Source organism: Pseudochryseolinea flava (genome assembly GCF_003286915.1).
GTDB lineage: Bacteria > Bacteroidota > Bacteroidia > Cytophagales > Cyclobacteriaceae > Ohtaekwangia > Ohtaekwangia flava.
In genome coordinates, this window is sequence record NZ_QMFY01000010.1 from 115,343 (window position 1) to 173,013 (window position 57,671).

At 44.8% G+C, this 57,671-nt stretch carries 48 protein-coding genes and 1 other RNA gene (2 of these 49 running past the window's edge); 34 read left to right on the forward strand and 15 right to left on the reverse strand.

The features are described 5' to 3' along the window. Window positions 1–373, reverse strand: the 5' portion of a protein-coding gene (gene ung / locus DQQ10_RS18470; protein ID WP_112748374.1) for a uracil-DNA glycosylase. Its footprint begins 290 nt before the window's first position; only the first 373 of its 663 coding nucleotides appear in the window; the start codon lies at window positions 371–373; its stop codon lies off the left edge, out of view. Window positions 374–521: 148 nt separating this feature from the next. Between ung and apaG the strand changes: the two genes are divergently transcribed. The 9 genes from apaG to DQQ10_RS18515 all read left to right on the forward strand — a co-directional run bounded on the left by apaG (window position 522) and on the right by DQQ10_RS18515 (window position 7,692). After that, window positions 522–908 carry a Co2+/Mg2+ efflux protein ApaG gene (gene apaG, locus DQQ10_RS18475; RefSeq protein ID WP_112748375.1) on the forward strand — a complete coding sequence of 129 codons (387 nt, stop codon included), beginning with the start codon at window positions 522–524 and terminating at the stop codon, window positions 906–908. A gap of 90 nt (window positions 909–998) precedes the next feature. Next, the gene (locus tag DQQ10_RS18480) at window positions 999–1,778 is read left to right on the forward strand and encodes an O-methyltransferase (RefSeq protein ID WP_112748376.1); all 780 of its coding nucleotides are present in this window, start codon (window positions 999–1,001) and stop codon (window positions 1,776–1,778) included. A gap of 53 nt (window positions 1,779–1,831) precedes the next feature. Then, window positions 1,832–2,761 carry a chromosome segregation protein SMC gene (locus DQQ10_RS18485; RefSeq protein ID WP_112748377.1) on the forward strand — a complete coding sequence of 310 codons (930 nt, stop codon included), beginning with the start codon at window positions 1,832–1,834 and terminating at the stop codon, window positions 2,759–2,761. 175 nt (window positions 2,762–2,936) lie between these two features. Continuing rightward, window positions 2,937–3,320, forward strand: a complete 384-nt coding sequence (gene rpsF, locus DQQ10_RS18490) for a 30S ribosomal protein S6 (protein ID WP_112748378.1) — start codon at window positions 2,937–2,939, stop codon at window positions 3,318–3,320. Then, window positions 3,317–3,568, forward strand: a complete 252-nt coding sequence (rpsR, locus tag DQQ10_RS18495) for a 30S ribosomal protein S18 (protein WP_112748379.1) — start codon at window positions 3,317–3,319, stop codon at window positions 3,566–3,568. Before rpsF ends, rpsR begins: the two co-directional genes overlap by 4 nt. Window positions 3,569–3,594: 26 nt before the next feature. After that, window positions 3,595–4,038 (forward strand): 50S ribosomal protein L9, encoded by a 444-nt coding sequence (gene rplI, locus DQQ10_RS18500; RefSeq protein WP_112748380.1) that lies wholly within the window; start codon window positions 3,595–3,597, stop codon window positions 4,036–4,038. Between the two features lie 247 nt (window positions 4,039–4,285). Next, on the forward strand, window positions 4,286–5,740 hold the full coding sequence (locus tag DQQ10_RS18505) for a circularly permuted type 2 ATP-grasp protein (protein ID WP_112748381.1): 1,455 nt from the start codon (window positions 4,286–4,288) through the stop codon (window positions 5,738–5,740). A gap of 45 nt (window positions 5,741–5,785) precedes the next feature. Further along, window positions 5,786–6,721, forward strand: coding sequence for an alpha-E domain-containing protein (locus tag DQQ10_RS18510; protein WP_112748382.1), 936 nt, complete (start codon window positions 5,786–5,788; stop codon window positions 6,719–6,721). Between the two features lie 11 nt (window positions 6,722–6,732). Beyond that, entirely contained in the window at window positions 6,733–7,692 is a 960-nt protein-coding gene (locus tag DQQ10_RS18515; RefSeq protein WP_112748383.1) for a transglutaminase family protein, read from the forward strand. Between the two features lie 501 nt (window positions 7,693–8,193). Here the strand turns inward: DQQ10_RS18515 and nagB are convergent. Then, a complete protein-coding gene (gene nagB, locus DQQ10_RS18520) occupies window positions 8,194–10,098 on the reverse strand; it encodes a glucosamine-6-phosphate deaminase (protein WP_112748384.1) in 1,905 nt (634 codons plus the stop codon). Between the two features lie 85 nt (window positions 10,099–10,183). Between nagB and DQQ10_RS18525 the strand changes: the two genes are divergently transcribed. From DQQ10_RS18525 to priA, 4 genes are all read left to right on the forward strand, one after another. Then, entirely contained in the window at window positions 10,184–11,164 is a 981-nt protein-coding gene (locus DQQ10_RS18525) for a GSCFA domain-containing protein (RefSeq protein WP_112748385.1), read from the forward strand. Between the two features lie 26 nt (window positions 11,165–11,190). Further along, a complete protein-coding gene (locus tag DQQ10_RS18530) occupies window positions 11,191–13,236 on the forward strand; it encodes a thioredoxin domain-containing protein (RefSeq protein ID WP_112748386.1) in 2,046 nt (681 codons plus the stop codon). A 24-nt stretch (window positions 13,237–13,260) separates the two neighbouring features. Further along, window positions 13,261–14,028 carry a hypothetical protein gene (locus DQQ10_RS18535; RefSeq protein ID WP_112748387.1) on the forward strand — a complete coding sequence of 256 codons (768 nt, stop codon included), beginning with the start codon at window positions 13,261–13,263 and terminating at the stop codon, window positions 14,026–14,028. Between the two features lie 63 nt (window positions 14,029–14,091). Continuing rightward, a complete protein-coding gene (gene priA, locus DQQ10_RS18540) occupies window positions 14,092–16,605 on the forward strand; it encodes a replication restart helicase PriA (RefSeq protein ID WP_112748388.1) in 2,514 nt (837 codons plus the stop codon). A gap of 294 nt (window positions 16,606–16,899) precedes the next feature. Here the strand turns inward: priA and DQQ10_RS18545 are convergent, their stop codons facing one another. Further along, on the reverse strand, window positions 16,900–17,589 hold the full coding sequence (locus DQQ10_RS18545; RefSeq protein ID WP_112748389.1) for a head GIN domain-containing protein: 690 nt from the start codon (window positions 17,587–17,589) through the stop codon (window positions 16,900–16,902). Between the two features lie 158 nt (window positions 17,590–17,747). Between DQQ10_RS18545 and DQQ10_RS18550 the strand changes: the two genes are divergently transcribed. After that, window positions 17,748–18,152, forward strand: a complete 405-nt coding sequence (locus tag DQQ10_RS18550) for a TerB family tellurite resistance protein (protein WP_112748390.1) — start codon at window positions 17,748–17,750, stop codon at window positions 18,150–18,152. Window positions 18,153–18,227: 75 nt separating this feature from the next. On the opposite strand, the gene DQQ10_RS18555 is transcribed toward DQQ10_RS18550, so the two are convergent. Next, window positions 18,228–19,304: a DUF1573 domain-containing protein gene (locus DQQ10_RS18555; RefSeq protein WP_112748391.1), complete on the reverse strand. Its 1,077-nt coding sequence runs from the start codon at window positions 19,302–19,304 to the stop codon at window positions 18,228–18,230. A 69-nt stretch (window positions 19,305–19,373) separates the two neighbouring features. Between DQQ10_RS18555 and trpS the strand changes: the two genes are divergently transcribed. Next, the gene (gene trpS / locus DQQ10_RS18560) at window positions 19,374–20,342 is read left to right on the forward strand and encodes a tryptophan--tRNA ligase (RefSeq protein WP_112748392.1); all 969 of its coding nucleotides are present in this window, start codon (window positions 19,374–19,376) and stop codon (window positions 20,340–20,342) included. A 109-nt stretch (window positions 20,343–20,451) separates the two neighbouring features. Here the strand turns inward: trpS and DQQ10_RS18565 are convergent, their stop codons facing one another. Next, window positions 20,452–20,811 (reverse strand): hypothetical protein, encoded by a 360-nt coding sequence (locus tag DQQ10_RS18565; RefSeq protein WP_112748393.1) that lies wholly within the window; start codon window positions 20,809–20,811, stop codon window positions 20,452–20,454. 226 nt (window positions 20,812–21,037) lie between these two features. On the opposite strand from DQQ10_RS18565, the gene hppD reads away from it, so the two are divergent. Further along, window positions 21,038–22,129: a 4-hydroxyphenylpyruvate dioxygenase gene (gene hppD, locus DQQ10_RS18570; protein WP_112748394.1), complete on the forward strand. Its 1,092-nt coding sequence runs from the start codon at window positions 21,038–21,040 to the stop codon at window positions 22,127–22,129. A 60-nt stretch (window positions 22,130–22,189) separates the two neighbouring features. Here hppD and mreB read toward each other — a convergent pair whose 3' ends face one another. Together mreB and DQQ10_RS18580 are read right to left on the reverse strand one after the other, a co-directional pair. Further along, complete coding sequence (gene mreB / locus DQQ10_RS18575; RefSeq protein WP_112748395.1) at window positions 22,190–23,215, reverse strand: rod shape-determining protein; 1,026 nt, start codon at window positions 23,213–23,215, stop codon at window positions 22,190–22,192. A 309-nt stretch (window positions 23,216–23,524) separates the two neighbouring features. Further along, window positions 23,525–26,296: a tetratricopeptide repeat protein gene (locus DQQ10_RS18580; protein WP_112748396.1), complete on the reverse strand. Its 2,772-nt coding sequence runs from the start codon at window positions 26,294–26,296 to the stop codon at window positions 23,525–23,527. Between the two features lie 120 nt (window positions 26,297–26,416). On the opposite strand from DQQ10_RS18580, the gene DQQ10_RS18585 reads away from it, so the two are divergent. From DQQ10_RS18585 to DQQ10_RS18605, 5 genes are all read left to right on the forward strand, one after another. Next, window positions 26,417–27,169 (forward strand): hypothetical protein, encoded by a 753-nt coding sequence (locus tag DQQ10_RS18585; protein WP_112748397.1) that lies wholly within the window; start codon window positions 26,417–26,419, stop codon window positions 27,167–27,169. Window positions 27,170–27,211: 42 nt separating this feature from the next. Next, window positions 27,212–28,042, forward strand: coding sequence for a prohibitin family protein (locus tag DQQ10_RS18590; RefSeq protein WP_112748398.1), 831 nt, complete (start codon window positions 27,212–27,214; stop codon window positions 28,040–28,042). 81 nt (window positions 28,043–28,123) lie between these two features. Beyond that, the gene (locus DQQ10_RS18595; protein WP_112748399.1) at window positions 28,124–29,413 is read left to right on the forward strand and encodes a citrate synthase; all 1,290 of its coding nucleotides are present in this window, start codon (window positions 28,124–28,126) and stop codon (window positions 29,411–29,413) included. A 4-nt stretch (window positions 29,414–29,417) separates the two neighbouring features. Further along, window positions 29,418–29,681, forward strand: coding sequence for an acyl-CoA-binding protein (locus tag DQQ10_RS18600; RefSeq protein ID WP_112748400.1), 264 nt, complete (start codon window positions 29,418–29,420; stop codon window positions 29,679–29,681). 11 nt (window positions 29,682–29,692) lie between these two features. Further along, window positions 29,693–30,397, forward strand: a complete 705-nt coding sequence (locus tag DQQ10_RS18605; protein ID WP_112748401.1) for a 16S rRNA (uracil(1498)-N(3))-methyltransferase — start codon at window positions 29,693–29,695, stop codon at window positions 30,395–30,397. An 8-nt stretch (window positions 30,398–30,405) separates the two neighbouring features. Here DQQ10_RS18605 and DQQ10_RS18610 read toward each other — a convergent pair whose 3' ends face one another. Continuing rightward, window positions 30,406–39,369 carry a T9SS type A sorting domain-containing protein gene (locus DQQ10_RS18610; RefSeq protein WP_133259696.1) on the reverse strand — a complete coding sequence of 2,988 codons (8,964 nt, stop codon included), beginning with the start codon at window positions 39,367–39,369 and terminating at the stop codon, window positions 30,406–30,408. Window positions 39,370–39,500: 131 nt separating this feature from the next. Here DQQ10_RS18610 and DQQ10_RS18615 point away from each other — a divergent pair, with 131 nt between their 5' ends. Further along, window positions 39,501–40,739, forward strand: coding sequence for a nucleoside recognition domain-containing protein (locus tag DQQ10_RS18615; protein ID WP_112748492.1), 1,239 nt, complete (start codon window positions 39,501–39,503; stop codon window positions 40,737–40,739). 159 nt (window positions 40,740–40,898) lie between these two features. Next, window positions 40,899–41,351 carry a DUF7832 domain-containing protein gene (locus tag DQQ10_RS18620; protein ID WP_112748403.1) on the forward strand — a complete coding sequence of 151 codons (453 nt, stop codon included), beginning with the start codon at window positions 40,899–40,901 and terminating at the stop codon, window positions 41,349–41,351. Between the two features lie 43 nt (window positions 41,352–41,394). Here DQQ10_RS18620 and DQQ10_RS18625 read toward each other — a convergent pair whose 3' ends face one another. Next, window positions 41,395–43,179 (reverse strand): hypothetical protein, encoded by a 1,785-nt coding sequence (locus tag DQQ10_RS18625; protein ID WP_112748404.1) that lies wholly within the window; start codon window positions 43,177–43,179, stop codon window positions 41,395–41,397. A gap of 76 nt (window positions 43,180–43,255) precedes the next feature. Between DQQ10_RS18625 and DQQ10_RS18630 the strand changes: the two genes are divergently transcribed. Continuing rightward, window positions 43,256–43,861: a TlpA family protein disulfide reductase gene (locus DQQ10_RS18630; protein ID WP_165824008.1), complete on the forward strand. Its 606-nt coding sequence runs from the start codon at window positions 43,256–43,258 to the stop codon at window positions 43,859–43,861. A gap of 2 nt (window positions 43,862–43,863) precedes the next feature. On the opposite strand, the gene DQQ10_RS18635 is transcribed toward DQQ10_RS18630, so the two are convergent. Further along, entirely contained in the window at window positions 43,864–44,553 is a 690-nt protein-coding gene (locus DQQ10_RS18635; protein ID WP_112748406.1) for an SIR2 family NAD-dependent protein deacylase, read from the reverse strand. 126 nt (window positions 44,554–44,679) lie between these two features. Continuing rightward, window positions 44,680–47,151, reverse strand: coding sequence for a type I DNA topoisomerase (topA, locus tag DQQ10_RS18640; RefSeq protein WP_112748407.1), 2,472 nt, complete (start codon window positions 47,149–47,151; stop codon window positions 44,680–44,682). Window positions 47,152–47,265: 114 nt separating this feature from the next. On the opposite strand from topA, the gene DQQ10_RS18645 reads away from it, so the two are divergent. The 5 genes from DQQ10_RS18645 to DQQ10_RS18665 all read left to right on the forward strand — a co-directional run bounded on the left by DQQ10_RS18645 (window position 47,266) and on the right by DQQ10_RS18665 (window position 50,682). Continuing rightward, entirely contained in the window at window positions 47,266–47,772 is a 507-nt protein-coding gene (locus tag DQQ10_RS18645) for a SixA phosphatase family protein (protein WP_112748408.1), read from the forward strand. A 21-nt stretch (window positions 47,773–47,793) separates the two neighbouring features. Next, window positions 47,794–48,828, forward strand: a complete 1,035-nt coding sequence (locus DQQ10_RS18650) for an agmatinase family protein (protein ID WP_112748409.1) — start codon at window positions 47,794–47,796, stop codon at window positions 48,826–48,828. A gap of 233 nt (window positions 48,829–49,061) precedes the next feature. Further along, an RNA gene (gene ffs, locus DQQ10_RS18655) (signal recognition particle sRNA small type) lies at window positions 49,062–49,156 on the forward strand. Between the two features lie 83 nt (window positions 49,157–49,239). Next, complete coding sequence (gene fsa, locus DQQ10_RS18660; RefSeq protein ID WP_112748410.1) at window positions 49,240–49,896, forward strand: fructose-6-phosphate aldolase; 657 nt, start codon at window positions 49,240–49,242, stop codon at window positions 49,894–49,896. Between the two features lie 51 nt (window positions 49,897–49,947). Further along, the gene (locus DQQ10_RS18665) at window positions 49,948–50,682 is read left to right on the forward strand and encodes a cell division ATP-binding protein FtsE (protein WP_245970471.1); all 735 of its coding nucleotides are present in this window, start codon (window positions 49,948–49,950) and stop codon (window positions 50,680–50,682) included. Here DQQ10_RS18665 and DQQ10_RS18670 read toward each other — a convergent pair. The 4 genes from DQQ10_RS18670 to DQQ10_RS18685 all read right to left on the reverse strand — a co-directional run bounded on the left by DQQ10_RS18670 (window position 50,679) and on the right by DQQ10_RS18685 (window position 53,674). Beyond that, window positions 50,679–51,209, reverse strand: a complete 531-nt coding sequence (locus tag DQQ10_RS18670; protein ID WP_112748411.1) for a hypothetical protein — start codon at window positions 51,207–51,209, stop codon at window positions 50,679–50,681. The two genes, DQQ10_RS18665 and DQQ10_RS18670, sit on opposite strands and share 4 nt — an antisense overlap. After that, a complete protein-coding gene (locus DQQ10_RS18675; RefSeq protein ID WP_394341984.1) occupies window positions 51,206–51,757 on the reverse strand; it encodes an RNA polymerase sigma factor in 552 nt (183 codons plus the stop codon). The genes DQQ10_RS18670 and DQQ10_RS18675 overlap by 4 nt, the downstream gene beginning before the upstream one ends. 188 nt (window positions 51,758–51,945) lie before the next feature. Further along, window positions 51,946–52,758, reverse strand: a complete 813-nt coding sequence (locus DQQ10_RS18680; RefSeq protein ID WP_112748412.1) for a DUF3108 domain-containing protein — start codon at window positions 52,756–52,758, stop codon at window positions 51,946–51,948. A 103-nt stretch (window positions 52,759–52,861) separates the two neighbouring features. Then, window positions 52,862–53,674, reverse strand: a complete 813-nt coding sequence (locus DQQ10_RS18685) for a 2,3,4,5-tetrahydropyridine-2,6-dicarboxylate N-succinyltransferase (RefSeq protein ID WP_112748413.1) — start codon at window positions 53,672–53,674, stop codon at window positions 52,862–52,864. Window positions 53,675–53,694: 20 nt separating this feature from the next. Between DQQ10_RS18685 and DQQ10_RS18690 the strand changes: the two genes are divergently transcribed. The 5 genes from DQQ10_RS18690 to DQQ10_RS18710 form a co-directional block, all read left to right on the forward strand. Then, on the forward strand, window positions 53,695–54,807 hold the full coding sequence (locus DQQ10_RS18690) for a glycosyltransferase family protein (RefSeq protein ID WP_112748414.1): 1,113 nt from the start codon (window positions 53,695–53,697) through the stop codon (window positions 54,805–54,807). A 151-nt stretch (window positions 54,808–54,958) separates the two neighbouring features. Then, on the forward strand, window positions 54,959–55,615 hold the full coding sequence (locus DQQ10_RS18695) for a metal-dependent transcriptional regulator (protein WP_112748415.1): 657 nt from the start codon (window positions 54,959–54,961) through the stop codon (window positions 55,613–55,615). Between the two features lie 2 nt (window positions 55,616–55,617). Beyond that, the gene (locus DQQ10_RS18700) at window positions 55,618–56,568 is read left to right on the forward strand and encodes a metal ABC transporter solute-binding protein, Zn/Mn family (protein WP_112748416.1); all 951 of its coding nucleotides are present in this window, start codon (window positions 55,618–55,620) and stop codon (window positions 56,566–56,568) included. 28 nt (window positions 56,569–56,596) lie between these two features. Then, window positions 56,597–57,406 (forward strand): metal ABC transporter ATP-binding protein, encoded by an 810-nt coding sequence (locus DQQ10_RS18705; protein ID WP_112748417.1) that lies wholly within the window; start codon window positions 56,597–56,599, stop codon window positions 57,404–57,406. Then, window positions 57,403–57,671, forward strand: partial view of a metal ABC transporter permease gene (locus DQQ10_RS18710; protein WP_112748418.1) — the beginning only. The gene runs 1,027 nt beyond the window's last position; 269 of the gene's 1,296 nt are visible here — the first part of the coding sequence; its start codon is at window positions 57,403–57,405; its stop codon lies off the right edge, out of view. Before DQQ10_RS18705 ends, DQQ10_RS18710 begins: the two co-directional genes overlap by 4 nt.

Sequence of the window (57,671 nt, forward strand, 5' to 3'; positions counted from 1 at the left end):
TTGCGTTTAACATGAGCACACCTTGTGTCGACCATCGACCGAGGTCACCAGAAGCTGGAATAGGCTGACGCAAATCGTTCTGGATCTCTTTAAAGATATTGAGCAGAGATGGCGGCATCCGCATTCCGTCGTGGACTGAAAAACAAAGTCCATTCGCTTGCCCGGGCCCATGATATGGATCTTGCCCGATAATCACGACCTTAACATTGTCGAAGTCGCAAGCATCAAAAGCGCGGAAGATCTCCTTTCCTGGAGGATAGACCGTTTGTGTCTGATACTCGTTTTTAACAAAATCGATGAGGTTTGTGAAATAAGGTTTATCAAATTCGGCTTCTAACCGATCCTTCCACGACGGGGCAATTTTTACATCCATTGTTCAAAGCTATAGGCACAGCGTTAATGCACAAAACCGGTAAAAAGAATCCCTCCAAAGAAAAATAAAGCAGCTGATATTCAATACTTTGATAAAGGGACAGCAACTGGGATGCGCCAAATCCAAAAAATTGATATTTTTGATGTACATGGTAACTGAAGTAACCAAAGGGATAAAAGTAACGGTCGAGACTGAATATCAGCCAGCCTATTCAAGTCCGTCGCAGTATCACTATGTTTTTACCTATCGGATCACCATCGAAAACCAGAGCGAGTATACCATTCAACTCCAACGTAGACACTGGCATATTTACGACGCCGGTTTTACACCGCGTGAGGTTGAGGGCGAAGGTGTTGTTGGCCAACAACCCGTTTTAGAGCCTGGTCAAACGCATCAATACGTGTCTGGATGTAATCTAAAATCAGGTCTCGGTAAAATGGTTGGCACCTATCTGATGGAACGCATTGTAGACGGTGTAAAGATGGAAATCAATATTCCAGAATTCACCATGATCGCCCCTGTGAGATTGAATTGATTCGATCTCTGCACAATATCATTAATCATTCACATCACCTTTCTGTATCTTAGAGAAATCGCCTTGGCGATTCATCATGCATTGACCCCCATGAGTAAAACGTTTCAAGCAAAATCATATTTTACCTATTGGCTTGACGCCGTCGATGAACATTCATTGCACTCTCCCTTCTTCTACGATTTCCAGCATAAAGTTGTCAAGCAAAAGAACACGATCGACAACACCGACATCGAAACCCTTCGGGCAAAATTGCTGCACGATGGACGCACGATTCATGTAGAAGATTTGGGTGCGGGATCACAATCTATGCAAGGGGCGACACGAAGCATTGGCGACATTGCAAAGTGGAGTCTAAGCACAGCGAAATTTTCAACGCTGTACCAACGTGTGATCGACCATTCCTTTGCGCGCAACATTGTAGAACTGGGAACGAGTCTGGGGATTAACACGCTGTATATGGCAAGCAATCGTGCCGTAAACGTTACGACGTTCGAAGGCGCGCCTGAAATTGCCAACATCGCCCTTGAAAACTTTCAGGCTTTACAAGCAAATAATATCGCAATAAAGGTGGGGAACATCGACAAAACGCTGCCAACCTTTCTAGAACAGTCTGGCAAAATCGACATTGCTTTTTTAGACGCCAATCACCGATACGAACCCACTATGCGGTATGTATCATGGCTGCTTGGAAAAGTACACAGCCAAAGCATTCTGATCTTGGACGACATTCATTACTCGGCAGAGATGGAGCGTGCCTGGAACGAATTAAAAAAACATGCGTTAGTTTACGGCAGTGCAGATCTTTACCGTTGTGGATTTTTGTTCTTCAATCCTTCATTGAACAAACAACACGTTGTATTGCAGTTTTAACCATTGAATAGGACTTGAATTAAACTTAATTTTGCTCTATCCATTTTATACCCATGAGTGAAACAACCAGTACTTCCCCGGAAGCACCAGCACCGAAGAAATCGAATACCAGCACGATCATCATTGTATTAATGTCGATCATCATCATCGTACAAGGCGTGTTCATCTACCTTGGAAAGACCGAAGAGCAGGCATTGATCGCCAAAAACACGTCAACACAAGAAGAGTTGGATGCCACCGTATTGCGAATGCAAGAGATCAAAACCGAACTCGAAGCGAAGATTATCGAGGTACAAAAGTTGGGTGGCAACGTCGCGGACTTAGAGAAGGCGAAAGCCGATATTGAAGCTCAGCTCGCGCGGCAGAAGAAAGCAACAGGAAAAGAAATTAAAGCACTCAAAGATAAAGTTGAGGGTTATGAAGAACTGCTGAAACTGAAGGACGAGGAAATAGACAAGCTGAAAAATGTTAACAAGCAGCTTTTGAGTGAGAACACTACATTGAAGACACAGAAGAATGAACTTGGTGATTCGATCAATCGTCTGAGCGAGACAAAAGAGAAGCTTGAGAATAAGGTGGCCATTGCATCACAACTGAAAGCAGAGAATGTCGCGGTTGTGGCCGTAAGTGAAAAAGGAAAAGAGCGCCCATCACCTTTCAAGAATCGTCAGGTTGGAAAGATCAAAGTCGAGTTTAACATTGCCGAGAATGAAGTGGCGCCCATTGAAGGAAAGAAAATCATGATCCGCGTGATTGATGAAAATGGTCAGGTAATATTCGACGTTGCACGTGGTTCGGGAACATTCATTTATGAGGGTAAAGAAGAATTCTACACGGCATCGCAGGAGATCTTGTTCGACAATACAAAACAGAAGTTGACCTACTTGTATGAAAAAGGTTCGGATTACGCGTCTGGAACGTATACCGTCGAAATCTACACAGACGGTTACAAGATGGGAACAGGCCAGTTTGTGGTGAAATAAGCTTGAAGCAGAAAGCCTAAAGCTGGCTGTCGCAAAATTGTCCTAATCGCCGAAATTGCTACAAAAACGTGGGTTCATGGACCAAAAACATTCGAAAAATCAATGAGCTTTCTGCTCTAGGCTTTTCGCTTTAATCTTTTTTATCTATTTTTGCACCCTCAAAAACAATTTTATCATGAAACAATACGAGACGGTATTCATTTTAAATCCCGTTTTGTCTGAAGATCAGGCAAAGGATGCTGTCGATAAGTTCGTGAAGGTTTTGAAGAAATCTAATGCAGATGTGATCAACATCGAGCAGTGGGGCTTGAAGAGAATGGCTTATCCCATTAACAAAAAGTCTACAGGTTTCTACAACCTTATCGAATTCAAAGCAGCTTCGACTGTTATCGACACCCTTGAAACTGAGTACAGACGGGATGAATCGATCATGCGCTTTATGACAACAGTGTTAGACAAGCACGCTGTAGTTTACAACGAACGCAGACGTAAAGGCGAATTCAAAAACAAAGAGAACAGGAAACCTGTTGCTAAAAAAGAGGAGGAGCGCTCAAGATGACATTAATGAACGAACCAATTAAGCGTGCAGAGATTAAACCTAAATACTGCCGCTTTAAGAAAAACGGAATCAAGTACATCGATTACAAAGATCCTGACTTCCTTTTAAAGTTTATAAACGAACAAGGTAAGATCCTTCCAAGAAGACTTACCGGCACCAGCCTGAAGTTCCAGAAGAAAGTAGCGCAAGCGGTAAAACGCGCACGCCACCTGGCAATCCTTCCTTACGTTGGTGATTCATTGAAGTAATCGTTTAACCTTTAACGACACACAACATGGAAGTAATATTGAAACAAGACGTAACCGGACTTGGCTATAAGAATGACATCGTGAAAGTTAAAGCGGGTTATGGTAACAACTACCTAATTCCAAATGGCTTCGCGCTTATCGCTAATGATTCCAATAAAAGATTAGTACAGGAGAACGTACGCCAAGCTGCTCACAAAGCGGCTAAGATTAAGCAGGATGCAGAAGCACTTGCTGCTAAGATCGGCGAGTTTGTTGTTGAAATTAAAACTAAAGCTGGCGAAAGCGGCAAGATCTTCGGAGCAGTTACTGCCCTTCAGATCGCCGACGTATTGAAAGCTAAAGGTTTTGATGTTGACCGCAAGAAAGTGATCCTTAAAGAGTCGCCAAAACAACTTGGCACTTACTCAGTGAATCTTGACCTCCACAAAGAAGTTAAGCACGAGATCAAAGTACAGGTTGTAGCTGAATAATTCAGACGCACGGAAATGAGAAGCCATCTGGGAAACTGGATGGCTTTTTTTTATTGTGATCTGGTGGCAACCCCGAGCCCAAACTTATCCTCTACCATGGACTTATACCCCAACAGTATCTGCGTAAAATTGCTCTCTAAAGCATTCGTTTGCGGAAAATAAAATTGATATCGCGAAGCTTTTATTCGCTAGAGTGGGTATTTTAGTTCAAGCCCCGGTGTTATCCGGAAACCGAAGCCTAACCTACATGCACGAAAGTCCGCTCTTAGACAATTACACACTCCCCGCCGCCAACACTATTTGGGATGAAATGATGAACCAACATGGTGTGAGAGATCCCTACAAAAGCATTGCAGACTTTCTGACGAGTATCCCGGCGGATGAGCTCACACGCAAAGAAGAACTTGCAAAGCGACTCTTCATGAGCCAAGGGATAACTTTTACAGTATACTCCAGTGGCGAAGGGATCGAAAAAATTTTTCCTTTCGATATCATTCCGCGGATCATCACAGCATCGGAGTGGGATTTCATCGACCGCGGAATTAAACAACGTTTACGCGCGCTCAATCTTTTTCTAAAAGATGTTTATCACCAACAATTCATTTTAAAAGACGGTGTGGTTCCGGTAGAACTCGTCTACTCCTGCCCTCACTACTTGCGCGAAATGAATGGTGTAAACGTGCCTCACGATATCTACGTGCATGTGGCCGGGATAGATTTGATTCGCGATCATGACGGAACGTTTTACGTATTGGAAGACAACCTGCGCACACCTTCTGGTGTATCGTACATGATCGAGAATAGAGAAATTACAAAAAGGATTTTCCCTGACCTCTTGCCGCAGAATCATGTTCGCCCGGTAACACAATACCCCAACATCCTCTACAAAAATCTCAAAGCACTGTCGCCGAGAAAGATTTCAAACCCGAATGTAGTATTGCTCACGCCAGGAATTTTCAACTCGGCATATTTTGAACACACCACATTGGCGAGGTTAATGGGTATCGAGCTTGTTGAGGGTCGCGACCTGGTTGTTGAAAACCATAAAGTGTACATGAAGACAACGGCTGGGCTACAGCAAGTTGATGTGATCTACCGACGTGTTGACGATCATTACCTCGACCCATTGGTTTTTGAACCCAGTAGTATGCTCGGTGTTTCGGGATTACTCGCAGCTTATCGAAAAGGCAATGTTGCCATCGTAAACTCCATCGGCAATGGCGTAGCCGACGATAAAGCCATTTACGTGTACGTACCTGACATGATTCGCTACTACCTCAACGAAGAACCAATTTTGAAGAATGTTCCGACCTATCAACTTGGCAAGCCTGAAGAACGTGAGCATGTTTTACAGAACATCAACACCATGGTCGTAAAAAAAACGAATGAATCTGGTGGTTATGGCATGCTGATGGGACACACGGCCAATGACGAAGAGATTGCAAAATATATTCAAGAGATCTTAAAAGACCCGCGTCAGTTTATCGCACAACCAGTTATCAATCTCTCTAGTGCACCGTGTTACATCAACGACAAGTTAGCGCCAAGGAGGGTTGACCTTCGTCCCTTCGCATTGTGTGGACCCGATGGTATAGAAATCGTTCCGGGGGGATTGACACGTGTTGCATTGAAGGAAGGGTCGCTCGTGGTCAATTCATCGCAAGGCGGAGGAAGTAAAGACACCTGGGTGCTCGCGCACTAGTATTGACCGATAACAAATAACAGATAACAGATAACTGACCACCAAATGCTAAGTCGTGTTGCTGACTCATTATACTGGATGTCGCGCTATGTTGAGCGTACGGATAGTATCTTGAGAATTTTAAAAATCAATCAACTTTCGTCGCAAGACGATCAAGAGAATTTCACATGGAGTCCTGTGCTAGAAATTTTCACTGAACTCGCGCCAGCAGAGATCACAAAAATCGAACGGAACAATAGGAAAGTTTTGCACTATATGGTGTTAGACCGAAATAATCCGAACTCGGTCTACAACATGGTAATGTTATCGCGCGAAAATGCGAAAGGCGTTCAAGACAACATTACGCGCGAATTATGGCAATGCCTGAATGAATTTTATCACGTAGTTCGAGATCCAAAGCTTGAAAAAAATCTTCAAACGGAAGACCCCGTTTCTGTGCTAGACACGTTGATCAGACAGTGCATGCTCTACTACGGCGTTAGCGACATTACGATGTTTCGTGGCGAAGGTTTATGCTTTATGAATCTTGGAAAATACCTGGAACGATGCATTCAATCCGCAGACATCTTGGATGTCAAATTTCGGGACCTCTCCTATGACCTGGACAAAACAACAGACACGACATATTGGAAGTACCTATTGATGTCGGTTTCAGGCTATGCGCTTTACTTAAAGAAATATCGCACGGGATTTGAAGCACGCAATGTTGTTGACCAAGTATTGTTCAATACAGATTTCCCGCGCTCTGTTCTGTATTCGATCAATCAACTTCATCGTTATTTTACCAGACTGAAGAGCGACCAAAACCAAGAAGGCTATTCGAAAGTAGACTTTATGATCGGGAAGCTGAAAAGTAAATTGCAGTACTCGGATGTTCATGCTGTTTCGCGTATTGGGTTGCACCATTATCTTACCGACATCACATCCGACATTTACGCTATCGGCAACACGCTCAACCAATATTATTTCGCTTACAGTTAATCGACCACCAGATGCCTAAGTTCAAAATTCGTCATGTCACACGCTATTTGTATGAAGACACCGTTCGCGATAGCGCCAACCAAGTGATGCTCTACCCTATTGAAGATGCGTACCAAGAACTCGTCGATCAGACACTGATCGTATCCGGCGACCCCATGATCGATAATCATGTGGATTATTTCGGAAACAAGGTAGGTACATTCACGCACGCACAACCTCACAAAGAACTCACGATCGACTCTCAGTTGATTGTATCTACGAAGACAAGGCCTACGCCGTCAGAGAATCATTCTATCGCAGAGCAATGGGAAGTCCTAAAAAAACTACCCTATCAAATCGAATTCATTGACGTTACAAGACAAGAACGTTTTAATGCCTTACCGGAGGTCGAAATGATTCTCGCGCCGGAACGCAGCTTAACCAAATCACCACAAGCGGTTGCCCAACATTTTAGCGAATACATTTATCACAACTTCGACTATCGCAAAGGGATAACCACCGTTGAAACGACGATCGATGAGATCTGGAAACTTAGGTCAGGCGTTTGTCAGGATTTTGCGCACATGCTACTGGCCATGCTTCGACTCATGAACATTCCAGCACGATATGTTAGCGGATATATTTGTCCGAATAAACCTGGAATGCGCGGTGAAGGTGCAACCCACGCGTGGGTAGAAGCATACATTCCTTTTTATGGCTGGCTAGGTTTTGACCCAACCAATAACTGCATTGCCAATGAAACACATGTACGCTTAGCGGTTGGCAAAAATTTCACAGACTGTTCTCCCGTAAAAGGCACCTATCGCGGCACTTCACACCACACGCTCGATGTAACCGTGACCGTTTCTTATGAAGATGGCAACACGCAAAGTGCCGATCACGAGATTACCTTGAAAGAAACAGCGGTCTCTAATACATCTCGGGAACAAAATTCATTTAGACGTTTTCAAGAAATGCAGATGCAGCAATAAGGTGTTGAGGTGTTGGAGTGTTGACGTGTTCAGGTTGAATGCATTGCTGTATTACCCTGAAAGGAAACAGCGGTCGCTAACGCATCGCGCGAAGAAATTCATTTAGACGTTTTCAAGAAATGCAGATGCAGCAGTAATGTGTTGAGGTGTGTTGGAGTGTTGACGTCAATGTCATTGACTTAAGTACGGAGACATAAAAAATGCCACCCCACCCCTTTCGTTCCCTAAAGGGTCAGCGCGCGAATCGAGTTCCCCTTCAGGGGCCAGGGGTGAAGACGAATCCATACCGAAGGAAGTGCTTAAGTCAACGACATTGGTGTTGGAGTGTTGATGTGTTCAGGTTGATTGCATGCTGTATTCGCAGCCAGAAACAAAAAAGGATCGTATCGCTACGACCCTCTTTTTTCTCATTTATTCCGTACAAGTTGATAAAGCTGAAAGTAGAAAGCTTAAAGCTATTTAACCTCCACTAACCAAAAGGTAATAACTAAAAGCTAACGACTAATAATGCCATCGCACAAACGCTTCCATCGCTTCATATTCTGCGAGGCCAAGCATATTGTAGGCTTCAGCTGTAGCGTGATTACGATCTTCTGCACGCATCCAGAATTCACGTTTGTCGCTTCCTGGGAACATCGCGCTGTCTTTTTGTGACTGGTGTTTAAATACCGCACGACGTTTACGCATCAGCTCCTCTGGAGAAAGCGGAACTGCCATTTCGATTTGATCGATATCCCACTCCTGCCATGCACCGCGATATAACCATACCCAGCAATCTTTCATGAACGGTTCGTTCTTCAAACGACGGCATGCCTCCATCACCGCTGCAAGACATACACGGTGTGTTCCGTGAGGATCTGACAGATCGCCGGCCGCATAGATTTGATGCGGTTGAATTTTCTTGATCAAGTCCATCGTGATCTGAATATCATCTTCTCCGAGAGGCTTCTTCTTCACGGCACCGGTTTCGTAAAACGGCATGTTCATGAAGTGCATTTGCTCATCTGGTATACCAACATAACGTCCGCCGGCTTTTGCTTCCCCACGACGTATGAGTCCTTTGATGGCCATCACTTCCGGGCTATCGTTTTGTCCAGGACCTTTCTTCTTAATTGAATCAACAACTTGTTTGTAGAATTTCTCACCATCGTCTTTGCTCAATCCGAATTGCGAATTGAAATCGCGAACGAAATCTGCAAAACGCACAGCGTCGTCGTCAAAAACGGCAATGTTTCCAGAAGTCTGGTAAGCGACATGCACTTCATGACCTTGATCAACGAGTCTGATGAAAGTACCGCCCATCGAGATAACGTCGTCATCGGGGTGCGGCGAAAAGATGATAACCTTTTTCGGGAAAGGCGTAGCGCGTTCAGGGCGATGTGTATCATCCGCATTCGGCTTCCCACCTGGCCATCCTGTGATTGTATGTTGAAGGAAATTAAAAACTTTAATGTTAACCTGATAAGCTGATCCGTATTCTGTAATGATATCGCCCATACCATGCTCCATGTAGTCATGGTTAGTCAATTTCAACACTGGCTTTTGGATGGTCTGACATAACCAAACAACCGCTTTGCGAATTAGCGTTTCGTTCCAGTCGATGCTGTCAAGTACCCATGGTGTTTTGATACGAACAAGTTCAGACGAAGCTGCCTCATCCAACACAACTAAACAGTTGTCGTGCTTTTGGAGGAACGACGACGGAATTTGATCCGTAATCGGACCTTCTACCGCTTTCTTAATTACGCGTGCTTTACCTTCACCCCACGCCATCATGATGGTGCGCTTCGCTTTGAGGATTGTACCAACCCCCATTGTGATGGCTTTACGCGGAACATTTTCTTCACCAAAGAAATCACTCGCTGCATCGATGCGCGTAACTTGATCGAGTGTTACGAGACGCGTAAAAGATTTTTCCGTAGAACCTGGTTCGTTAAAACCGATGTGTCCTGTTCTACCAATACCAAGAACTTGGATATCGATACCACCGAGGTCGTCAATTTTCTTCTCATAGTTACGGCAATATTCTGCGACTTGCTCTTTTGGCAATGTCCCATCCGGGATGTGAACATTTTGTTTTGGGATGTCGATGTGATTAAAGAGGTGTTCGTTCATAAAGCGCACGTAACTCTGCAGGGAGTCTGGCGGCATTGGAAAGTATTCATCGAGGTTAAAAGTGAATACGTTTTTAAAGGAAAGTCCCTCCTTTTTATGCATTCTAACGAGCTCAGCGTAAACCCTTGTCGGGGTTGATCCTGTTGCAAGGCCAAGCACAACATGCTTACCATCAGATGCGCGTTTTTTGATCAAATCGGCGATTTCTTTCGCCACAAATGCAGACGCATCTTCAGAGCCTTTAAAGATCTTGACAGGAATTTTTTCGAAAGCTGTAAGGTCGTTATTCATATTTTTGAGGTATTAGGATGATTGATTATCATAACAAAGTATCAGAAAAAGTGCGAAATTTTCAAGTGTTTGCGATAACATATTTATGACTGACTTTCGAACAATTGTTAGGTCGAAGCCTGAAAAGGCCACTTTCGGCCTCCATGACAAGATTTTCACCACAGGATCGTGTTTTGCCGAAGCGATTGGATCGCGACTTGCCGCATCGTGTGTGGACACACACAACAATGCGTTTGGAACGACCTATAATCCGCACTCTATTCATAAGAATTTGAGGCAAGCCATAGCCAACAAACTCCCTCCACCAACAAGCTACCTCGTGGCCCATGATATCCACCTGAATTTCGATTTTCATTCAACAATCTCTGCGATGGATAAAGTGACGCTTACCAACACCTTAACCGACACTATCGAACGTAGTCATCGCGCGATTAAAAATGCCCAATGGCTTTTGATCACCTACGGTACAGCGTGGGTCTACCGGCTGCGTGAAACTGGCGAGATTGTATCGAACTGTCACAAACAGCCTGGAGCCATGTTCGAAAAATCATTGCTGCCGCAAAAGGACTTTATAGAATCGTTCGATGAATGTTATCAAGCATTAAAAGCATGCAATCCATCGATTAAAATAATCGTTACCGTAAGTCCGGTAAGGCACATTAAAGATACCATCGAACTCAACGGCGTGAGTAAGGCGATATTGCGGCTAAGTTGCCACACCATTTGCGAGCAGTATCCAGATGTTTGGTATTTTCCGGCCTACGAAATCATGATGGACGACTTACGAGATTACCGCTTCTATGCGCAAGACATGCTTCATCCCACGCAAACAGCCGAGGATTACATCTGGGATAATTTTATAGCACGGTTTGCTGACAACAACTTCAAGCAGTTTTATCCTCAATGGCGCGCGGTGCAAATGGCATTAAAGCATCGCCCATTTCATCCGCAGTCGACCGGGCATCAAATTTTCATCAGAGATACTATCCGCAAGTTGGAAGAACTAAGCGCCTATATTAATGTTGATAAGGAAATTGACATGCTTACCTCTCAACTGATCAAATGAAAAGTTCGCCACGCTAATCACGCATTATGAAACATCAGCCGAACAGACTCATAAACGCAAGTTCACCTTATTTACTACAGCACGCACATAACCCGGTTGACTGGTATGAATGGGGTGAAGAAGCACTTGCCAAAGCACAGGCAGAGGATAAACCAATATTGGTGAGCATTGGATATTCATCGTGCCATTGGTGTCATGTGATGGAACGCGAATCCTTCGAGCAAGAAGCGATCGCGAAAGTGATGAACGATTATTTTGTGTGTATTAAAGTAGACCGAGAAGAGCGTCCAGATATCGATCAGATTTATATGGATGCAGTTCAAGCTTTAGGCGTGAATGGCGGATGGCCTCTCAATGTATTTCTCACACCTCAGCAAAAGCCGTTCTTCGGCGGAACCTACTTTGCACCGAGCTCATGGACGCAAGTACTCACCAACATTGACAAGGCTTTTAAGCTGAACCGACAACAAATCGAAGATACGAGTGAAGAATTACGACTTCATTTGCTCCGGTCGGAGGTTGAGCGTTTTGTTCAGAAACCCAATGATTCAGACTTGCTACAAGATCTCCATCAGTCGTACGAAAAATTAGAAAGCAATTTTGATTCGATATGGGGTGGCATGGATCGTGCGCCGAAATTCATCATGCCATCGGTGTGGTTATATCTACTGCGCTACTATTACCTGACGCTGAACAAGACCGCGTTGGATCATATTCTACTCACCTTAAAGCGCATTGGCATGGGTGGTATTTACGATCAAGCCGGTGGTGGTTTTGCAAGATATTCAGTAGACCAATATTGGTTTGCGCCGCACTTCGAAAAGATGCTCTATGACAATGCGCAGCTCGTCACACTCTATTCTGAAGCGTACCGACTAACACAAGACGAATCGTTTAAGACCATTGTTTATGAAACGTTAGCATGGCTTGACCGCGAGATGACCCACAGCAGTGGCGGCTTCTACTCGGCGCTCGATGCTGATAGCGAAGGCATCGAAGGCAAGTTTTATTGCTGGACGCAGCCTGAGTTCAACGAGGTACTGGGTGATGATGCCGCCCTTGTTGGTGACTATTACCGAATGATGGACGATGGCAATTGGGAACATGGAATGAACATTTTGATGCGCGAAAAGTCAGACGAAGTTTTTCTGATGAATCATCAACTTCAGCCAGAAGCATGGTCGAAAATTTTAGAAAAGGCAAAGAAGGCTATGATGGAGCGACGTGCTTCAAGAGTGCGCCCTGGGCTTGATGATAAAATAATCACCAGTTGGAATGCCATGATGATCTCGGGTTTGGTTCAAGCGCACAAGGCCTTTCGTGAGGAAGCGTTTCTAACAAAGGCCGTTGCAGCCATCCGATTCTTAGAGAACGAGCTGATTGATGGCGCTGTGATATTCCGCTCATTCAAAGACAAACGATCGAATGTGCATGCATTTCTGGATGACTATGCTTTCGTGATCCGCGCTTATATCGATCTCTATACTGTCACCTTTGATGCGTATTATCTGAAGCGCGCTGTATACTTTATGAATTACACGATCACACAGTTTTATGATACGAAGGATGGCTTTTTCTTTTACACAGCGGAGGTTTCACCGGCATTGATCGCCCGTAAGAAAGAAATTTTTGACAATGTGATTCCATCGTCGAACAGTGTGATGGCGCAAAATCTTCATCATCTGGGTATCTTGGCAGATCGCGACGACTGGAAGCATATAGCCGAAACGATGAGTGGATCTCTTGCGCATTTGGTTGTAGGTGAACCCAATTATATGAGCCACTGGGGAATCGTGCTGATGGAAGTACGAAATGGAATGTCTGAGGTGGCCGTTGTGGGCAAGGAATGTGCGGATACAGCCGCTCAGTTAAATGCTACCTACAATCCATTCATGCTTACGATGGGAATGGAAAAAGAAAGCGAGCTTCCGTTACTCGAAGGTAAAATTGCCCTCGACGACAAGACCACGATTTATGTTTGCTATAACAAATCCTGTAGGTTACCGGTACACCGGATCTCGGATGCATTGGACCAGATCATCTCGAAACATCCCGCGGCGCTTCGACATTGATAAAATTTAGTATTTTCGCCATGCATGAGTAATCCTGTTACCCCTCAGCCTACACCAGGCAAGTCCAAACCTGAGTCTTCCTCAGAAAAAGGCTTCTTACATAACTTCCCTCGCACCGCATATTATTTACGGCTAGCGAAGTACTTCATTCTCAGTTGTATCATTTTGACACTTCTTGAAATCGGCTATGCCTACTGGCTAATCAGCTCACGGTGGCATCTGTTTCTGGACCGTTCAGATATGACGCGTCTAACCAATGAGATCAACGCTTCCGCTGAACCTGTTAACGCTAAGTTCATGGAAGTATACACGAAACTTTTTCCCAACCACGTGCATACATCGCTGAGCCAACAGATATTTATCAACTATGGGCAACGCATCCTCCTGCGACATACAGACATCGACGATAAGCCACACTGCTTCTGCGACATGGTGTACGATATTCAGATTGTTCAGAACGACGAACTTGCTACCATCGAGTGGGATGGTCGCTTACAAGATCTTGAATATGGATTTGGTATCGAAAAATTCACCACGCCCGAAAAGTGTTTCAACTATGTGATGAACTATCGCATTGCAGAGTTAACCAATAAGATCAACGAAAGCGGACGATTCAAGCACCTGCAAAAGCCAATGGATGAGTATGGTGATGAAGATTTTATTGAGTTCATCATCATGTTTAAATCGAAACGAAAAATTACACGCTATAAAAACATTCATCTGTTCGAACGTGAAATGGAAGGTTACAAGCGTAAATTGGCACACGCGCGTGCTGCCGAAAGCGTTTCATAAAAATCGCTCGCACATTTCTTTCTTCGGTTTTATTTAGTTGATTGAGTCCTTTCTCTTTACAGGATGCAGACAGACGCATTTGGGCCTGAACTACCGTTAGAGCGTACCACACGCTTCGCCGAATTGCTCCTACCTGTCCCAATTCCAAAACTTTTCACCTATCGTGTGCCGCATATTCTTCAGGACAGCGTGCAGCAAGGACAACGCGCCATTGTTCAGTTCGGCGATAGGAAAATTATCACGGGTGTTATCATCAACATTCATGAAACGCCGCCGAAAGATTACGAAGCAAAATATATTTTAGAAGTACTCGATCATCAGCCTGTTGTTACGCCTGTACAGTTAAAGTTCTTTCAATGGATCGCCGACTACTATGCATGCACAACTGGTGAGGTCTTAAATGCGGCACTTCCTGCAGGATTAAAACTTTCGAGCGAGTCACGTGTTCAACTACATCCTGCTTTTAACTTAGACGAAAGTGACCAACCATTTTCTGAAAAAGAATTAATCGTACTCAAGCGTCTGTCACACGAGGCCCTCACCTATACCGAAATTTCAAAATTACTCGGTGTGAAACACCTCTACAGCATATTGAAATCGCTGGCAGGCAAAGAAGCCATTATTCTTTTCGAGGAAATAAAAGATAAGTTCAAGCCAAAAACTGAAAAGCGGATCCGGCTACAACCGGAGTATGCGATTGCGTCAGCGTTGGAAAAACTCTTTGAAACGCTAGCATCAAAACCGAAGCAAGAGGCCGTGCTACTCCGTTATTTGCAAGAGGTTCCTGTCCTTTCAGATAGCGCCCGAAACAGAAATGGGATAGCGAAGAAAGATCTCATCGATGAAGAGATCTCAGAATCGTCACTCGCCACGTTGATAAAAAATAAAATTTTAGAAGAATTTGAAATCGTTGTTTCCCGCTTTGCTGAGCTGGAAGCCGGTGAAGCGCCACCAATACATCTAAGCGCAGATCAGCAACACGCGCTCAACGCGACACTTCAGGCGTTCAGTACACACCAAAACAATTTGTTGCATGGTGTGACGGGGAGTGGAAAAACCGCGATATACATCAACTTGATCAAGCAAGCCTTAGAAGGAGGATCACAAGTATTGTATCTGCTGCCCGAGATCGCTCTTACAACGCAGATTGTTCATCGCCTTAAGAAAGTTTTTGGTGCAGCCATGGGCATCTACCACTCACGTTTTTCCGACAACGAGCGTGTCGAAGTTTGGAATGGTGTGTTGAGTGGAAAATTTAAATTTATTGTCGGGGTTCGCTCATCTATATTTCTTCCTTTTGACAATCTAGGCCTGATCATCATTGACGAAGAGCACGACGCATCTTACAAACAACAAGAGCCGGCGCCACGATACCACGCACGCGACGCTGCCATGATGATGGCACACTTTCAACATGCAAAGGTATTACTCGGATCGGCAACACCGTCTGTCGAGACATTCTATCACGCCCAAGAAGGACGCTACGGTTATGTTCGGTTAGATAAACGTTTTGGCGAAGCGCAACTGCCAGCAATGGTATTGGCCGACATGGGCATCGAACGAAAAAGTAAAACGATCAAAGGTGAGTTTTCGGGCCTTTTGCTTCGTAACATTGATGAAGCACTGAAGAAAAGCGAACAAGTTATCATCTTTCAGAATCGCCGCGGCTACTCCCCTGTTGTCAATTGTGAAGACTGTGGATGGGTACCAAAGTGCGTGAACTGTGCCGTGAGTCTTACTTATCATCAGTTTCGTCATGCGTTAGTTTGTCACTATTGCGGCTATAAAGAATCACTTCCTGAAAAATGTCCGACGTGTACTTCTCCCCGGCTAAAGACTGTCGGCTACGGTACCGAAAAAATTGAAGAAGAACTGTCGCTTCATTTTCCTGAGGCCAATGTTCAACGCATGGATCTTGATACGACACGTTCAAAGACGGGCTACGAATCAATTATCGACCAATTCGAAAAAGGAGAAACCAATATTCTGGTCGGCACACAAATGGTAACGAAGGGACTTGATTTCGATCACGTTAGTTTGGTAGGAATATTCAATGTCGACAGAATGATTCACTTTCCAGATTTTAGATCTTATGAGCGTGCATTTCAGTTAGTCACACAAGTAAGTGGGCGCGCAGGACGACGAGAGAAGCCGGGCACGGTTATTCTTCAAACCTCCGACACGGAGCATCCGCTGCTAAAGTTAATCATCGAACATAATTACACGGACTTCTATCGCATTGAATTAGCCGATCGCAAGCAACATGAATATCCACCATTTTCACGACTGATCGAAGTAACGCTGAAGCATACTGACAAAAAGATATGTAAAGCTGCCGCCGTACAACTTACCGATACACTAAAAAATTCACTTGGTGGTATTCGTGTGATGGGCCCGGGGGAACCGATGATCTCCAAGATCAGGAACCAGTTTCTGATGAGTATCCTGGTAAAAATTCCGCGCGGAAAAACAGATCTTCAGCAAACTAAAAACAGCATCCTTTCAAAAATTGGGTTCTTGGTGAAGGAGAAAGAATATCGGAGTGTGAGGGTGATTGTGGATGTTGATCCGGTTTAGTCTCTGGGAAAAGTTCGTTGATCGTTAATCGTTAAAAGTTAAAAGTTAATCGTGAAAGTCCTTCAAGAGGACATCATTGCGCGGCTGGCCCTTTAGTGCGTTGGCGTGCATATTCGTTAATCGTTAATCGTTAATCGTTAATCGTTAATCGTTAAAAGTTAAAAGTTAAAAGTTAAAAGTTAAAAGTTAAAAGTTAATCGTGAAAGTCCTTCATTGCGCGATTTTTTTTACAAAAAAAAAGCTGAAAATCATTCGTGACTTTCAGCTTCTCTACCTCAAGGTGAGGCTTATGTATTAATTCGATTTCTTGACAGAGCCGCCAGAGCTAGAGTTTGTCATTTGTTTGCTGGGGTTGCCATGGTAGCGAATGGTTCCACCACTGCTGGCTTGGGCATCGATGCTTTCTTTTGCATTAACCTTTAGCGATCCGCCGCTACTTGCTTCAGCTTCTACAGATTCCGCTTCGAGGTCATACGCATTTACTTGTCCGCCGCTGCTTGCATCCGCTTGAAGTTCCGTAGTGTGACCTTGTAAATCTATCTGTCCAGCACTCGAAGCACCCGCAGAGACTGTCGTCGCATCGACGGAGATTTCAATACTACCACCACTTGATGCATGAAGGTCCAAGTTTCTGGATTTGATGACTGCGTCAGCAAAGATGTTTCCGCCAGAGCTCGCTGAGAGTTTATCGATCGTGACATAAGTCACATATACCTTGACGCTAAGTTTAGCGCGCATACCATGCGTACCGTCTTTCATTTCCACCTTTAAATAGCTTCCTGAAATTTCGGTTATCACGTTCTCTGGTTTTGTACCCGTTACTTCCACCCTTGCACTTTCCTTGTCTCCCTTTTTAAGGTATACATCGATTCCCTCAGAGACCTTCACACCGGAAAAGGATCCTAGTGTACGGGTCTGTGTTTCTTGTGCCATAGCAGGCAAAGTCACCATTACCAGGAGGGCCACTAACCATAAGTTCTTCATAGTATTTTCTAATTTGACCTAAAGACAGCCTGCAAATATAAGGGTTGCATCGCGGGTTTAAGCCTACCAATTATTTTGTTGATGTACCAAAACATTGTATTTTACACATAAATTCATAGTCTATTTTTTAAAATTTGCACCTCTAACCAACGAGCTCTATGATTTTTGACAAAAAAGCCGAACTAAACGTACTGATCAATCTCGCTGCAAGCGATAAATCCGTTGCCGATCGTGAATCTAAACTCATCTATGCCATTGCTAAAGCAAATGGTATCAGCAAAGAAGAAGTTGAACAAATGATTAGCAATCCGAAGCCTATTGCTAACATCAATAGCTTAACGCAAGACGAAAAATTTGAACACCTCTATTACTTGATTCAACTCATGAAAATGGATGGCCAGGTTTTCCGTAGCGAGGTAGTTTTCTGTGAGCAAATCGCCAACAAACTTGGATACAAAAAAGGTGTTGTTGCTGAAATCAGCCAGCACGTGTATAGCGATCCTTCTATCACTGCTGATCGTGACATGATCAAAACAAAGGCGGATAAGTTCTTGAAGAATTAGTTTATCCCTTGCCGGATAAAAAAAGCCATCCTGATGATAAAATCCGGATGGCTTTTTTATGATGCTTACTTTAGTTTAATATCCATAAGCTTTCAACCACACCCTTACGACTGGATTCTGTGGATCGTTGGTATAAATTGTCAACGCTTTTTGCTGCGTCCCACTTCTATCGGCTGTGAATGTAAGTTTGATCGTAGTTGTCTCGCCCGGCTTTAGTGTTTCTTTCGCGGCATGCGCCGTAATACAATTACAATTCCCCTGCAACGATTTGATTTGAAGCTCGCGCTTTCCTACGTTGGAAACAGGAAGTTCACGCTCTGAGGTAGAACCTTGGTTGAATCTTCCAAAGTCTAACTCCGTTGCACCTACCCTAACTTGGGGAGCCTTAGAAAGTTCTTCCGGGGAAAGCGTTGAGAAGTCGTCTTCCAGCGTTGCATACACTGAAAATGATTTTACGGGACTCAGCTCATCGTCGGTATGCAGTTCAACATTATCAGATTGATATCCATACTTACCCTTGAGCTTTCCATTGTAGCTCACCTTGATATTTCCAATTCCACCCGCAGGAATCAATTTCGGTGTCATGTCTATTTTTATATAGGACGGTCCTACAACTTTCGTGAGCGTGATCGCCTTCATGCCAGCGTTAACAACTTGAAAATCACGCACGGTCCATTCGTCTTTATGAAAGACACGACCAAGCTTGAACGAGGTGTGCTTGAATTTCATATTGCCGAGCGCATGCGGAAATTCGTTGAGTGCTTCCGCTGCGCCAGATGCGTTCACGGTGCCTTTGATCTGCAGCACAATGGGTGTAGCATCGAAGTCAGTGGTTACGCTTAAAGTCTTTGTAAAATAGCCCGGTCGAGATTTTGGATCAAAAACCGCTTTCACGTAGCCAGTCTTTCCGATCGCGATTACATCCTTCGACCATGCCGGTGTGGTACATCCACACGAGGGTTGAACGTTCAAGATTCTAATGGCACGATCGCTCGTGTTGGTGAACACAAATTCATGCTCTACGGGGCCACCTTCTTCGGCTACGGTACCGAAATCAAAGGTCTCCTCACGAAACTGGATGGGTTTAGTGAGCTGCCCAAAAGTAGTGTTGGCAGCCAGCACGATGATGAAGAAAGATATCGCTCGAAACATTCTCTAAATTTTATGTTCAAAGGTAAAACTAAATTCAGTTCCGCTTTATTTTATTTTCTTTGCAAAACTATGGCCAGAATCTTAACCGGAATTCAGAGCAGTGGCCGCCCGCATTTAGGAAATCTTTTGGGCGCCATTATTCCTGCAATCGAACTATCCAAAAAAACGGGCAACGAATCATTTTTCTTTATTGCCGATCTACATTCTCTTACTACCATTAAGGATGCAGAGACCCGAACAGCAAACGTGAGGGCCGTGGCCGCAGCATGGTTGGCCTTTGGATTTGATATCGACAAAAACTTCCTGTATCGTCAGAGTCGCATTCCGGAAGTATGTGAGCTCACGTGGTATTTGAATTGCTTTACGCCTTACCCGATGCTGGCAAATGCACACTCATTTAAAGACAAATCAGAACGGCTATCGGATGTCAATGCGGGATTATTCACCTATCCGGTGCTCATGACTGCAGACATCATTTTGTACAATGCTGAGTTTGTCCCTGTAGGAAAAGACCAACGTCAGCATGTGGAGATGGCACGTGATATCGCCAGTGCTTTCAACAATCAATATGGCGACACGTTCGTAATCCCGGAAGCTCGAATCGCTGAGGAAGTGATGACCATCCCCGGAACAGATGGGCAAAAAATGAGCAAGTCCTATGGTAACATCATCGACATTTTTCTTCCCGATAAAGATCTGTTAAAGCAGATCAAATCGATCAAAACGGACAGCACGCCAATGGAGGAACCCAAAAATCCCGACACCGACAATGTGTTTGCGATTTACAGCCTGATGGCTACACCAGAACAAAAAGAAGCGCTTCGCGCCAAGTATTTGGCCGGCAACTTCGGCTATGGGCATGCTAAACAAGCATTGTTTGATCTTATTGTAGAGAAATACAAAGCAGAGCGTGAAGCATTTAATTTCTATATGAACAACCCGGCCGAGATTGACAAAAAGCTGGCGCAAGGTGAAGCGAAGGCAAGGGTTATTGCGCTCGAAGTATTGGGGCGCGTAAGGCAAAAGGTAGGGTTTTAAAGCGCGTTATCAACGGGATAAAAACATCGCCTAAATTAAAAAGAGCCCAATCTCAATAGTTGAGTTGGGCTCTCTCCTTTACAGGTGCAGAACACCCCGCAATCGAAATCTATTTCGCCGTCCATACCACTTCCTGCTTGTCCCTTCCAATGGTCAGAATAAGGCGGGGAGGATTAGCGGCAAGAATGAGTTTGGTGTCAGTATCCGGATATTTATCTGATTCAACATAGATACCTTTTCCGAGGTAGGCAATGGGCATCAACACGTCATTGTCAGGACAAAGTTCGTCATGAACATCTTGCAGCGCTTCTTCAACGTACTCGCCATACGTCACTTGAAACGCGTCTTCCATATCGTGAAGTTGCTCTTCTAGGTCGTCGTATTTTGGATTGTTGTAATCGATCTTATTAAGTTCTTCGCGCTTCGCGATAATAGCCTGAAGTGCTTTGTCGAGTGCCTGAATATCCATCTTGAAAATTTTTTCAAATATTCAATAAAACATCGAAATACAAAACAGAAATGGCCTCGATCCTGGTTTTTTGTTTGAAAAAACGGATATAAAATTTGGTCACACCCCCTACTTTCGTCGACCTCGGCCAATAAAAATTCTTGAAAATCGATAATACCGAATGTCCTTTGCATTGCTTCGATGTTACTAGCATGCGGATTAATTTTGGGCACTAAACTGTAATTGTATGACAGACTTCCTTCCCTTAAATGGTACAGACTATATTGAGCTTTATGTAGGTAACGCCAAACAATCGGCGCTGTTTTATCAGCATGTGATGGGATTCGAGTTGGTTGCCTATGCTGGCCCAGAGACCGGCATTCGCGATCGTGCTTCGTACGTGTTACAGCAACACAAAATTCGCATCGTTCTTACTACCGCGCTCAATACCGACTCTCCTATCGCGCAGCATGTCGCTAAGCATGGTGATGGCGTAAAAGTATTGGCGCTTTGGGTCGACGACGCCCGGAAGTCTTTCCTTGAAACTACATCGCGTGGCGCTGCTCCTGCCATTGAACCTCAGACACTAAAAGACGAACATGGAGAAGTGGTAGTCGCTTCCATCAAAACATACGGAGAAACGATTCACACTTTTGTTGAACGTAAAAACTACAACGGAGCTTTCCTTCCAGGATATCAACCACGCAAAAGCGCTGCACCTGTTACCCCGATCGGCCTGAAGCACATCGACCACTGCGTCGGCAATGTTGAACTGGGCAAGATGAATACTTGGGTTGAATTCTATGAGAAAGTAATGGGCTTTAAACTGCTCGTTACATTCGATGACAACGACATCTCAACGGAATACAGCGCATTGATGTCGAAGGTTGTATCAAATGGAAATGGATACATCAAGTTCCCGATCAATGAACCTGCCGCTGGCAAGAAGAAATCACAGATCGAAGAGTACCTTGATTTTTATAAAGGACCAGGAGTACAACACATTGCTATCGCGACCGATGATATTTTACACACCGTAGCCGAATTGCGTAAGCGTGGTATGGAGTTTCTTTATGTACCCGAGAACTATTACGAGGATGTAATGGATCGTGTAGGATCTATCAACGAGAATCTCGCAGAACTTCGAAGGCTAAACATTCTCATCGATCGAGACGAAGAGGGTTATTTACTTCAAATTTTCACGAAGCCCATTCAAGATAGACCGACGGTATTCTTTGAAATCATCGAACGCAATGGCGCAAAATCATTTGGCAAAGGGAACTTCAAGGCGTTGTTTGAGTCTATTGAACGAGAACAAGAACTAAGGGGAAATCTTTAACCTTCCCGCTTCATAGATTTCGTTCACATTCAAAGTGAATCAGTGTGCTGCCAAAGCGATCTATTCGAATAGAATACTTTTATACTTCTTTGGCTCACGCAACAGGACAGCTGCACCTCTACTTACGGCTGTAAGACCATCCTCGTCGAGATGAACGGGAAGCTTAATGCGTGCCTCGAGGCGTTCTTTGATGCCACGGATCAACGCGTTACCACCTGTAATATGAAGACCATTTTCATAAATATCGGCCGCTAGTTCCGGAGGACAAGTCTCAAGGGTTTGGATAATGCAATGTTCTATTGAGCTAAAAGATTTCTCGAGAATGAAAACGACTTCATTAAAATCAATTTTTCGGGTGACCGGAATTCCCTCAACAAGGTCCTTGCCTCTCACCATCATTGGCGCCGGTTTGTCTGCGATTTCTGTTGTCACAGCGCCGACGTTGATCTTCACCTGTTCAGCCGTTTTCAAACCAATCGCCATATTATAATTGCGACGGAAGTGGTCTTGAATGGCTTCGTCGAAAGTATCGCCGGCGATCTTGGTAGATTGGAAAGCCGCTACACCGGATAAAGAGATCACCACGATCTCCGTAATGCCACCACCAATATCGATCACCATCTTGCCTTGCGGCTCTCTGATGTCCAGACCAATGCCCAATGCAGCTGCGAGGGGTTCGTAAAAGAGCGAGGTACGTCGGGCATTAAACTGATCAACAGCATCACGAAGCGCCCTACGCTCTACTTCGGTTGTGTGATACGGTACACTTGACAAAATATTATCATATCCAGAAAAGAACGACGGATTACGGTCAGCTTGTTTGATTAGTTCGCGGATCATGCGCGTTGCCGAATCGTAGTCTGCAATCACGCCGCCGCGCAATGGTTTGACCGGGCGAAGTTCCTCATGATTTTTTTCCAACATGCGGTATGCTTGGTCGCCTACAGCTTTCACCGTTTGGCCCTTGTTGTCGAATACAATGCATGATGGCTGACATAACTTCACGCCGTCCTGGTCACTTACCAACGTGTTGGTGTTACCGAGGTCGATTGCAAAACTTTTATTTCTGAAGACATTAAATTTCATGGACGTATCTTTTATTCAACTACACGATATCAAAAAATATGAGGAGGGATTTCTCGCGCGCAAATATCGTAAGAACTACTGCCCCATCAAGTGTAACATCATCAAAAATCCGTCATCGACTTTTCACGTATGAAAAATGATGCGACTGTGTCATTTGCGCTTCAACTGGTATATGCACGGCAAGGGTTGACGGCAGATCGCCTCGTATTTTCATTTCCGAAGGCGAACCTTACAATGCCTATGTGAGTATAGCAAAGCTGATCGGCTTGTTGAAATAAAAGTGATTAGATTCGCATTAGACCGCGACGTTCAAATCAGAATTTTACCCATCACCTGGGGCTGATTGAGCGGAAGTGTGATGGTGAATTTAGAGCCCATCGGCGCATGATCTTCTAAGGTAATTTGCCCGTTCAATTTTTGAACTGCTTTTTTGATAATGTATAAGCCGAGGCCATTGCCTTTTGAGCGTTCGCTCCCGCGGAAATACATATCGAACACGCGCTCCTTAAGTTCCGCCGGTATACCTTGACCATTATCTTCAAAGCAAAGGATAACCTGTTCGCCTTCCTCCCACGCCTTAAGTTTCATCCAAGGATTCACCACGTTAGAAAATTGGATGGCGTTCTCCACCAGATTCTCTAGGATAACTTTAATCATCGCCGGGTACGACACGAAGCACTGCTTGAGGTCGACGTCACACTCAACGTGAAATTCCTTGCTACGCAGCTCTTCTTGAAATCCATGACAAATGCCTTCGAAGATCGCTTTCACAAACACTTCCTTGAACACAAGTTCTTGTGCGCCTACATCACTGATCGATTGGAGTTTGATCAGCATTTTGTCCAAGGCCTTCGCAGTTTCTTTTACTTTCTCGAACAGTTCCAATGCAGCCTTATCTTGCAACGTGACTTTAGCAACTTCGGCTAGCCCCATGAATGTCGTGAGCGGGCGACGGAAATCATGCGACGACCGGTAGAAAAAAGTATCGAGCTCTTTATAAGCCTCTTTCAGCTGCACGGTACGCTTGGTGACAATCGAATCCAAATCGTGGTTCATTGCGACGATAATCTCGTTGCTCTCGCGAAGTTCTTCGGACTGCGCTTCAATTTCTTCTGTTTTTTCAAGCAGTTCGCGGTTCAATTGCGTCAGCGCCTGGTTCGCATGCTGAAGCTCCAATGCCTGGTGCTGTATTTCTTTTTGCTGCGTGGTAATCTCCTGGTTGAGGGTGCTAAGCTCAAGGTTTACGGCATTCTTCGCGCGACTGTACCGGAAAAGGACGTAAGCGAGAGATCCCAGCAGTATGATTCCAAGAATGAAGAATATGTTGGCGGTATTTTGAAATTTGATCTGAGCATTCTGACTATCAAGTGTGGCTTGTTGCAATGCAGACCGCTCATGTAAATCACGGATCTCTTGTTCCCGTTTCTCTAAACGATAGAGTGCCTCCAATTCCGCTTGACGTGTGACGCTGTGCGTGGTGTACAGGCTGTCGTCGAGTTGAATGTATCGATCGTAATATTGAACGGCCTTTTCGTGACGCCCCATCTTCTTATATACGGTAAACAAATTCTGATACGCTTTTCTTCGTTGTGGAGCAGAACGAATCAACGTGGCTTCCGTCAGTGCTTGTTGCGCAAAGTTTTCCGCTTCACGGTCGTCATCGGTTGCCAAGGCGATCGCACTCATCGTGTTGTAGTAAGATGCAATCCCCACGCGGTTGTTTACCCGATGGTCGATTTCATAAACCCGTTTCGCATAGATTCCTGCCAACTCATACTGCCCCAACGCGATCTGTGTTTCCGCGATGTGATTCAAGACCTGCGCCGTTGGCAGCAATGCGCCCAACCGATCACGGATAACGAAAGCCGAATCATAATATTGAATCGCTTTATCGTATTGTTTGCGACTAAAAGCAACGTACCCCGAAAGCGTATAGTAGTCGGAAAGACCAAAGTCATCCTTCAATTCCCGGAAGGTGGTCGCGGCTTGCGATGCCATTCGCGTTGCCCTTTCGAAGTCGAACTGGTTTACATACACCCAGCCCATCAGTTGTTTTGTGCGTGCAATTTCATGTTTGCTTTTTAGTTCTTCTTCAATTCGCAGCGCATTGAAGTAAAACTCAAGGCTTCGTGGATAGTCTCCCTCCCATTCAAACACTTGGCCGATGCTTTTCATCACCAAGGCGCGGTACCTTTTATAATCGTGCTTGGCCAAGGAATCAAGTGCTTCGGTAAACAACTTTGTGGCCGTAACAAAATCTCCTTTTCTAAATGAAAGCTCGCCTTGATGAATATTGTAGAAGATGAGCAATTCGGGATTTTGATACGTACGCGAGAGGCGAAGGATATTTTTGAAGTAAACCGCTGCCGTATCGTAGTCGGCCAGCGCACTTGACACGATGCCAAGAAATTTCCAAGTCTCGCCAATCCCCAGACTATCGCCCAAGGCGAAACGCACATGAAGCGCCTTCTTAAAATTTTTGCGTGCAGCCAGATGACGAGACAAGGTATAGTCGAGGATACCTTTGTTGAGAAAGAGTTGACCTAGTGCGATGGATGGTTTGGCCTCGTCGACATTGATGGCGGCGCGGGTGTAATAGTATTCGGCAGAGTCGAAATGAGATTGCTCTCGGTGTAAATTAGCGAGTCTAATTTGAATGGAGGCCACATACGTATCTCTTTCGCCGCGTGAAATATCCAGTGCTTCATATAAGAATTTCAAGGCATTAGGATAGTCTCCTTTAAAGTAATGGTATAAGGCGACATCGGCTTGGGCAATGGCCATTCCTTTTTTGTATGATGCGCGTTTGGCGATCTGATAAGATTCCCGTGAATAGGTTAGGCCATCTTCAAAATCGTAGTCCCAAATCTCAGACGCCATGCGATGAAGGACGTCGGCTTTAACCTTCAGATCATCAGAATCTTCGAGCACACGCTGAAGACTATCGATCACGGACTGCTGTGCTCGGGAAGGCGCCGCAATAAAAATGGTAATGCTAATGAAGGCGAGTTTGATGAGTATGCATCCGCGGCGCAAGAACCATCGAGCGGCTACATTAACTGTCGGGACACCTCTTGTCATCAAACTTTATTTAGAGCCTATCAACATACTCAATTTTAAGCATTTAATTCTCCATAATGGAAGTTGAATTTGAAAATAATTAAAGTCAACTTGTGAACGGAAACCGCCAACGCACCCACTATGCTCAACAGCTTCTTCAATAAGTCGCGGGCCGCTGCCGACACTGAGAAACAGAAAGATTACCGGAATATTGTATTCATCCAAATTATCATCATCGTGTTTGGATTGACTTTATCTGGTCATGTGATCGAAGACACGAAGACACCTGAGGCTAAGCTGGTTATCACCATCTTTTCAATTTTTGGTCTAACCTATTCGTTTTTGCTGTGGGACCTTCTCCGCAATTTCACCAATAGCAAGACGCTGATCCGTATCTACCTCCTTCTTCTCTTCGGTAGCATTGGGGTCGGATTGCTGGTCGAGTTCCCCTACTACACTTTCATCGATGTTCCCGATCGTCGGATCATTTTGTTGCTGGTGCACGCTATGTTATTCGTCACTGAAGTGATCATCATCAGTTTTGCTATCCGCGACATCTTCTCGGGCGAGTACTTGACACCTGACAAGCTTTGGGGATCGGCCTGTGTTTTCTTGATGATTGGAATTTCATTCGGCTCTTTATATGACTTGATCTGTCTGATTAAACCAGGAAGTTTAAACCCAAGGCTGGCGATAGGTTTCCCAAATTATTCCGAGTGTGTTACGTATAGTTTAGCTATTCTCGGGGGCATGGACCCGGGACAACCCGAAGCCAGTAGACTTATTCGGAACATCGGAATTTTGGAGGCCGTCTGGGGAAATTTATTTGTAGTTTTAGTGATCGGCAAACTGATGGGATTGCCCCGACCGCCGAAGCCAGGCGATGCGGCATGAGATGAACCTTCGAACTTTACACCTTATAAATACAATACACCTATGAACAACCGAAGACTAGTACCGATGATTATTATCGGGGTAATCTTGTTATTCGTCGTGATGGCGCTTTCATCAAGTCTCTTTTATACGATCGCAACTTCCGAACGCGCGATTATTTTTTACAAGTTTGGCGAGGGGTTGGATAAAGAGACGGTGATCGGCGAAGGATTTCATACCAAGGCACCGTGGAATGATGTGTTCGTGTATTCAATCAACGAGACATCTTCAGATGAAAACATGGATGTGCTAGACAAAAACGGACTTTCTATACACGTTGACGTGAGCGCGCGTTATAATCCGATGCCTGATAAGATTGGTTACATTCATCAAAAATTCTATCGCACATCAACCGACGATTACATTCGTGTTTTGGTAATTCCCGAAGTTAGGTCTACGGTACGACAAGTAATGGGACGTTATACTGCTGAAGAAATTTACTCTACGAAACGTGCAGAGGTTGAAGGCGCGATCAAAACAGAAACAGAAAAGATACTTCAACTGAACTACGTAAACGCGACTGCTGTTTTAATTCGATCGATCGTACTTCCTGAGCAAATTAAAGGCGCTATCGAAAACAAACTTCAGCAAGAGCAGGAAGCTTTGGCGTATCAGTTTCGATTAGACAAAGAAAAGAGCGAAGCCGAGCGTAAACGTATCGCAGCAGAGGGAGAAGCACGAGCCAATAACATTGTAAACAGCAGTTTGAGTGACAAACTATTGAAAATGAGAGGTATTGAAGCAACATTAGAACTGTCTAAGTCACCGAATAGCAAAGTTGTTATTGTAGGCTCTTCTAAAGACGGTCTTCCGTTAATTCTGGGAAATAATTGAAATCCAGATTTTTTTATGGCAATCTTTCGCCAGCAACATTCTAGCCTGTATATTTAAAACCGATGTTAAAAACGCATAAACATGTCGAAAACTGCTGAATTGATTATTGACGGGAAGTCGTATACTTTACCTGTAATTGAAGGCTCTGAAGGTGAAGTAGCTGTTGATATCAGTGACCTCCTTGAGAAAGCCAAAGTGATCACCCTAGACCTTGGATACAAAAACACCGGGGCTACTAAGAGTGCCATTACTTTTCTCGATGGTGACAACGGAATTCTCAGGTATCGTGGATACTCCATTGAAGATCTTGCGGAGAAGTCTAACTTCCTTGAAGTTGCTTATCTATTGATCTTCGGTGAACTGCCTACGCAACCACAGTATCAAAAATTCCAGCACGACATCAAGACACACACGCTCGTGCACGAAGACGTTAAGAAAATTCTCGACGGATTCCCTTCTACTGCACACCCGATGGGCGTATTGGCATCGCTGTTCTGTTCACAAACAGCTTTCTATCCCGAATCACTAGATCCTAACCGATCTGCGGAAGGCGTCTATCTAAGCATTGTAAGATCACTGGCCAAAATGCCAACCTTCGCTGCTTGGGCATATAAAAATGCTGTTGGACATCCTGTTAACTATCCTGACAATTCACTCGCCTATTGTGCGCGTTTCCTCAAGATGATGTTTGCTCTGCCAGCAGAACAGTACGAAGTAGACCCTGTTGTTGCAGACGCACTTGACAAGCTTCTTATCCTCCACGCTGATCACGAGCAAAACTGTTCGACATCAACCGTAAGAATTGTAGGATCATCGAAAGCAAGTATATACTCTTCTATATCAGCCGGTATCAACGCACTGTGGGGACCGCTTCACGGTGGTGCAAACCAGGAAGTTATTGTGATGTTAGAGAACATTCGCAAAGACGGCGGCGATACTGAGAAATGGATCAATAAGGCAAAAGATAAAAACAGCGGATTCCGTTTGATGGGATTCGGACATAGGGTGTACAAAAACTTCGATCCGCGCGCGAAGATCATCAAAAAAGCTGCTGACGACGTGCTCAACAAACTTGGCGTGAACGATCCTGTATTGGAGATTGCCAAGAAGCTTGAAGAAGCCGCGTTAAAAGATCCTTACTTCGTAGAAAGAAGATTGTATCCAAATGTTGACTTCTATTCTGGAATTATCTACCGGGCACTTGGCCTTCCTACTGACCTTTTCACGGTAATGTTCGCGATGGGTCGTATGCCGGGATGGATCGCACAATGGAAAGAGATGCGTGAAAACAAGGAGCCTATCGGAAGACCAAGACAGATCTATACTGGCGAAAAGCTTAGACCATACATCGAAATGCCTAAACGCGGTTAAGATCATGGCGACACAAGAACAGTTTCAGCAGGCCGTCGAAAAGTCCAAAGCGCTTACCAAGCGACCTTCAAATGAAGAGCTTTTGCTTTTGTATGCACTTTTCAAACAAGCAACAGAAGGAGACGTGAGTGGTGATCGTCCCGGAGGTTTTGACTTTAAGGCGATCGCAAAGTTTGATGCTTGGGCAGATCAAAAAGGCAAATCCAAAGAGACATCGATCGATGAATACGTTTCGCTGGTTGAGAAGCTTCAACAGCAATACGCGTAACAAGCGTAATCGTGAATCTTTTCTATCAGCCGCATATTGCTGAAGGGATCCATCACCTGGATCTTGAAGAATCAAGACATTGCATTAAAGTCCTTCGCAGAAAAGTTGGTGACAGCCTAGTCATCACTGATGGGAAGGGCTTTTTTTATGATGCCATTATTACGGTGGCTTCGGAAAAGGAATGCCGTTTCGAAATTAAAAAAAGCACTGCAGCAGCCACTCCCTCTTTTCAAATTCATATCGCGATCTCCCCTACTAAAAACAATGAACGAATTGAGTGGTTTGTAGAGAAAGCTGTTGAGTTTGGCATACACAGAATTTCTTTGATCGAATGTGATCATACAGAACGAGCTTATCTAAAAAGTGATCGTCTTCGCAAAGTAGCCGTCAGTGCAATGAAGCAATCTTTAAAGCCCCAGCTTCCCCTGATTGACGAAGTGACGACGCTAAAGAAACTACTACCTTCTATCACAGCGCAACAGCGATTCATTGCCTACGTAGACTCCAACAACCCTCTACATTTACAACACGCTGCTGTGGCTGCACAATCCTACTGTGTACTCGTCGGTCCCGAGGGCGATTTCTCACGCGATGAGTTAGAACAATCCGTTGTCGCAGGATTTCAAAAAGTAAGTTTAGGACAGAGCCGCCTAAGAACAGAAACGGCAGGCCTCGCAGCCTGCCATATTCTCAATCTCGTCAACGAGGTTCGTTAAGTATAACATTAGTGAACAACCAATCGCTTCGCCATGCGACGTACACCCTGCGTTAGCTCAACAACATAAACGCCAGCAGCCATCGGCTTTCCAAATACAAACTCCAAATCAGCGTAGTGCTTGTTGTCGTTTGTGATTGTACGCTGCATCACTACCCTGCCAGAAAGATCTATCACCCGAACACGAATATCAAGATTGACATCTTTAGCAATGTGCAATGTAACAGATGATTGGTCCGTCGGATTCGGTGACATGCTAAAGTCAAGCGCAATATCTTCTGCTTCCACAGTCAGCATTACCACCTTGTCAAACATCTCAAACTTCCCATCATAGTCGACCTGTTTGAGACGGTAGTAGTTTTTTCCTATGCTTGGCGTTTCGTGAACAAAACTGTAGTGTTCACCATCGCGGTCCGATCCGTTGCCCTTTACAGTACCAACGACGTCGAAAGTTTCGCCATCTACAGAATGGAGAATTTCAAAGTGATCATTGTTCCGTTCAAACTCCGTTTTCCAGAATAGTTTGTTGTAGCCCCCGATATTTTGTCCAGCGAATGATTTTAGGACGACAGGTAATGGATTCGCAGTTTCAGTCGAACCTAAGGTAACAATGTGGCTACTAAAACTCAACGTGTTTGCCGCGATAAAGGTACCACGTGATTGTGTATGGCCTGCGCTAAAAGTACCGCCACCATAATTATCCCACGATGAAGTGGCGTCATTCCACACCATGACTTTTAATGCAGTTCGTTCTGATGCGTTGGCAGAGACATCACTTTCTACGCCCCAACTTAATCCTACCCTTCCGGTAGTTGGTGATGCATCATCAGAAATTTTCCAATATTCACCATAACTGATTTGAAGTATTGGCGGCGCGGCTACCGTTGGCGTCATGTTGTCAACAGTAGGCTCGAGAATATCCGCTTTGCCCTGAAAGAATTCCATGTCCCAAGTTCTTGCTGCACTTGTGGCGTTAATAGATCCCGTTCTCCAATACGTTCCTTTGCCGATCGGAAAAGTAAAAGAACTTCCCGCTGCAAGAGACTTGTATAATCTCCCGGAGACAAATGAATTGGAACGTCCCGGAGCTGGTGAAACGATTGCCGCAGTTGTTAGCAGAAAGCGATTTAGGCCTGGATGTATATTCCCATTGGTAAGTACAAGCAAATTATTGACGGTGACATTTCCATTTAAGAAGACACCTTCACTGTTGCTGATTTCTAATCGATTAAAATACGCGGGAGCAATTGTAAAATCACCTATGATCGCTTGAGGAACGGAGCCGTTGAAAACATATCGCATGGTATTGGAACCGCCGCTAAATGTTCCTCCGCTAAAATTTAAGTGACGGCCAATGCGTGTATAGCCACCTGATCCGGGATTAAAAGAACCACCAGACATGAGTAGATCCTGTGCAATTGTTAGCCGGGCGTTTGTACTGCCGATAAAAAATCCGCCCTCTTGAATTAAATCTCCATTAACGGTTACATTGCCTGTACCGATCCGGTAGCCTACCGCTGAAGTATTTGTGATTAACAAGTCATCGCCTACAGTAACCGTTCTGTTGTTCACGTCGTTTCTGAACGCTCCAGCCGTAATGGAAAAATCGTCACAAACGTAGATATCATTATTCGCAAGCACTTTAGATCCCGATCCATTCAGCACTAAATTTCTGACCATGGTAATACTTCCCATAACTTCGTATGATCCGGTACCATCATAGTTAAGGGTTCCACCAGAGCAGGTAAAAAAATCATTGTAGTATGCTGCTGGTAGTGTTGCACTCGAGTTACTGCTAACGACGCGTAAGGTTCCCTCTCCGGTGATTACACCTAAACGATGGTCCAATGAACCATCAGGAATTTGCAGCGTGGCGCCAGCCTGAATGTGCGTTTTATAAAGGTTCACGCCGCTGACGTCGAAGTTCAACGTATGTCCAGCGCTTACAATCAATTCCGAACCATTAGGCACGCCCCCACCCGGAACCGCTTGATCATATACACCTGTAAACGCGGCACCGTCGCTCACGTTACCAGAACGTGTCGTCGTGAACGTACGGATGTTATTTGGAATTGCATCATCGACACCAGCGAAGTATTCACCCGATATACCGGCATCTGTCACACCTGTGAAGCTAAAAGAAATCACATTCGACGTCTCGTTCACCTCAGCGATGGAGAACTTCTCAATATTATTACTTGGGTTCGCGTCACTCAACACACGCGCTGCGATATAATCCGTTTCCGAATACGGGGATGTTACGCCAACCAACGACTGATCATAGTAGAGCATCATGTCCGTCCGGAATGAAGAAGACACGTTATCAGCGTTGATGATCCAATGATACTTCAACACGTTGTCGGCGTCAACGATCTCTGGATCCGGAGCTTCAACATTTTCAATCACTGATGGGTGAATTTCATTTGCTGGCCTCACAAGAACGCGAGGCGAACCTGGGCCTGTGGTATTACCAACTGACGAGAAATCGAATCTCACCGGTGTATACAACGCTTGCCCTACTGGAAATATAAAATCTGTCGTTGAGTTCGCCGGAAAATACTTAAGAACACCGTTGTCAGTGAACGAGCTATTGGTCTGGATCATATTCGTTACACCAAAAGGGTTAACTGCCGTAATCGACGCGGCTACACCGAACGTCAACAAGCCGCTACTAATGTCGAATACGCCGCGTGCTAAACGTAAACCACTTGTGATGGTAAAATTATAGCCGCTGTTATCTGGAACACGAACACCGAATGGATTATCGATTGTCATTATACCAAGTGTTCCGGTTCCAGCGTTTGTGCGTTGAAGTACTTGTTGTGAAGTTCCCACAAAACTTAATCCTGTGCCGGTTGTGTTCGTATACGTTGCATCAATCGTTGCATTTCCCTTCAACAACGTGGTATATGTAGAGCCTACGAATGTTCCTGACAGAATACTCAAGTCTTTAGCAACTGTAAAGTTTTTTAACTGTGTAAGAACGCCCGATGCAGTTTTTTCCAGGTTGTAGAAAGTCAACAGCGAGGTAGTACCAGAGATAGTCCCTGTTCCGGTAAAAGTGGTGGTATTGCCCGCCGGAATGAACGTGCCATTGACAGCCATACTGCCGCCAATGTTAAGTCCCAATCCATTCGCGTTAAACGTGGTCGCATTGCTAACGGTAAGGCTACCGTTCAACGTTAGTGGTAACACATAAATTCTTATGATTGGCGAATTACTTCCAGCAACCACAACATGATGTAGCGGAATCGTCGACTTGATACCAATGTTCTGACTATTGACACCCGAAAGCGTATTGGCATCGCCAATATTGATAGTCGATGCCGCGCTCACCAACGAAGTCTCCGGCTCAAGCCAGAGTGAAGGCACCGTCGTGCTATTCACGCCATTGGAAATTATAAAACTTCCGCCGGTGTGATTAAACATGCTTCCTGCATTTATAATTTCAAAAACACCACGCGTGTTGTTAGGCGCAGCACGTTTGGCAATCTGCACCGTACCGCCACTTTGTGAATACTTCAACACACCTGTGGTGCTGGTCAAATTGCGACGGATTTGCGATCCCACCGTGAGCGATCCACCTGTCACTTCAAGCGTCGCCATTCCGGATGCGGAGTATTCAATGTAGTTGTTTACGCCAGCTCCACCATCCATGTTTACCGTTCCGCCACTCACACGCAATAAACCATCAAGCAGTAATCCCGTATCAGTACCACTCACAGCGACTGCTCCTGCGGAAACTTGTAGGCCTGCCGTTGCAGGAATTCGGAAATCACCGCCACCTGTCGTCAGATTGATACTGGTTGCACTATTGTTTAAGATCAAAAGACCGTTTGACAGCGTAAGCGCCTTTGTTGGTGTATTCGTAACGCCTGTCAGTGTAAAAGCTGCGTTGGCCGTCACTGTCGTTGCTATTGACGATCCCTTATTAACCGTCAACGCATAAAACTGTGGTGCATCCCCTGCCGCGTTGTTGAGTACTACCGATGTCGTTCCAAGCAGGTTCATGACAATTCTGTCATTCGCGGTATTCGCGCCGCCTTTGAAACCGTTACCCGACGTCGTGCGCTGCAAGAAATCTCCGTACAAATTAAACACATGCGTTAATGGTGTCGTCCCTGGAGCATTCACAAACACGTTCGCCGCGTATCCGTTTCCGAGAATAAGATCACCGAACACCGTTACCGTACGCGCCGTTCCTGTATTGCCGAATCTCAATTCGCCGCCTCCACCACTATCATTTCCTTTTGCGTTGGAGCGGAAGAAGCGCAGATTATTTATTACGGTTATATTTCCAGTCGCACCGGTAGGCAGAACAAGATTCATGTCGCCAAGAATTTCTAGATCACCGTTCACGGTAATATCTTTCGAAATCGTCGATGACCGATCATTGTCTCCCCAGTTGTCAGTCGCCATCATTAAATTTGGAACAACACTTGGTGTATTAACATAATTTGCTGATGCGAGGGTTGTCTCGTAAATAAAGTAGCTCGAGTCCTCTTCGTTGAACGCACCAAGGTCAACGTTATTAAATGTTGGATCCGATAGATTTCCGCCCGTGCTCCGAATCCAGAACGCGCCTTCGCCACTCACGATTCCATCGCTAAATGATCCTACACTACTTGCAATCTGGCCATTATTAACAACGACGGTCGGCCTGAACTGAAAGTTCGATGCATAGACACGCGCAACCGGACTTCCAGAAGCGTTTGTCATTTTTGTAAAGCGTAACTCCGCAACAGTTTCCGATTGATTGATCGCAATCCCGTGTGGCATACCACGATCCGCTGTGTTGGGATCTGTCCATGGCACCCATCCAACAACTGCAACGTCTCCCGCTTTCGGATAGTCGCCCGCAGAAGGTTGACGACTATCATGAAGCTCATAGCTGTCGACCGTACCATTGCTATTCAAATCGTTCGGCGCAAAAGTCCAATATGTTGAAGTTCTCCAATCAGCGTTCCATCCGTCAGCCGTATAGCTTTTGGTATAAAACACGCGGGGCACACCGACGAAGTGGGGAGCGGAGCCAGCCGTATAGTTCGCCGTTTCCAATGTGAAGCCGGTGCCGGGGAATGCCCCGCCGGTAGACGTACCGTTGAACGTAATCACATTTGAGGTCCCATTAAAATCAGTCGATACTTCAGACGCGCGCGTGAATGGATTTACACCCAGAACTTTTCCCGGCACATAATTGGTTTCTGTTCCACCGACATCCCCTTCCGCATAGTTAAATTGGTATGACACGCGCGGCAACGTCGTAAATCCATCATGACGAATGCGCCAATTGTAACTTAAAATGTCCGCTCCTGCGGTGAGCAATGCTGTTTGAAGAACATCATCTTCAATGCTGATCTGTACATAACCATCGTCAACATAATTTTGAAGCGATGCTGTCACGGGTGTATAGCGCACGGCGCTGTTAGCCCCTGTTCCTATTGGAAACAAAAGCGATTCGTTCGCATTAAAATAAATAGATAACCCTTCGTCGCTTGCGTTGCCAGCTGTTTGAATCATTTTGGTCGTGCCAAAACCTGATCCCGTGATGGAGGCCGCTGCGCCGTACATTGTTAGTCTATGCGAATTGATATTGAATACACCATTACTAAGGGTTAGCACTTTCCGAATCGATAGCGCACCTGACAACGTCACGCCGTTTGTGTTACTTATATCAAGGTTATGAACTGTTCCTGATAGACTCGTCAAAGTTTGATTAACTACGCCATCAAGCAAAAGTTTGCCGGTACCGAGTGCACTTCCCACCGTATCCGCGATGTATACGCCATTCTTTGCTGATGCTATGAAATTACCATATCCCAACCCGCCTTTCTCAACACGCAATGCTCCATTCACGATAATTGCTGGCGTTGCGCCTCCAGCGATGTTAAGCTTGTCATTGCTCGAGGTTTTGTTGATCGTAAGGTTGTTGAATGTTTGCGGCGTTGTCGTATTTCCAAACGACATTGTCGCGATGTCTGATTTATTGAACGTTGTTGTGTTAGTGCCCGGCACATAGGTAGCCAGGTTACGTACATCAAGGCTTCCTCCGATTGTTACATTGGCGTTGTTGGTAACGAAATTTACATTCGGCTCGATTGTCAAGTCGTTATAAATCTCCAACCCTTGAATGGCAATAGAGGTTCCGAGATCATCACCCGTACCACCATTGAGTTCTATGGTATTGGCGGAGGCAGTCGTGTTACGCATGATAACATCGTAGAACGGTGCCCTTGATGTTACACGATAAAGATTTCCATTGCTAATCTCCATAATCACGGTACCGCCAGTCACGTTCACGTTAGCAGGATCGCAGTTGATCAAGATCGCGCCGCGCAACGAACTTGTGCCTAAACGAGCCCCTTTCACCGTCAACGTTCCGCCACTCATATTGAAAGTATTCCCGGTGTATGTTAAACTGAACACGTAATACTCCGGCGCTGTGCCACCGTCACCGTTGATAACAACGTTGCCGCCGCTCTGCGTATAGCCCCCTACGTTGCCCACACCAAACACCGATGTACGAATTTGGTTTGCAAACAGAGATCCACCTTCAACAATCAAGTTTCCATTATCACGCATCGTTATACCGCTGTTCACCGAAGCGGTGAGTGTGCCAAGCGTCACGGTAAGCTTTCCATAAGGAACAATGGCCTGCCCTGCTGTTTTACTTACAGTACCACCATTTACCCAAAGATGCGCACCTGCAGAAATATTGTAATTGCCTGTATTGTTCAATTGCGGAACAACGATATTCTGGCCAATTTCTACGGTACCGTATATCAACCCCAACGCATTATCATTTACCGATAATTGAGGTGTGGCACCATGACTCTCATTGGCGTATCCAAACAAACTAAAGTTTGCTGTCGCCGACGCGGAGATCGTCGCTTTATATGTGTAGTCAGTTCCTTTATTGATTTCGATTCGGTAGAACTTCGTTGGGCCGTTAAGCGACACAAACTGATCCGCAAAATCATTCACAAGGTTAAAATCCACGATTCCGTCCGTAGCCTCTGCTGAGTAAGCCACGGAGGTGCGATTTGTAAATGCAACGGAACCATCGTTGACAAAATCACCAGACACATTAAATTCGTGTCGCGCATTAGCCGTACCAACTTGGATACTCCCGGTAGGTTCGATCGTAACATCGTCCAATACATTCAGGGTCTTCACGGTCGTTGAGGCATTGTCATTGATTTTTAACACGCCTGTATAAATATGCAGATCACCGTTCAAAGTCACGGAATTCATCAATGTTGCAACGGTCGCGCTACTGTTCATCGATATTTCCATGTTGTTAAACGTCCGTGATGTCCCGATTGTCATGCCTGCGCCGTAAAGTTCTACGGTACCCCCTACCAATGGGTCCGAAAAAAGCGAAGCATCGCCACTCGGGAAATTATCTACGCTTCCACTTAAGCGAACTCGTCCATTTCCAGCGATTGATAAAAATGCATGTCCTGTTGTACTACCTAAATCCAGTGTTCCATCAACCTCGACATTATTAACTTGAATTCCCGATATATTGGCATTAATGATTCGTCCAGGATGAATCACAACATTGTCGGACGACGCTGGAATTTCATTGGAAGGATTAACGTACAATGGAAATGCACCGCCATCAAGGGTCCATACTGTAGCATTGTTCCAATTGCCCGATTGATAGCTATACCAGGTTTTCGACGCAACGCCAGCTACTGGACTTGCAACGTTGTTTAACGTACCCAGGGTGTATACACCATCGGACAGATTTGCATCTGAAACTTTGAAGCTTATGCGATCACCTGTCAATGTTTTGTCACTGTTCGCAATAGCAACAACCTCATACAGTCCTGCCGTTAAACGCAACAGCACATAGTTGTCTTTATTTTGTGGATAATTGCCACCTAGTCCATCCCCAAAATCAAACGCAATGTTGGCGTCTAGGGATCCCGTTGTTGTTTTGTCGATGTACCACGACCGCGACCAGCGTTGTTGCACGCCAGTCCCCAGCAATGTTGCAGAAGCTGCGTTAGACGATGACTTGTGTGCAGCCATCAAAAACTCTCCATTCACATCGAGCGTAGCATTGAGTGATGACAGCACGATACCGGCACCAGCAGCTTCTGTATGACTTCCTCCCGATTGAATTCCAATACCGACCAAATCAAAATCGTAGTCAGTGCCAGCCACGTCGCCTGCATAAAAATCATTGCTGATCGTTACGCCGTAAAGCGACGACAAATAATTCTCGACAATTTGCCGTTGTGCCGTCGACAAGGACGCATTGTATATGATTACTTCGCCAATGTTCCCTTCAAAATTATCTTGCGCGGGATCGGCGCCGATGTAAAGGTTGGATGCATAATTTGGAATTGGTGACGGTGACGTACCCGCGGTTGAATTCACACCGTTGATATGGCTTGAAGTGACCGCAGCGGTAACGACGTCGGTATGAATGTATGCCGTGTTTGCTGCATACGTACCCGTGTTGTATAGCGCAGACGCTCCGAATTGTGTTCTAAAGCGCGCGGGACTTGTACCGAGATCAATTTTGTAAGATTGTTCAGTCGCTGCACCAGAACGTTTCGCAAGGATGTTCCCCGCAACGGTACCGCTAGGCCTTACGACCATCATGATGGTAAGGTTAGAAGTATTGTCGAGTATGTCGGCATCGGCAATCTGCAAGCTATGAAGCGTTGCACCTGCCGGGAAATTAATACTCGCTCTGTTATTCAAGTTAACATCAGCCGTGACCAACGAAGGACGGGTGCTGCCACTACCGGTGGCGTGATTGGCGTTTCCGGATTGATCACTCCATAAATTAACGGCAGCTCCAGTTACTGATACACCGTTGTTAGCTTTCAACCACACTGTATTGTGCGGCTGACTTGAAGTTCCGTCTTCATTACCTACACCGCCAGGACCGTTTTGGCAATACGAAGACATGCCTATACAGGCCAATAAGACAAGGGCTCCTAATTTTTTCATTACGTTGGGATGGGCACAGTACTATTAATATATAAATATATATAAAAACTTGAATGAATTTTTCTGTCAACAGCCGCAATAATACTTTGGAATGTTTGCCGATGAACGCTGCCTTTTTATTTTTGCTCGCTATGATTTTAAACTACATCTGGGTTGGATTTTTTCTCGTCGCGTTTGTTGTTGCTGTTGTGAAGCTTGTTGTGTTTCAAGACGTCGAAATTTTTCCAAAGCTCATGAGTTCCACTTTTGAAGCGTGCAAAAATGGATTCACCATCTCCATCTCACTCACGGGTGTCATGGCACTCTGGCTCGGCATCATGAAAATTGGCGAGAAGGGAGGAATCATTCCTATTCTCGCGCGACTTGTCGGTCCATTCTTCGCCAGACTATTTCCGGAAGTACCTCGTGATCACCCTGCAACGGGTGCAATCATCATGAACTTCAGTGCAAACATTCTCGGTCTCGACAATGCTGGCACACCTCTCGGATTGAAAGCGATGAAGGAACTCCAAGAACTGAATCCAGATAAAGAGACAGCATCAAACGCTATGCTAACTTTTTTGATCTTGAATTCGTCGGGGCTCACGGTCATCCCACTGGCTATTATTGCCGATCGCGTTACGCTGGGTTCAGTCAATCCGACGAGCATTTTCATTCCTACACTGATCGCAACTTTTTGCTCGACCATGGTGGCGTTAATCTATCTATCGATAAAACAACGCATCAACCTTTTTGACCCCGTGCTGCTGGCTTACATTGTTGGATTAGGTGGACTTGTTGGCGGAATGATTTATTACTTCGCTGGCTTACCGCAAGACCAATTACAATCACAGTCAACGTTAGTAACTAGCATCGTGATGATATCCATCATCATTGGTTTTATGCTGCTGGGTATCAAACGTCGCCTTCCACTTTTTGAAACATTCATTGAAGGTGCCAAGGAAGGTTTTGACATCTCCGTGCGGATTATCCCCTACCTCGTTGCAATTTTGGTTGGCATCGCGATGTTTCGCGTGTCTGGTGCTTTGGATTACATCACCGGTGGTATTGGATGGATAGTCGCACAGTTCGGACTGGACACTGACTTTGTCGATGCGTTGCCTGTCGCATTCTTAAAACCGCTGAGCGGGCAAAGTTCACGCGCCATGATGTTGGAGCTTTCACGACCTGAAGCGTTTGGACCTGATTCATTTGTTGCGAACCTAGCATCGATATTCCGTGGGTGTGCCGAAACGACGTTCTATATGGTGGCTGTTTATTTCGGATCGATCCAAATCAAAAAGACACGCTACGCTGTAACCGGAGGACTCATTGCAGACCTAGCAGGAATTATTGCAGCAATTTTTGTAGCGTATTGGTTCTTCCATTAAGCATCGATTTATTTTCAATTTTGGAAAAAATTTTCTCTCATTGGGAGTGATGTAATAGGTAAAAAACATTAATCAATCCTACTTACGTGCAATAGCGTGACACCATTTAAAGTACAATATTTGTTTGCTTAAGTGACCAATCAAACCTATCATTGTTATATGGAAAGAAAAGCGGATATCCAAAAAACCATCTACGATAACGCAAAGAGCCACTTCCTCGGTAACTTCCCAGACTCCCTTCCTATTGAACAGGCTTATGTCCACATCGGAATGTATTTGGGATGGATCATTGACTCAGGGCTGTATTCTGAATACTTCGAAGATGAAGCTTCCAATCAAATTTTCAGATTTAAAAGAAGAGAAATCTCGTGCACGATTCTCTCTGAAATCTGGGATGGCTATCTAGGCTATGAGCTTTTCAACCGTCAGGGTAATATGTTCACTTATTATTACTATGGTGGCGGTCTTTATCGCAACGACTATGACGAGATCTTGGTAAGAAGCCTACCGTCAATCTACCACGTAACAGACAGTTGGGAAAACTACGAGAAGATCAGACAACGTACTGATATGCGTTTTTCTGATTGGAAGAAACTTGTGGGCGCACAGTAAATAGTCCGCCCTGTCCTCAAGCGACTGAAATCTATTTACGACTCTATTTAGCCTTTCCGTTTTTATCGATCAGCAATTGCTGTGTCTCGTTCTTAATCACGAGTTCACCCGTCTCTTGCTTATATAGAATCTCTTGCGGTAAGAAACTCACCGCATAATTGTTATTCCACGCTAGTCCATCCGAACGATAAAGTTTCGCCAACGACAGCGTGTATTTATTTTCTTTCGAGGCAGCTCCAGAGTATACCAGAACATAAAAAACTTGGCCTGCCGCATCGCTGTGCACAAGCGATTTGGCATGTGAAAGCTTTGACAATTTAAACACTTGCTTGTCGACAGGAAACAACACCTTAACATCGACCATGCGCGTTGGTGTAATCGTGTAGAAATAGCCTTCAGCGGTCAATGAATCTTTGTACGCTAAACCGGTAGTGTATTTATCAGCCACCAAATGCAAGGGTTTAAACCGTGAAGTAGTCTTACCCAAAAACAATGGAATAGAGTCCGGCGAACTGACAATCCATCGCAGCGATTCATCTAAGGCGGCAATACGTTTGTCAACCGCGCGACGCTCACGCTCTGCATATTCTTTCAACGCTTTCACGTAACTCTTCAACACAACGGTATTGCTATACGTATGGGAGATGAAGTGACCATAATCCTCCGCTTCTTTATCCAAATCCTGCTTGGACATTTTATCGGCAACGCTGTCGAGTTTCATCAGATAATTTGATGCTCTATTAATGCGCTCACGGCTAGTAATGATGTTGGCCGAATCCGCGGCATGTTGGTTCTCTATTTTGATCGAGCGATACTCCAAGTCGGCTATCTTCAAGGTGAATACATCCATTGGTAACGGGTCTGAATCATATTTCGACAACTGTGTGATCAACATACGATCGATTAATTTGGTTAGGTCGCTATGAACCGACACCGAATCTTTGTTCAACTTCTCACGGAGCTTGTTGATTTCCACATCATACGACACCAGGTGATCGCGCATCGGCTGAATTTCCTTCTCAATGATAAGTTTGGTGTTCTCTGCAAACTTTTTATAATCCCACACTTGAACTTCATCTTGATAGAAGTCAGCTTTCGTACTTCCGTCTTTCGGAAAATCTTTGATTTCGTTTTTAGCAAGTACTTGATTATAGCCCGTCTTCGAGCCAAGGTTTGCAAGGCTTCCTTTATAGCTTTCAAATGCTTTTAAGCACGAATCGTAACGCACCACGAGTACTTGTAGCAGTTGAACCGTGGTTTCGTCTGCGCGAAGATAGAGTGCCTTTTCGGAGGGGTAAGCCTGCTGAATACGAGTGTATGATGCGCGCGTTTTGGTATAGAAACTGTCCGCCAACACAAAGTAATGCTTGATCATCTTCACGCGATCAATCTTCTCCCGAAGTCCTTCCATTCTTTTTTCGAGATCAAACTGAATATCGGAGAGCTTCACACCAAATTCACCGGTGCGCAAATCGCGACGATTATATATTTGATAGTACTCATCGTTTCGTTTTACCTCTTTCTCGGTGAGTCCTTTGTAGGCCTTATCGAAGAAGTATATCGCCGAATCCATGTGTGCGATGGCTTTAGAAGTGCTTTTCAAAATGTCCTCCTTTCCCGAGCGTTCTTGCTGAATGATTCCCATGTAGAGGTAAGCATTCGGGTTGTCGATATTTTCTTTGAGGTATTTGCGGAGAAATGGCTCTGCAGACTCATACTGCTTCGTGCTCAGAAGGCCAAAAATGTCCTTATACTTCACTTTTTGAGCGACTGCTGGTGCGGCACAAATAAAAACAAGCAAGAGCTTAACGAAAGCAACTTTTGACATGTTGAGAGATTATTATCTTTCGAAATTAATTAAAATCGGGAGATTTGAGTACCCTATGACCATTTTCCAAGTCAGCATGAAAAAACTGTACCAAACCATTCATTGGGCTTCTATTTGGCGTACAATCAAGCCTTCGCTCGTCATCATTGCGTTTTTTGTAATGCTGAAATACACAGGGGCTTTTTCCGGAATTTCACAAATCACGCAATCAGCGCTGATGAAAACTGGTGTGATGGATGCCAAACCGAGTGACGATGCCTTGGCAAAGGATTTTGATTACAATTTTAAGTTACGCGATCTGCAAGGAAACATCGTCAGTGCTGAAGATTTCAAAAACAAAACACTATTCATCAACCTATGGGCTACCTGGTGCGGACCTTGCCGCTCTGAGATGCCATCCATACAAAGTCTGCACGACAAAGTGGATGCAACGAAAATAGCATTCATCATGCTCTCCATCGACGATCCCGACGCTGATGAGAAAGTCAAAAAATTCGCCTTAAACAATCATTACACTTTCCCGATCTATCGCCCAGTCGATGGGCTTCCCGACCAACTTCATGTTACCAGTATTCCAACAACATTTATTGTAAGTCCTGACGGAAAACTTGTTCAGAAAAAAATTGGCACAGCGCACTACGACACCGAAGGCTTCAAGGATTTTTTAGAAAAGCTGAAGTAAGATTATTTCAACGCAAGCAATTCACGCTGCACGATTTCCATTCCCGTGCTGGCTTTGTCTTGTATCATGCGGACATTGGGAAACTTACCGACTTCAGGAAGATTTGGATCGACAATAAATTTTATACTGTCACTCGGAACGTAGCTGATCAATCCAGCCGCTGGATATACAGCCATCGACGTACCAACTACCAGAAAGAAATCTGCGTCCATCGCATGATGCGCGGCCACTTCAATCAATGGAACACTCTCACCAAACCACACGATGTTGGGGCGTAGCTGTGATCCGAGTGGACACAAGTCGCCAATCTTCAACTCCCACCCTTCAATAGGATACACAAGCGTCGCGTTTTTTGTGCTCCTTGATTCGAACAAACTTCCATGTAAATGAATGACATGTGTCGATCCCGCGCGTTCGTGAAGGTCATCAACATTCTGCGTCACGATCGTTACATCGAAGTGCTCTTCCAGTTCTGCAAGAATCATATGACCGCGATTAGGATTTACTTCCAGTGCGCGTTTCCGTCTCTGATTATAAAAATCCAACACAAGCACTGGGTCTTTCCGCCATCCTTCCGGTGACGCCACATCTTCGACACGAAATCCTTCCCACAAACCATTCGCGTCGCGAAACGTTGGAATACCACTTTCGGCACTAATGCCTGCGCCGCTTAGAACGACTAGCTTCTTCATTCTCGGTTAAAAGTTGAAAGTTAAAAGTCGAAAGTAAATTTAACGCGAAAGTTCACTACTAAAATAAAAGTTGAAGGCTCAAAGCTAACGAGAACTTTAAACCTTCAACTTTAAACTTTCAACCTTCTATTTCTTTTTCTTCGGTAGCGTTTTCTTCGTCGCTGTTTTTTTCGCTGCCGTCTTTTTAGCTGCTACTTTTTTCGCTGGCGCTTTTGCTACTTTTTTTGCGGCTGTTTTCGTAGCCGTTTTCTTAGCAGGTGCTTCTGCTGTTTTTGTTGCTGCTCTCCCCCACCGTCCTTTTTTCTCTGGTGTTGCCGCCGCAAGCGTTATGCACTCTTCATAGGTAAGATCTTTTGGTTCTTTCCCCTTCGGAATTTTCACATTCTTCTTACCTGCTTTGATATACGGACCAAATCGACCGTTGAGTACTTGAATCTCCGGATCTTCCGCAAATGCCTTGATCAATTTATTCGCATCTGCAACACGCTTTGCTTCGATTAATTCGATCGCACGTTCGGATGTGATCTCATAAGGATCATCTGTCTTCGGAATCGATACAAACTTTTTATCATGCAGCACATATGGACCGAAACGTCCGATGTTCACGACGACTGGTTTCTCTTCGAACATGCCCATCTCACGTGGCATCTTAAAGAGTTCCATCGCATCTTCCATGGTGATGTTCTCAATGAACTGGCCGGGACGTAAGCTCGCAAACTTTGGTTTCTCACCACCGTTATCGTCAGGATTTTCACCAATTTGTGCGTAAGCGCCGAACTTACCGAGCTTCACATACACATTCTTTCCTGTCTTCGGATCTACACCCAACTCTCTACTTTTACCGACGGAAGACCGTTCAACCTTTTCAGTAACGGTAACTTTTTTATGGAACGGCTGATAGAAGTTGTCAATCATCTTCTTCCAGTTCAACTTACCATTCGCTATCTCATCGAACTCTTGTTCAATCTCAGATGTAAATGAGAAGTCAGTAACATCTGGAAAATGTTCTACCAAGAAATCTGTTACAACCATTGCCGTGTTGGTCGGGAAGAGTTTATTCTTCTCCGCGCCCGTGATTTCAGAATCGATCTCTTTGGCGATGTCATTATCTTTCAATCGGAAGACGTTGTATTTACGTTCTACGCCTTCGCGAATTTCTTTTACTACATAGCCGCGCTTTTGAACCGTTGTAATGGTAGGCGCATACGTTGATGGTCGGCCAATGCCAAGTTCTTCAAGTTTCTTCACAAGGCTTGCTTCCGTGAATCGCGGTGCATGTCGTGAGAATATTTGTTTAGCGATAATCTGATCAAGTTTAAGATCTTGTCCGATACTCAGTGGTGGAAGTACTTTGCTGTTACCTTCTTCCGCATCTTCATCATCGTCAGACTCCATATAAACAGCTAGAAACCCTTCGAATTTCACAACTTCACCATTGGCGACGAACGTTCTTGGATTCGTTGAAATAGAAATTGTAGCCGTTGTTTTCTCCAACTCGGCATCCGCCATTTGAGAGGCGATGGCACGTTTCCAGATGAGATCATAAAGCCGCGCGGCGTTTCTATCCATACCCGGATCGTTCACCGAAAAATCCGTTGGACGAATCGCTTCGTGAGCCTCTTGCGCTGACGACGACTTTGTTTTAAAAACACGCGGTTGAACGAAATCTTTACCAAATGATGTTTCGATCTGACGCATGGCACCGTTACGTGCTTCATCAGAAAGATTTACGGAGTCAGTACGCATGTAACTGATCTTACCAGACTCGTAAAGTTTTTGCGCCACGGTCATCGTTTGGATAACGGAGAACCCAAGTTTACGCGCAGCTTCTTGTTGAAGTGTTGACGTCGTAAACGGCGGTGCAGGTGAGCGCTTCGAAGGTTTGGTTTGTAGGTCGGCGATTTTGTATTTCGCACCCTTACAAGATTCTAAAAATTCCAAAGCTTCTTCTTCCGTATCGAAGCGTTCCGATAATTCGGCTACGAGTGTTCTCCCTTTTTCGAGCGGGAATTCAGCGTTGACTTTATAAGAAGATTTTGCTTTGAACTCGCTGATCTCGCGTTCACGTTCAACGACTAATCGAACGGCAACACTTTGTACACGACCAGCAGAAAGTCCAGTCTTTATTTTCTTCCACAGAATTGGTGAGAGTTCATATCCTACAAGACGATCGAGCACGCGACGCGCTTGTTGCGCATTCACCAAGTCGATATCAATACCACGCGGCGTTTTAATGGCGTTAAGGATCGCATTTTTCGTGATCTCTGTAAAAACGATGCGTCGTGTTTTTTTATCCGTAAGGTCCAACACCTCTTTCAAGTGCCAGGAAATAGCCTCTCCCTCACGGTCTTCATCGGACGCGAGGTATACCATTTCGGCATCCTCGGCGAGTTTTTTGAGTTTTTGAATGATGTCCTTCTTTTCCGGACTTACTTCATAGGTTGGTTCGAAACCATTTTCGATATCAATGGCGTCGCCTCCTTTGGGTAAATCACGGATGTGTCCCATGCTCGAGGCGACCTTAAAATCCTTGCCCAGATACCCTTCAATGGTCTTCGCTTTTGCCGGGGACTCTACTATTACCAGGTTTTTTGACATGTCAATAATCGCTTGAAAAGGATCAAATATCTGGAAATTTTTAAAAAATCAAATTTGAGGTGTTAAGTTTGGCCCCTGAGTGCAGTAATCAAAGACCCTTCACTAACCAGTTATATGCCTCGTTTTCTTTACCTTTTGCGACATGCTCAAAGTGCTGATAAACAAGTGAATGAGCGTGACCACGACCGTGAATTGACACCCGTCGGTATGAAGCAGTCCATCCATGTCGGTGCTTACCTCATAAAAAATCCTGTGAATCTCGACGCAATCATGTCTAGCACGGCCGAAAGGGCGAAAGCAACGTCTAATCTGATTGCCGACACCTTAAAATTCGACGAAGAAAAAATATTTTTTCAAGAAGACCTTTATGAGGCCTCGACCCGAACCTTTTTTCAATTCATCTCACAACTTAGTGACGACTACCAGTCGGTGATGTGCGTAGCGCACAATCCCGCCATTTCATACGTTGCGGAGTATCTCACGCGCGCCGAAATCGGTGATGTTGTCCCCTCCGGACTGGTCATCATCAAATTCAACATTCACTCATGGAAAGAAGTAAGCCAAGGCAATGGCGAACTCATCCAATATATTCAACCGGCTACGCTGAACGATCATGACTAGTCGTGTGTATTTACTTTATTCATGACGCGTAGAGAAGAAATCATCCGGCGTTTCGATCCAAATGGGCCGGGCATTCAAGGAAATTTATTTGGACTACCTTTCGATGTTGATACAGCGTCTGTTGTATTAATACCTGTGCCTTGGGAAGTAACTGTAACATACCACACAGGTACCGCCGATGGCCCCGAAGCCATTTTGAAAGCATCACAGCAGATTGACAGTTACATGCGCGAAATTCCAGAAGCATGGAAATTGGGAACATGTATGCTACCCGCATCAAAAGACATCAAAGCCGAGAGTAGAAAACTTCGCGCACAAGCATCACAACATATTTCAAAACTTGAACGTGGTGAAAAAACGTTAGTTAATGATCCGCTCGTTAATAAAATAAATGAGTCGTGCGAGAGTTTGAATATCTACGTAAAGAGTACTGCACAAAAACTTTTGCGTGCCGGTAAGATGGTAGGCATCGTAGGCGGCGATCACAGTACACCTTTGGGTTTATTACGCGCACTCGCTGACCATCATCAAAGCTTTGGCATTTTACAAATCGACGCACATGCCGACCTACGAAAAGCTTATGAAGACTTCACTTACTCGCACGCGTCGATTATGTACAACGTGCTGAAAATTCCAGCGGTAAGTAAATTGGTACAGGTGGGCATTCGAGATTACTGTGATGAAGAAGCAAAGATGATTGAGCAATCTGAAGGAAGGGTTGTGACCTTTTTCGATGATGACTTGAAAGATAGGCGCTTCAGCGGTCAATCATGGCAGCAGCTATGCGACAAAATCGTGCGCCAATTGCCCAAACAAGTTTACATTAGCTTTGATATCGACGGACTAGATCCAAAACTTTGTCCGAATACTGGTACGCCTGTTCCTGGTGGACTGGAATTTCAAGAGGCCGTATACTTAATAAAGAAAGTTGTGCAATCAGGTCGAAAGATCATTGGCTTTGATCTCTGCGAAGTAACCTCGGGCGATCACGACTGGGATGCAAACGTAGGAGCACGCATGCTTTTTCAATTGTGTCACTGGATGGGTGTATCGTAGGGCAAGTTAGTCGCGATGAATCCTTCTTAGATGTGTTGAAGTGTTGTTGTGTTGACGTGCTGACGTTTCTCCGGTGTTAGTCGCTGAACCAATAGCTTTCTGCTTTCTGCTTTCTGCTTTCTACTTTCTGCTTTCTACTTTCTACTTTCTACTTTCTGCTTTCAGCTTCAACAATTCTTGAAATTTCCTGATCGAACACTTTTTGTTTTCGATATTATTATATCTTTGCGCCCGGCAAGCCGGCACGACCAGCTCCTGCTGAACTCCCCCAGGACCGGAAGGTAGCAAGGGTAGGCGGTTGTAGCGGTGCGATGTTCGGTTTGCCATTTTTTTGGTCCATACATGAACGATGCACGATTAGTGCCGATCTACGTAAGTCAACCGCATACCAAATTATAACCTTTTAATACCATGAAATTCTTCATCGACACCGGCAATTTAAATGAGATCAAAGAAGCATATGACCTCGGCGTTCTCGACGGCGTTACTACCAACCCATCCTTGATGGCGAAGGAAGGCATCAAAGGAAACGACAATATCCGTGCACACTATAAAGCAATCTGTAACATCGTTGACAACAACGTAAGCGCAGAAGTAATCTCAACGGAGTTCGACGCGATTATCAAAGAAGGTCGCGAACTAGCCAAGATCGACGATAAGATCGTAGTAAAAGTTCCGATGATTAAAGACGGCGTAAAAGCAATCAAGAAATTTACAAGCGAAGGTATCCGTACAAATTGTACACTCGTTTTCTCTGCAGGTCAAGCGATTCTTGCAGCTAAAGCAGGTGCTAGTTACGTATCTCCTTTCATCGGTCGCTTGGATGATATCGGTGCTGACGGTATGGATTTGATCTCTCAAATTGTAACGATCTATAACAACTACGGCTTTGACACTGAAGTATTAGCAGCTTCAGTTCGCCACACAGTGCACTTACTTCAGTGTGCTGAAATCGGCGCCGACGTTGTTACTTGTCCTCTCAACGTAATCACTGGCTTGTTGAAACATCCATTGACAGACTCTGGCTTGGAGAAATTCCTTGCGGACTACAAGAAAGTAAACGGTTAATTCGTTAACCAATAATATATTTTTAAGAGCCGGTATGTCGTTTATCTTTGTATGAAAGATATACCGGCTTATACAATGTTTTCAACCGATCCAGTAGTACGCGTTCAAGACGCGAGCATCTTCCAAGAGAATAGCACCATTCTCGAGGACATCAACTTCGAAATCGACAAGGGTGAGTTTGTATACCTCGTCGGCCGAACTGGATCTGGTAAGTCATCTCTTCTCAAAACGCTTTACGCTGACCTTTCTCTCCGCTTGGGTGCTATCAGCGTTGCAGGATTCGATATCCGCGGAATACAAAGCCATAAGGTTCCTTTGCTCCGTAGAAAACTTGGCATCATCTTCCAAGACTTCCAATTATTTAACGATCGTACCGTTGCTGAAAATCTCATTTTCGTGATGAAAGCGACAGGCTGGCGAGATAACACACGCATGAAAGCACGCGTGAACGAAGTATTGATGAATGTTGGACTTGGATCGATTGAAAAGAAAATGCCGTATCAACTTTCTGGCGGCGAACAACAACGTGTAGTGATCGCACGTGCACTCCTAAACGAGCCGATGATTCTCATCGCCGATGAACCTACCGGAAATCTCGATCCGGAAGTAAGTCATGGCATCATGAAGATATTCCAACAAATCAACAAGAGTGGTACTGCCGTGCTGATGGCCACACACAGCTATGGGCTCATTAAAAAATTCCCGGCAAGAGTGCTAAAGTGCGAAGACAAAAAGGTTCTGGATTCTAAGAAGGAGCAATTTGAATTGATTTCAGAGCAATACTAAGTCGTTACCTTAGGCTTCTCCCCTTCCTGCCCCTTTCTAAGTTCATTTTCCAGTTGCTGAAGATGTTGGTTGAGTAAATCTATCCGCACCATTAAGTTCAACACCAAGGCATCTTTTACTTTTTGACTCGGTCTCGTTTTCATTTCTTCTTTCAACACGAGGTACATCACCTCCAATTGTTTGAAGTCTTGCGTCATGCCATTCAAACCTTCTTCTGCCTTTAGTTCATCGATCATCTCGACTTTTTCAGAGATTTGCTGAACATAATAGGCTTCTACATCATTGAATTCCTTCAGCGAAGTATCGGATGCTAGCGCGCGTGATTTATCGAATTTTGGAATGAGTAAATACACCGACAAGGCCATGAACAAAACAGCTGCAGCTCTCCACACACCAACGCGGTTCCACCATGCTACACGCGACAAGCCCACGGATGCTTCAATTCGCTTCCAGTTCCTTTCACTGGGCTCCTTGTCGTCGAAAGCAGGTTTATTCTGCCTGATAAAATCTTCCAATTGATCTTTCATAGGTCTGTCTTTAGGAACTCTCTCAATTTTGCTTTGGCACGATTCAACTGTGACTTAGAAGTCGATTCGCTGATGCCCATGATCTCTGCGATCTCTTGGTGATCATAACCTTCGATCAAATATAGCGAAAGCACAGATCGGTAGCCATCGGGCAATTGTTCGATAGCGCGTTTGACCTTGTCAACTGTAAGTTCTTCACGATACTCAGCAGCTACTTCGGGCTCGGCTACATCCCAACGATCGTCTTCGGGGAGACTTTCATGTTTACGTTTCTGGACTATATTTATTGCCTTATTCACGACGATGCGCTTTAACCACGCGCCGAACGACGCATCGCCCCGATAACTATCAAGGCTACGGAAAGCGCTGATAAATGCTTCTTGCAGAACATCATCAGCGTCGTCGGCATTACCCGTAATCCGAAAGCCAACATTATACATCGCCTTCGCATATTGGCGATAAAGTTTATAATGCGCTTCGCGATCGCCCGTGCGACAACGGCTAATTAACTCGTCGTGAAGATTAAAAACAGATTGCTCCAAAAGCACCAACTTTTTTCAATAGACAAGGTAGGAATTAAAAGGTTGCATGGTGGGCATTGGGTGTTCGGTATTAGGTATTAGGTATTGGGTATTGGGTATTGGGTATTAGGTATTAGGAATTTAGGAATTGAAAGTTGGGATTTGGTATGAACCCAATGCCCAAAGCCCAATGCCCAAGTCCCAAAGCCCAAATACTATTTCACCAGGTTTAGCGGATTCTTGAGATTTTTATAGGAGGTCAGTTCTACGCCTGCGCTACCGATAAACATTTCGGCGTCGATTTTGAGCGGGATTCTATTCTTATCATCAGAAAACCAAGCGGTTATAGAGTTCTCACCGTCGAAAAGTTTGTTCTTCGGCATCACTGGCACAAATTTCAGCGCGCGCACCTTTCCGACTTTCAGCTTAACGTTATCCTTCCCTTTGTAAACGATTCTGAACTTATAGAACTCATCTTCAAAGAACCCAGTGATCAATACGGTATCATTGACTTTTAGCTTGCTGAAGTCCATCACCCGGAGGTACAAGAATCCACCGATCATATCACGAACAGATGGCGGGGCGTCGTAAAATTTGGGCTCTTTCATCTGACCTTGCTTATTGAGACTTTTTACCTCAATCTTTTTCTTCACGTGATCGAACGTAGTCCACTCATCTTTTTTGTAGCGCCCTTCCCTAATCTTTCTGTAGAATTGATGGGGCACAAGAGCAGCAGTATCGATGTAAGCACCCCATTGGTCATTGACATCAGCAACCCAGTCGACCATGCCAACGGTTTTTCCTGCCACGTCTACTTTGAAGCAGTCGCGACCGTTAACACGGAAATAGTCTGGGTGAATTTTGGCGCTACCTTTTCCCACGTTAAAAAAGCCGTAGGTCATCTTAAAATGAATCTCCTCCCCGCGTGCAAAGCTTGGGTTCCTTACAGCTTGGTAAGTATCGCCCTCGTCCTGAATGAACGCCGAGGAAAAAATGATGATACAAATCCCAAAAAAGAGTCTTTTCATATGCCTAAAATTACATCAAGGAATGAAATTGCATTTCACCTTAATATGAAATTTCAAAGGATGTGCCAATCTTTAGGTAAACTAACACATCCTCTAGAGACGGTTAAACCGACACGTTATTTTCTCTCAACGCATCATTTAACGAAGTCTTTTTATCCGTGCTTTCTTTTCTTTTACCGATAATCAAGGCACATGGTACATGGAACTCTCCTGCCGGAAAAGATTTAGCATAGCTGCCTGGAATAACCACTGAACGCTCAGGAACATAGCCCTTATACTCCACTGGCTGACTGCCTGTAACATCAATGATTTTAGAGCTTGCCGTAAGCACAACATTAGCTCCTAAAACCGCTTCCTTTCCAACCCGCACACCTTCTACCAAGATGCAGCGTGATCCAATAAATGCACCGTCTTCGATGATTACGGGTGCTGCCTGTACTGGCTCTAACACGCCGCCGACACCTACGCCACCACTCAAGTGAACATGCTTGCCAATCTGCGCACAGCTTCCCACCGTTGCCCACGTATCGACCATGGTACCCTCGTCTACGTACGCACCGATATTCACATACGAGGGCATCAAGATTACACCTTTGCTGATGTAGGAACCATGACGCGCAATTGCGTGTGGAACAACACGAACACCAAGCGCTTTGTAATTTCTCTTCAATGCGATCTTGTCATGAAATTCAAACGGACCAACTTCAATGGTTTCCATTTGCTGAATCGGGAAGTACATGATCACCGCTTTCTTCACCCACTCATTAACCTGCCATCCGTTAGCCACTGGTTCTGCTACGCGAATTTCTCCTTTGTCCAATTGCTCAACGACTGTTCTAATCGCTTGTTGCGTTTCCGTTGATTGTAACAGGGACCGATCATCCCAGGTTTTTTCAATGAGTTGTTTCAATTCCATTATCTTAGTTTTAAATCGACATGCAAGAAATAAAAAAAAGAAGAATAGTCCTCGCCTCCGTGCTGAAACCCGTGAATGATGTTCGCATGTTCGAAAAATTGGGTCTCACACTTTCCACCGTTGCCGACGTCCATCTTATCGGGTTTCCAACAAGAACAAACGTTACGCAGGGTGGAGTTCACTTCCATCCCCTTCGTAATTTTAGCCGCCTAAGCTTTACCCGCCTTCTAGCACCCTGGACCATTCTACTTAAAATATTCAAACTAACACCTACTACGCTCGTCATCACAACTCACGAACTGATCGTGATTGGTATACTCGCAAAATTCCTGATCCGTTGTAAGCTGGTATACGACGTGCAAGAGAATTACTACCGTAACATCCGATACACCAATGTTTTCCCACCCATTATTCGCGTTATCCTGGCATATTGGGTGCGACTGAAAGAAAAGCTTGCGCAGAGATTTATCGACCATTACCTACTTGCAGAAGCATGCTATGAGGAAGAGATGACGTTTCCTCATGAAAAAATTTCGATCATCGAAAATAAACTTAAGCGCCCGCACATCTTCGCACGACAGAAACGTGATCCTAACGTGCATCACTTACTCTTTACAGGCACATTAAGCGAAAGCACCGGAATTTTTGTCGCCATTCAACTTGCTGAAGCACTGCATACACGCAACGCTAACATACGACTCACCATCGTTGGCTATGCGCCCATGACCGACACTTACAACCGAATTCGATCAACAATCGAAAACAAACCTTTCATTAGATTGATTGGAGGAAACGAACTTGTACCTCACGATACGATCGTTGAAAGCATAGCCAATGCAGACTTTGGAATAATTGCCTATCCGCCGAACGCATCTACCGAGAATGCAATCCCGACCAAACTCTATGAATACCTCGGCATGAAGCTGCCGATTCTACTGATTGAGAATAAGCGTTGGGAAAACATCTGCCATCAATATTCCGCCGCAGTGCGATTCCCTGCGCAGGGAGATCTTAACGCCGATGCACTGCTTGAGGCAATGAGAACACAGCCGTTTTACACCACCGAACCAACAAACATTTTTTGGGAATCTGAGGTCCACCAGCTATTGAATATCTCCTCAATAACAGCCTAACAAGCGTTCTTTATTTTTTAGACCGATCTAAAAATTGACAGTTTAGCTGTAAAATATGCCAGCAGACCACCATTATAGTGGTAAATATGCGCACAAATAATTTTTTAGACGAATCTAAACTATTAGTTTTACTATACTGTTAACCAGAAAGATGCTAAGTTTCACAGAAGAGAACTATCTGAAATCGATCTATCACCTGTCCAACGGCGGAACGCAAGCGGTGCTCACGAATGCATTGGCAGAGTCGATGAACACGAAAGCAGCATCCGTTACAGACATGGTGAAGAAGCTTTCTACGAAGGGAATGATCTCCTATGAGAAGTATTATGGCGTAAAAATTACAAGAGTTGGAAAAACAGAAGCGCTGATGATTATTCGGAAACATCGGCTGTGGGAAACCTTCCTTGTGCAAACACTTCAATTTAATTGGGATGAAGTACACGAAGTAGCAGAGCAACTCGAACACATCCAATCCCCCCTCCTGATCGAGAAGCTCGACGATTTTTTAGGACATCCACGGACCGATCCGCATGGACACCCCATTCCTGATAAAGCTGGGAAAATTGTGGAGATTAAGCAGGTGATCTTATCGACTTGTGCATTGCGAAAAAAAGTAATGGTTCGCGCGGTGCGAAACGGTTCGCCTTCTTTCCTTCAATACCTCAGTAAGATCGGCGTTTACATTGGCGCGACACTCACCATCGTCGACAAGGTAGAATTTGATGGATCGCTTGAGATCACCATCGACGGAAAGAAGAAAGTATTTATATCCCGCGATGCAGCGGAAAATTTAATGGTAACAGAATGATTATGAGCAATAGATTTCAACAGTCCAAAAGACAAACATTGATCACGCATTTTCTTTGGTTGTCTCTTCTTGTGGTGATTGCAGGTTGTAAGGGAAAAGAAACACCTACCACGCAAGGAAGATTACAAGTTGTCACAACCACGGGAATGATTAAAGATGCTGTGACGAACATTGCCGGCGATCGCGTCGATGTGGTAGCGCTCATGGGACCAGGAGTCGACCCTCACCTCTACAAAGCAACGCAAGGTGACCTTGCTAAACTTACAGCGGCAGACATCATCTTTTATAACGGACTTCACCTCGAAGGAAAGATGGGTGAAGTATTCGAAAAGTTAACGGTACAAAAAACTGTCGTTCCAGTGTCAGTCAGTATTGAAGATACTTTGCTTCGTGCGGTACCCGGCTTCCAAGGCACGCACGATCCTCACATTTGGTTCGATGTAAAGCTCTGGGAAAATGCTGTGAAACAAGTATCAAAAACATTGCAAGAAAAAGACAGTGTGAACGCCGCTTATTATATGGTCAACGAAAAGAAATATCTCGCAACGTTAGATTCCCTTGACGATGCCGTTCGAAAACATCTACAAGAAGTATCGAAGGAACAACGTGTATTGATTACCGCGCATGATGCATTCGGATATTACGGTGATGCATACCAAGTCGAAGTTCGCGGGCTACAAGGTATTTCAACAATGTCGGAGTTTGGTTTGAAAGACGTAACAGAACTCGTGAACTTCATCATCGGCAGAAAGATTAAGGCAATTTTCGTCGAGACATCGGTTTCTCAAAAATCGATCGAAGCGGTCGTCGAAGGCTGCAAGCAAAAAGGATGGGATGTAAAAATCGGAGGCAGCCTTTACTCAGATGCCATGGGTGAAGAAGGTACTCCTGATGGAACATACGTTGGTATGGTGAGCGCAAATACACGTACCATCGTGCGTGCTCTTAAATAAATTGAACAACGACGTTCAAACATGACTTATGGAAAAAGAAATTAGTATCACACCAGCACTCGAGATCCACGACCTTACGGTTGCTTTTGATCGTAAGCCTGTGCTGTGGAACATCGATCTGAAATTACCGCAAGGAAAACTTGTCGGCATTATCGGTCCAAATGGTGCAGGTAAGTCTACGCTCATAAAAGCTGTCATGGGGCTTCTCCCGCTAAGCAGTGGATTTGCAAAACTATTTGATCAAGATTTGAACGACATCAGAACACGGGTGAGTTATGTTCCACAACGCGAGTCAGTCGACTGGGATTTTCCTGCGTCTGTTCTTGATGTTGTACTGATGGGGCGATATGGCAAATTAGGACTATTCAACAGGCCACGTAAAGCAGATCGCGATGCAGCGATGGATTGTCTCAAACAAGTGGGCATGGAACAATATGCACACCGTCAAATATCACAGCTCTCTGGTGGACAGCAACAACGTACATTCCTCGCCCGTGCATTGGCGCAGCAGGCCGATATCTATTTTATGGACGAACCATTTGCAGGCGTTGATGCCGCTACGGAAAAGGCAATCATTGAATTGCTCCGTAACATGACGCAAGCGAATAAAACGGTCATCGTTGTTCATCATGATTTGCAGTCTGTGCCACAATATTTTGACTGGGTAATTCTGTTAAACACAAGGCTAATAGCGTGTGGTCCTACAGCATCAACTTTTACACAAAGTAATTTACAAGAAACATATGGTGGAAAACTCACGCTACTTTCTGACGTGGGTGATCTCATCAAGCGAGAGAGTTTCCCTAACCGCGAAGGATCGGCTAAACAAGCGTTATGAACTCATTCTTAGAATTCTTTTCATTTGCAGATCCCAACATTCGCTACGTTGCTTTCGGCGCCGTACTGCTTACGGCGAGCTCTGCAATTGTCGGATCGTTCACATTCCTGAATAAGAAGTCCCTTATTGGCGACGCTATCGCTCACGCTGTGCTACCTGGAATCTGTCTCGGGTTTATCGTATCACAAACCAAAAATCCTGTTATACTTATTACAGGCGCGTTTATAACGGGATGGCTTTCGCTTCTTGCCGTAGAATTCATTAC

Coding starts and splice junctions, on each gene's coding strand:
- apaG (WP_112748375.1), top strand. CDS start 522: ATGGTAACTGAAGTAACCAAAGGGATAAAAGTAACGGTCGAGACTGAA.
- DQQ10_RS18480 (WP_112748376.1), top strand. CDS start 999: ATGAGTAAAACGTTTCAAGCAAAATCATATTTTACCTATTGGCTTGAC.
- DQQ10_RS18485 (WP_112748377.1), top strand. CDS start 1,832: ATGAGTGAAACAACCAGTACTTCCCCGGAAGCACCAGCACCGAAGAAA.
- rpsF (WP_112748378.1), top strand. CDS start 2,937: ATGAAACAATACGAGACGGTATTCATTTTAAATCCCGTTTTGTCTGAA.
- rpsR (WP_112748379.1), top strand. CDS start 3,317: ATGACATTAATGAACGAACCAATTAAGCGTGCAGAGATTAAACCTAAA.
- rplI (WP_112748380.1), top strand. CDS start 3,595: ATGGAAGTAATATTGAAACAAGACGTAACCGGACTTGGCTATAAGAAT.
- DQQ10_RS18505 (WP_112748381.1), top strand. CDS start 4,286: ATGCACGAAAGTCCGCTCTTAGACAATTACACACTCCCCGCCGCCAAC.
- DQQ10_RS18510 (WP_112748382.1), top strand. CDS start 5,786: ATGCTAAGTCGTGTTGCTGACTCATTATACTGGATGTCGCGCTATGTT.
- DQQ10_RS18515 (WP_112748383.1), top strand. CDS start 6,733: ATGCCTAAGTTCAAAATTCGTCATGTCACACGCTATTTGTATGAAGAC.
- nagB (WP_112748384.1), bottom strand. CDS start 10,098: ATGAATAACGACCTTACAGCTTTCGAAAAAATTCCTGTCAAGATCTTT.
- DQQ10_RS18525 (WP_112748385.1), top strand. CDS start 10,184: ATGACTGACTTTCGAACAATTGTTAGGTCGAAGCCTGAAAAGGCCACT.
- DQQ10_RS18530 (WP_112748386.1), top strand. CDS start 11,191: ATGAAACATCAGCCGAACAGACTCATAAACGCAAGTTCACCTTATTTA.
- DQQ10_RS18535 (WP_112748387.1), top strand. CDS start 13,261: ATGAGTAATCCTGTTACCCCTCAGCCTACACCAGGCAAGTCCAAACCT.
- priA (WP_112748388.1), top strand. CDS start 14,092: ATGCAGACAGACGCATTTGGGCCTGAACTACCGTTAGAGCGTACCACA.
- DQQ10_RS18545 (WP_112748389.1), bottom strand. CDS start 17,589: ATGAAGAACTTATGGTTAGTGGCCCTCCTGGTAATGGTGACTTTGCCT.
- DQQ10_RS18550 (WP_112748390.1), top strand. CDS start 17,748: ATGATTTTTGACAAAAAAGCCGAACTAAACGTACTGATCAATCTCGCT.
- DQQ10_RS18555 (WP_112748391.1), bottom strand. CDS start 19,304: ATGTTTCGAGCGATATCTTTCTTCATCATCGTGCTGGCTGCCAACACT.
- trpS (WP_112748392.1), top strand. CDS start 19,374: ATGGCCAGAATCTTAACCGGAATTCAGAGCAGTGGCCGCCCGCATTTA.
- DQQ10_RS18565 (WP_112748393.1), bottom strand. CDS start 20,811: ATGGATATTCAGGCACTCGACAAAGCACTTCAGGCTATTATCGCGAAG.
- hppD (WP_112748394.1), top strand. CDS start 21,038: ATGACAGACTTCCTTCCCTTAAATGGTACAGACTATATTGAGCTTTAT.
- mreB (WP_112748395.1), bottom strand. CDS start 23,215: ATGAAATTTAATGTCTTCAGAAATAAAAGTTTTGCAATCGACCTCGGT.
- DQQ10_RS18580 (WP_112748396.1), bottom strand. CDS start 26,296: ATGACAAGAGGTGTCCCGACAGTTAATGTAGCCGCTCGATGGTTCTTG.
- DQQ10_RS18585 (WP_112748397.1), top strand. CDS start 26,417: ATGCTCAACAGCTTCTTCAATAAGTCGCGGGCCGCTGCCGACACTGAG.
- DQQ10_RS18590 (WP_112748398.1), top strand. CDS start 27,212: ATGAACAACCGAAGACTAGTACCGATGATTATTATCGGGGTAATCTTG.
- DQQ10_RS18595 (WP_112748399.1), top strand. CDS start 28,124: ATGTCGAAAACTGCTGAATTGATTATTGACGGGAAGTCGTATACTTTA.
- DQQ10_RS18600 (WP_112748400.1), top strand. CDS start 29,418: ATGGCGACACAAGAACAGTTTCAGCAGGCCGTCGAAAAGTCCAAAGCG.
- DQQ10_RS18610 (WP_133259696.1), bottom strand. CDS start 39,369: ATGAAAAAATTAGGAGCCCTTGTCTTATTGGCCTGTATAGGCATGTCT.
- DQQ10_RS18615 (WP_112748492.1), top strand. CDS start 39,501: ATGATTTTAAACTACATCTGGGTTGGATTTTTTCTCGTCGCGTTTGTT.
- DQQ10_RS18620 (WP_112748403.1), top strand. CDS start 40,899: ATGGAAAGAAAAGCGGATATCCAAAAAACCATCTACGATAACGCAAAG.
- DQQ10_RS18625 (WP_112748404.1), bottom strand. CDS start 43,179: ATGTCAAAAGTTGCTTTCGTTAAGCTCTTGCTTGTTTTTATTTGTGCC.
- DQQ10_RS18630 (WP_165824008.1), top strand. CDS start 43,256: ATGAAAAAACTGTACCAAACCATTCATTGGGCTTCTATTTGGCGTACA.
- DQQ10_RS18635 (WP_112748406.1), bottom strand. CDS start 44,553: ATGAAGAAGCTAGTCGTTCTAAGCGGCGCAGGCATTAGTGCCGAAAGT.
- topA (WP_112748407.1), bottom strand. CDS start 47,151: ATGTCAAAAAACCTGGTAATAGTAGAGTCCCCGGCAAAAGCGAAGACC.
- DQQ10_RS18645 (WP_112748408.1), top strand. CDS start 47,266: ATGCCTCGTTTTCTTTACCTTTTGCGACATGCTCAAAGTGCTGATAAA.
- DQQ10_RS18650 (WP_112748409.1), top strand. CDS start 47,794: ATGACGCGTAGAGAAGAAATCATCCGGCGTTTCGATCCAAATGGGCCG.
- fsa (WP_112748410.1), top strand. CDS start 49,240: ATGAAATTCTTCATCGACACCGGCAATTTAAATGAGATCAAAGAAGCA.
- DQQ10_RS18665 (WP_245970471.1), top strand. CDS start 49,948: ATGAAAGATATACCGGCTTATACAATGTTTTCAACCGATCCAGTAGTA.
- DQQ10_RS18670 (WP_112748411.1), bottom strand. CDS start 51,209: ATGAAAGATCAATTGGAAGATTTTATCAGGCAGAATAAACCTGCTTTC.
- DQQ10_RS18680 (WP_112748412.1), bottom strand. CDS start 52,758: ATGAAAAGACTCTTTTTTGGGATTTGTATCATCATTTTTTCCTCGGCG.
- DQQ10_RS18685 (WP_112748413.1), bottom strand. CDS start 53,674: ATGGAATTGAAACAACTCATTGAAAAAACCTGGGATGATCGGTCCCTG.
- DQQ10_RS18690 (WP_112748414.1), top strand. CDS start 53,695: ATGCAAGAAATAAAAAAAAGAAGAATAGTCCTCGCCTCCGTGCTGAAA.
- DQQ10_RS18695 (WP_112748415.1), top strand. CDS start 54,959: ATGCTAAGTTTCACAGAAGAGAACTATCTGAAATCGATCTATCACCTG.
- DQQ10_RS18700 (WP_112748416.1), top strand. CDS start 55,618: ATGAGCAATAGATTTCAACAGTCCAAAAGACAAACATTGATCACGCAT.
- DQQ10_RS18705 (WP_112748417.1), top strand. CDS start 56,597: ATGGAAAAAGAAATTAGTATCACACCAGCACTCGAGATCCACGACCTT.